This window comes from Rahnella sp. 2050 (genome assembly GCF_040544515.1).
In the GTDB taxonomy this organism is placed as follows: Bacteria; Pseudomonadota; Gammaproteobacteria; order Enterobacterales; family Enterobacteriaceae; genus Rahnella; species Rahnella aceris.
Genome location: NZ_JBEPKE010000014.1, coordinates 1 through 42158 on the forward strand (window position 1 = coordinate 1; position 42158 = coordinate 42158).

At 48.2% G+C, this 42158-nt stretch carries 40 protein-coding genes and 3 pseudogenes; 18 read left to right on the forward strand and 25 right to left on the reverse strand.

Going from position 1 to position 42158, the window contains the following annotated elements; translation table 11 throughout:
- From ABIC79_RS24970 to tssB, 14 genes are all read right to left on the reverse strand, one after another.
- On the reverse strand, positions 1 to 593 hold a 593-nt coding region (locus ABIC79_RS24970; RefSeq protein WP_354568840.1), incomplete at its 3' end, for a hypothetical protein.
- Entirely contained in the window at positions 590 to 2539 is a 1950-nt protein-coding gene (locus ABIC79_RS24975) for a lipase family protein (protein ID WP_119262423.1), read from the reverse strand. The genes ABIC79_RS24970 and ABIC79_RS24975, both read right to left, overlap by 4 nt.
- A gap of 46 nt (positions 2540 to 2585) precedes the next feature.
- Positions 2586 to 3008: a hypothetical protein gene (locus ABIC79_RS24980; RefSeq protein ID WP_191996266.1), complete on the reverse strand. Its 423-nt coding sequence runs from the start codon at positions 3006 to 3008 to the stop codon at positions 2586 to 2588.
- 2 nt (positions 3009 to 3010) lie between these two features.
- Entirely contained in the window at positions 3011 to 3295 is a 285-nt protein-coding gene (locus tag ABIC79_RS24985; RefSeq protein ID WP_119262424.1) for a hypothetical protein, read from the reverse strand.
- 51 nt (positions 3296 to 3346) lie between these two features.
- Positions 3347 to 5893 (reverse strand): DUF2345 domain-containing protein, encoded by a 2547-nt coding sequence (locus ABIC79_RS24990; protein ID WP_168444295.1) that lies wholly within the window; start codon positions 5891 to 5893, stop codon positions 3347 to 3349.
- Positions 5894 to 5966: 73 nt separating this feature from the next.
- Entirely contained in the window at positions 5967 to 6311 is a 345-nt protein-coding gene (locus tag ABIC79_RS24995; RefSeq protein ID WP_037033062.1) for a putative T6SS immunity periplasmic lipoprotein, read from the reverse strand.
- Positions 6308 to 6853 carry a hypothetical protein gene (locus ABIC79_RS25000; protein WP_037033061.1) on the reverse strand — a complete coding sequence of 182 codons (546 nt, stop codon included), beginning with the start codon at positions 6851 to 6853 and terminating at the stop codon, positions 6308 to 6310. The genes ABIC79_RS24995 and ABIC79_RS25000 overlap by 4 nt, the downstream gene beginning before the upstream one ends.
- Before the next feature lie 640 nt (positions 6854 to 7493).
- Positions 7494 to 10151 carry a type VI secretion system ATPase TssH gene (gene tssH, locus ABIC79_RS25005; RefSeq protein ID WP_119262426.1) on the reverse strand — a complete coding sequence of 886 codons (2658 nt, stop codon included), beginning with the start codon at positions 10149 to 10151 and terminating at the stop codon, positions 7494 to 7496.
- Between the two features lie 162 nt (positions 10152 to 10313).
- On the reverse strand, positions 10314 to 10805 hold the full coding sequence (gene hcp / locus ABIC79_RS25010) for a type VI secretion system effector Hcp (protein ID WP_013577830.1): 492 nt from the start codon (positions 10803 to 10805) through the stop codon (positions 10314 to 10316).
- A gap of 32 nt (positions 10806 to 10837) precedes the next feature.
- The gene (locus ABIC79_RS25015; RefSeq protein WP_119262427.1) at positions 10838 to 12532 is read right to left on the reverse strand and encodes an OmpA family protein; all 1695 of its coding nucleotides are present in this window, start codon (positions 12530 to 12532) and stop codon (positions 10838 to 10840) included.
- Between the two features lie 3 nt (positions 12533 to 12535).
- Positions 12536 to 13189, reverse strand: coding sequence for a type VI secretion system protein TssL, short form (gene tssL / locus ABIC79_RS25020; RefSeq protein WP_119262428.1), 654 nt, complete (start codon positions 13187 to 13189; stop codon positions 12536 to 12538).
- Positions 13186 to 14523 carry a type VI secretion system baseplate subunit TssK gene (gene tssK / locus ABIC79_RS25025; protein WP_119262429.1) on the reverse strand — a complete coding sequence of 446 codons (1338 nt, stop codon included), beginning with the start codon at positions 14521 to 14523 and terminating at the stop codon, positions 13186 to 13188. The genes tssL and tssK overlap by 4 nt, the downstream gene beginning before the upstream one ends.
- 11 nt (positions 14524 to 14534) lie before the next feature.
- Complete coding sequence (gene tssC / locus ABIC79_RS25030) at positions 14535 to 16082, reverse strand: type VI secretion system contractile sheath large subunit (RefSeq protein WP_119262430.1); 1548 nt, start codon at positions 16080 to 16082, stop codon at positions 14535 to 14537.
- Between the two features lie 31 nt (positions 16083 to 16113).
- Positions 16114 to 16608 carry a type VI secretion system contractile sheath small subunit gene (gene tssB / locus ABIC79_RS25035; RefSeq protein ID WP_121019810.1) on the reverse strand — a complete coding sequence of 165 codons (495 nt, stop codon included), beginning with the start codon at positions 16606 to 16608 and terminating at the stop codon, positions 16114 to 16116.
- An 846-nt stretch (positions 16609 to 17454) separates the two neighbouring features.
- On the opposite strand from tssB, the gene ABIC79_RS25040 reads away from it, so the two are divergent.
- Positions 17455 to 19002 (forward strand): methyl-accepting chemotaxis protein, encoded by a 1548-nt coding sequence (locus ABIC79_RS25040; protein WP_119262432.1) that lies wholly within the window; start codon positions 17455 to 17457, stop codon positions 19000 to 19002.
- A 72-nt stretch (positions 19003 to 19074) separates the two neighbouring features.
- On the opposite strand, the pseudogene ABIC79_RS25045 reads toward ABIC79_RS25040, so the two are convergent.
- Positions 19075 to 20611, reverse strand: a pseudogene (locus ABIC79_RS25045) (methyl-accepting chemotaxis protein).
- A gap of 405 nt (positions 20612 to 21016) precedes the next feature.
- Between ABIC79_RS25045 and ABIC79_RS25050 the strand changes: the two are divergent.
- Positions 21017 to 22141 (forward strand): tyrosine-type recombinase/integrase, encoded by a 1125-nt coding sequence (locus ABIC79_RS25050; protein WP_119262433.1) that lies wholly within the window; start codon positions 21017 to 21019, stop codon positions 22139 to 22141.
- Positions 22142 to 22287: 146 nt separating this feature from the next.
- Entirely contained in the window at positions 22288 to 24429 is a 2142-nt protein-coding gene (ovoA, locus tag ABIC79_RS25055; protein WP_354568848.1) for a 5-histidylcysteine sulfoxide synthase, read from the forward strand.
- Between the two features lie 298 nt (positions 24430 to 24727).
- On the opposite strand, the gene ABIC79_RS25060 is transcribed toward ovoA, so the two are convergent.
- Entirely contained in the window at positions 24728 to 24895 is a 168-nt protein-coding gene (locus tag ABIC79_RS25060; protein ID WP_013577820.1) for a YhfL family protein, read from the reverse strand.
- A gap of 505 nt (positions 24896 to 25400) precedes the next feature.
- On the opposite strand from ABIC79_RS25060, the gene ABIC79_RS25065 reads away from it, so the two are divergent.
- Both ABIC79_RS25065 and ABIC79_RS25070 read left to right on the forward strand, forming a co-directional pair.
- Positions 25401 to 26831, forward strand: coding sequence for a tannase/feruloyl esterase family alpha/beta hydrolase (locus ABIC79_RS25065; protein ID WP_240433062.1), 1431 nt, complete (start codon positions 25401 to 25403; stop codon positions 26829 to 26831).
- Positions 26832 to 27251: 420 nt separating this feature from the next.
- On the forward strand, positions 27252 to 28118 hold the full coding sequence (locus ABIC79_RS25070) for a helix-turn-helix domain-containing protein (protein ID WP_119262436.1): 867 nt from the start codon (positions 27252 to 27254) through the stop codon (positions 28116 to 28118).
- 64 nt (positions 28119 to 28182) lie between these two features.
- Here the strand turns inward: ABIC79_RS25070 and ABIC79_RS25075 are convergent, their stop codons facing one another.
- Positions 28183 to 28962: a (S)-acetoin forming diacetyl reductase gene (locus ABIC79_RS25075; RefSeq protein WP_119262437.1), complete on the reverse strand. Its 780-nt coding sequence runs from the start codon at positions 28960 to 28962 to the stop codon at positions 28183 to 28185.
- 229 nt (positions 28963 to 29191) lie between these two features.
- Here ABIC79_RS25075 and ABIC79_RS25080 point away from each other — a divergent pair, with 229 nt between their 5' ends.
- From ABIC79_RS25080 to ABIC79_RS25090, 3 genes and pseudogenes are all read left to right on the forward strand, one after another.
- On the forward strand, positions 29192 to 29605 hold the full coding sequence (locus tag ABIC79_RS25080; protein WP_119262438.1) for a hypothetical protein: 414 nt from the start codon (positions 29192 to 29194) through the stop codon (positions 29603 to 29605).
- Positions 29606 to 29763: 158 nt separating this feature from the next.
- Positions 29764 to 29952: a hypothetical protein gene (locus ABIC79_RS25085; protein ID WP_013577816.1), complete on the forward strand. Its 189-nt coding sequence runs from the start codon at positions 29764 to 29766 to the stop codon at positions 29950 to 29952.
- A gap of 609 nt (positions 29953 to 30561) precedes the next feature.
- Positions 30562 to 31227 (forward strand): annotated as a pseudogene (locus tag ABIC79_RS25090) (porin); the annotation flags it as partial.
- 80 nt (positions 31228 to 31307) lie between these two features.
- On the opposite strand, the gene ABIC79_RS25095 reads toward ABIC79_RS25090, so the two are convergent.
- From ABIC79_RS25095 to ABIC79_RS25120, 6 genes are all read right to left on the reverse strand, one after another.
- The gene (locus ABIC79_RS25095) at positions 31308 to 32432 is read right to left on the reverse strand and encodes a site-specific integrase (RefSeq protein ID WP_112198713.1); all 1125 of its coding nucleotides are present in this window, start codon (positions 32430 to 32432) and stop codon (positions 31308 to 31310) included.
- The gene (locus tag ABIC79_RS25100) at positions 32416 to 32658 is read right to left on the reverse strand and encodes an excisionase (RefSeq protein WP_013577813.1); all 243 of its coding nucleotides are present in this window, start codon (positions 32656 to 32658) and stop codon (positions 32416 to 32418) included. The genes ABIC79_RS25095 and ABIC79_RS25100 overlap by 17 nt, the downstream gene beginning before the upstream one ends.
- A 199-nt stretch (positions 32659 to 32857) precedes the next feature.
- Entirely contained in the window at positions 32858 to 33154 is a 297-nt protein-coding gene (locus ABIC79_RS25105) for a DUF4406 domain-containing protein (protein ID WP_013577812.1), read from the reverse strand.
- A 1-nt stretch (position 33155) separates the two neighbouring features.
- Positions 33156 to 33647, reverse strand: coding sequence for a hypothetical protein (locus ABIC79_RS25110; RefSeq protein ID WP_354568853.1), 492 nt, complete (start codon positions 33645 to 33647; stop codon positions 33156 to 33158).
- Positions 33648 to 33777: 130 nt separating this feature from the next.
- The gene (locus tag ABIC79_RS25115; protein ID WP_112198716.1) at positions 33778 to 34605 is read right to left on the reverse strand and encodes a YfdQ family protein; all 828 of its coding nucleotides are present in this window, start codon (positions 34603 to 34605) and stop codon (positions 33778 to 33780) included.
- Between the two features lie 34 nt (positions 34606 to 34639).
- Positions 34640 to 35011 (reverse strand): YfdP family phage-associated protein, encoded by a 372-nt coding sequence (locus tag ABIC79_RS25120; RefSeq protein WP_112198717.1) that lies wholly within the window; start codon positions 35009 to 35011, stop codon positions 34640 to 34642.
- Between the two features lie 841 nt (positions 35012 to 35852).
- Here ABIC79_RS25120 and ABIC79_RS25125 point away from each other — a divergent pair.
- A complete protein-coding gene (locus tag ABIC79_RS25125) occupies positions 35853 to 36089 on the forward strand; it encodes a hypothetical protein (protein WP_132964301.1) in 237 nt (78 codons plus the stop codon).
- On the opposite strand, the gene ABIC79_RS25130 is transcribed toward ABIC79_RS25125, so the two are convergent.
- Both ABIC79_RS25130 and ABIC79_RS25135 read right to left on the reverse strand, forming a co-directional pair.
- A complete protein-coding gene (locus tag ABIC79_RS25130) occupies positions 36067 to 36225 on the reverse strand; it encodes a hypothetical protein (protein WP_223509640.1) in 159 nt (52 codons plus the stop codon). The two genes, ABIC79_RS25125 and ABIC79_RS25130, sit on opposite strands and share 23 nt — an antisense overlap.
- Before the next feature lie 163 nt (positions 36226 to 36388).
- The gene (locus ABIC79_RS25135; RefSeq protein ID WP_223509638.1) at positions 36389 to 37063 is read right to left on the reverse strand and encodes a LexA family protein; all 675 of its coding nucleotides are present in this window, start codon (positions 37061 to 37063) and stop codon (positions 36389 to 36391) included.
- 74 nt (positions 37064 to 37137) lie between these two features.
- On the opposite strand from ABIC79_RS25135, the gene ABIC79_RS25140 reads away from it, so the two are divergent.
- From ABIC79_RS25140 to ABIC79_RS25180, 9 genes and pseudogenes are all read left to right on the forward strand, one after another.
- The gene (locus ABIC79_RS25140) at positions 37138 to 37341 is read left to right on the forward strand and encodes a Cro/CI family transcriptional regulator (protein WP_112151554.1); all 204 of its coding nucleotides are present in this window, start codon (positions 37138 to 37140) and stop codon (positions 37339 to 37341) included.
- Positions 37342 to 37360: 19 nt separating this feature from the next.
- The gene (locus tag ABIC79_RS25145) at positions 37361 to 37867 is read left to right on the forward strand and encodes a YmfL family putative regulatory protein (RefSeq protein WP_354568857.1); all 507 of its coding nucleotides are present in this window, start codon (positions 37361 to 37363) and stop codon (positions 37865 to 37867) included.
- Between the two features lie 183 nt (positions 37868 to 38050).
- Positions 38051 to 38275, forward strand: a complete 225-nt coding sequence (locus tag ABIC79_RS25150) for a DUF4222 domain-containing protein (RefSeq protein WP_354568859.1) — start codon at positions 38051 to 38053, stop codon at positions 38273 to 38275.
- On the forward strand, positions 38232 to 39167 hold the full coding sequence (locus ABIC79_RS25155; RefSeq protein ID WP_354568861.1) for a phage replication protein O: 936 nt from the start codon (positions 38232 to 38234) through the stop codon (positions 39165 to 39167). Before ABIC79_RS25150 ends, ABIC79_RS25155 begins: the two co-directional genes overlap by 44 nt.
- A 5-nt stretch (positions 39168 to 39172) precedes the next feature.
- On the forward strand, positions 39173 to 39853 hold the full coding sequence (locus tag ABIC79_RS25160; RefSeq protein ID WP_234300474.1) for a replication protein P: 681 nt from the start codon (positions 39173 to 39175) through the stop codon (positions 39851 to 39853).
- Positions 39850 to 40707, forward strand: a complete 858-nt coding sequence (locus ABIC79_RS25165) for a phage N-6-adenine-methyltransferase (protein ID WP_200227902.1) — start codon at positions 39850 to 39852, stop codon at positions 40705 to 40707. Before ABIC79_RS25160 ends, ABIC79_RS25165 begins: the two co-directional genes overlap by 4 nt.
- Positions 40704 to 40862 (forward strand): hypothetical protein, encoded by a 159-nt coding sequence (locus tag ABIC79_RS25170; protein ID WP_200227904.1) that lies wholly within the window; start codon positions 40704 to 40706, stop codon positions 40860 to 40862. Before ABIC79_RS25165 ends, ABIC79_RS25170 begins: the two co-directional genes overlap by 4 nt.
- Before the next feature lie 65 nt (positions 40863 to 40927).
- Positions 40928 to 41872, forward strand: a complete 945-nt coding sequence (locus ABIC79_RS25175; RefSeq protein WP_354568864.1) for a DUF968 domain-containing protein — start codon at positions 40928 to 40930, stop codon at positions 41870 to 41872.
- Positions 41873 to 41886: 14 nt separating this feature from the next.
- A pseudogene (locus tag ABIC79_RS25180) lies at positions 41887 to 42063 on the forward strand (antiterminator Q family protein); the annotation flags it as partial.
- Positions 42064 to 42158 lie beyond the last annotated feature (95 nt).

Below are 42158 nucleotides of genomic sequence, written 5' to 3' on the forward strand. Positions count from 1 at the left end.
GGGCTTTTTAAGCTTTTCAGAGATAAAAAATCTTTCTTCCCGAAGAGATTTAATGTTTTTTTATTTGGGTTGATTTCTTCCTGTATTACGGGGAAGTATAAGGGTGAAATACTAATGTTCCCTGAAAAATTATCAAATTTCCCATTGCGAGCAGCAATATCATCAAAAGCGAACGTTGCTCCAACCGCTGTACCTGGTACCAAATCTTTACCGAGATGTGTGGCATCAGTATATTCAATTCCGAGATTAAACTCACTCAATGTCCATTCACATGACCCTCCACCCTTCATTGCTACTTTTGCATGCCAGTCATTACTGTTCCCCTGTTGCAAGATAGGGACTTTAACACCATTGTAACTTGGCTTTTCTTCTCGGGAACCATCAACTCCGTTTATGCTAATTTTCATGCACTTATGAGAAATGTAAACGACCTCAAGTGGAAACGGTTTTGTATAGGGTGAAGGATTTTTGATTTCCACATTAACCCATTGTGTATCAGTCGGTGGTGATAATGTACGGTCAGCTTTGCTGGCGCAACCGCTGCTGAATAGCATTGGCAGAAGGATTATTAAAATCTTTAATCGGTCAATCATTGTTCAATCTCCTCTTCTCCGTAAAGGGAAAATCTTTGCATGATAATATTACCTTTTTCAGAACTTAGAGTTGGAGTAATTGACACTTTTAGTAATTCTTCAAGTTCCAAAAATAATCTATTTCTTTTTAACTCATTTTCAGGTATTTCAGTGAGGTTCTCATTTATTTGATTTTTAAAGGCTTCGATTCTATCTTGATGCTCGCTAAATGAATCCCCTAGACTTAATTCTTCCTGATAAATTAATTCAAGCAATTTATTGTTAATATATGGCATGTAAGAAGTCATGAAATGTTTAAATATATTAAGAGCTGTTCCCCTCGCAGGATTTGTACCTTTAGGGAAAAACTCCAGCAAGTCTTCTCTTGTCAATTTATTCTTAAACTCTTTTTGTTGTTCACCCGCAGCTAGCGCAGAGCCCTCCGCAAGACAGGGTGCCAGGTATAAGGTTACGCTGAGAGGCAATCGCTTACGAATGGTCATACAATTATGAGGATAGGGTAATGTTACTTTACACTCTTTCCATACCCTACTCTGTGTTGTATCCAGAAAGGCAACTGTATTTCCATGATGCCAGAAGCAGTCTCCCCACTCTTTAAGCTGATATGCACCTAATTCAAGAGTGGACCATACCCCTCCTAATACTACTCCCAATGGTCCCCATAAATTATAAAACCAGTTGTCCAGATTAGCTTCTGGTGGCAACGCTGGGACAGGATCAGTTTCGTTAACGTGTCGGTAATGTGTGATATCAGATAATTGACTCACAGCATCGCGAGTAAAAGTCCTTGGCATTCCGTAGGTGTATAAAATAGGCATTTGCGATTTTAAACTTGCCGCATGTATCAGGGCTAGTGCGCCTCCGAGACTATGACCACAAATATATAAGTATCTACCTTTTATAACTGTCTGCAATTTTTTAATTTCATTTTGAAACTTACGTTCAACTACGCTATATCCATCCCAAAAACCATAGTGCACCTTGCCTTTCGACACCAGCTCTGTGCACTGCAATTTGATATCACACGACTCAGATTCTACTGGGCGGAAAGAACCATCAGCAACCCCGTCCCAGAAACTGGCTGTACCACGCCACGCCACAATGACATTGTCATCATTGTATACATAAAAAAGCTGAGTATCTCCATCGGGTTCTGCTGCTTTTGTAGAATCCATATAGACAGGTGGAAAATACCTTTTGCTAAATGAAACATCTTTGACTAAGGCGTTAGTTGAATAATCGCCCTTATGTAATTGTGGTAATCTGGATAAGTTTTGACACTGATTAATAAAAAAATGGCTAATAGAGGCTTCGTCAATACTACTATCATCCGCATAGGCCAGTGACGCTGCGGCCCCTAAATTAATGGCATTCGCCATCGAATAGTCTTTCTGATGATGCAAAACCAGTTCCCAGGCTCTGAAGGGACAAATCTCAATGACATGCCGTTGTTCAAGCTCATTGGTTCTTATTTTAAAACCTTTAAATGATTTATCTGCAGGGAAATGGAATGGAGGTGGAAAAGGCTCACCTTCTCGCTGTTCAATATCCGGAACCGTCCGGCATAATTCACCAATAACCGCATAATGCCAGATATGCCCGTTTTCTTCAGCATCATTGCGCACGGTAGAATCATTGAGTTCGCGACTAACCCGCAGTGAGCGTTGTTCCATTTCTTTAGCCAGCGGTTGGGCATCGATAAATAATCGTAGTTCGCTGCCATAGCGAGGCTCTATTCTTATCAGGCCAGTTGCATCGCTGGTCCCTTTGAGTTCTTTCTCATAACCTCCTGGCGTTGCGCTGTTTTCTGCCTGCCATGGCATATTGGCGACGGCCTTCCCTTCTTCATCGACCAATTGTATTTCAACCCAATAGGGTTTCTGCTTACCAGTGTATGCATTCTGGTTTTGAGGAGACGCTGAAGTGTATGCTTGTTGCGTTGCCATAGATTTTTTCACTCCCTGTTTTGTTATCGTTATTTCCGTTTAATTCTTAAACGCTTTTTTGTGCAATTTTTAATGAATACACCTTTATTATTTCTGAAACAATGACTGCTAAAATCAAAACTAGCGCACTACTAATGCTGAGGCTTTTGAATAGCCAGGGAAGAAAAGACAACGATGGCGTGAGCAATAACAGGCGGAAAGGGGTTTGCAGATAAATAAAAAAATTAACCCTTTTCCATTTCTTAACTAGAAGAATAAAGGAGAATATAATAGAAATGTTAAGAAGAAGGGATGTGGAAAATATGATAACCGATGAAACGCCATGCTCAGGATAAATTTTACTAAAGGAAAGGATGTCATCTATAAGTGGAATTCTTCCTTGTAGTATATTCAGCCAGACAAATCTCACGATGTATAAAAAATCCATTGCTGCCCAGAACAAGTAGATGTTGTTAAATTTATTTTTCATTTTTATTTGCCCTTGCTTTCATAGATATCATCAGCCATTACCGGCTGCCAGTGCCAGGATTTCCCTTCAGGTGCCCAGTTATCATCACCCCCAAGGAAGGTCTGAGTGACGATCTTTTGTTTACCGTATTTGTAAACAGCCGATTTTTCGATTAACTCTTCTGCAGCATCTGTGGGCATAGGTTTCCATTCCAGGACCATGTCCCTTTTAGTATTCATATAGTCCTTCCCATCAGAACCAAACACTCTTCCTTCATCTCCCATAGACGTCAGGCGATTACCAAGCATAAGACCTGCATTTTTTAAGGCGTGGTAGTCATAGCTTACTTTAACCCAATGTCAGGGACCTTCTGTGGGGATTTCATCAGGAAAACTTACCTGGATACTTGTAGGGGCAACTGAATTTATATCAGGCGTCTTTCCTGCTGCGTCTGAGAATCCTTCAAATATCTCACCTTCACCTGTGGTAATTTTATATTTCGTGAAGGGCTTTATTTCACCGGATTCAGGATCTTTAAGAGTAAATCCTCCGCTATAACCTTTTGGGAATTCAAGCTTAGGAGAGTCGAGACTTGAGGAGCCCATTTTCTGTACATTAGCGGCTTTCAAAAGAATATTACCCGGCGCACCCAGCTCGATATTACCACCGCTAATCTTGATGTAGGCCCCTGCGCAGTTAAGTATCAATTCCTGGCTGGCATTCACCGTCACTTTTCCTTCCGTGCTGGTGATAGTCACATCTTTTTGAGCTGATGCAGCGAGTTCATCCGCCAGTGCCCGAATATCGACTTTGCCATTACCGGCAAAAAACTGCATTCCTGTACTCTGCGCAAATAGGCTTACGGTATCCCGGGCTGAAACTGTGAAGGACTTACCGCTGCTTATATCCGTGTTTCCGCCCGACACCACGGCAATGCTTTCATTGCCCGATGCCACACGTATGGCTTTTGGACTTACGAGGCCAATGCCGTCTGGGGCTGATATGACAATACCCGGAGCTTTCATCTTGCTGAGCGACTTATTCAGTGCCTGCTGGAAATCTGTATCACCTGGCGTTGCCTTTGCTGTTTGTGCTGCTTTCGACATGCTCCGGGCTAGTGTGAGCGCCTGCTCAAGCTGGGCTATCGCATCGTCCATTTCCAGCATTTGACCGCTGGCTCCCGGCTGCGTATCAGCACTAATAAATAAACCCTTCCCGCCGCGTATCGCCCCCCATTTATCGGTTCTCAGCTCAAACCCTTCACCGCGTTGTGTTTTGTTTGCATCGACGTTATGCCCAAGGTTCAGCTGGGTTTTGCCGCCGTATTCCGTACTGAGTTTTATATGCTCTTCGCCGCGTTTATCTTCCATACGCAGCTTGTTATTTGCAGGGGTACGGATAACGTTGCGGGTATTATTGGCTTCTGTCACATGGTCGGTGTGGCGTGAATCGTGCAGGGCATGGGCGATATAAGGGCGGTCGGGGTCACCGTCATGAAACGCGATCGCCACTTCGGTGCCCTGGATCAGCGGGAAGTGAATACCATACACATCGCCACCGTAAGGTTTGGCGAGGCGGACAAGCATGCTTTCCTGGCCCTGTGCTTTATCATCCTGATCGGCATCGAATTTAACACGGTATAAACCGGACGCATCCTGCCAGGCGTAGATATCGTTGGTTTTCGCGCTGGTGACGCGTGCCATCATCGTGCCGCTGACTTTTGGGCGCGGCTTAAGAGCAGGGCGCCAGCACAGGGTTTCGCTGTAAGGGACTGCGCTAAACCCTACATGCAGTGGCGTAGAGCGACTGGCCGAAAACCGTAATCCAGTGATGACGACCGGTGTTTGCCATACAGAAGGAAGTGAAGATGGAATATCGCTATCCATCACAGTCAGAACCTCTAACAAACGCAGTGAAGCATCTGTACTGCTCCCCTGTAATTGAGTTTGTGCAGCCAAAAATCTTTCATGTTCAAGGCGTGCCCAGAAATTACCACTTTCTGGTGCTGGCGTCGTTGCATCTCCACGTGTTAAGTGACGGGGCTGGTACTGGTACACGTCGCCATACGTTATTCCATCCCCATCTCCTCTGGTCATATCCGCTCGAGAAGAAAGCAGAGAAAGTTGAGCCTCACGGTGGTTGTAATCTTTAGCTTGCACTGAGGATTCAACTACTTGATGTCGCTGGGACAGCCCCCAAACAGACTCGACGCCGTTATCGTTCATTCCTGCCGGATTACCCAGCGGAAGTGTTTTACCAAACACATAACAGCTTTGCTTATCTCCCAGAATAAGTACTTCGGTCTGTGTGTCTTGTTGTAATGCAAAAGTATAGAAAATTCCTACTTCAGACATCAGGCGCTCGATAAAATCTCTGTCGCTTTCTCCGATTTGGTTGATTTGTTCACGTATCGGATAACTCTGCTTTAGCTTGAACTCAAATTCCCAGCCTTTAAAATTGTGCTCACATAATATTTGCTCTATGACTTCTGGAATTGATTTATTGAGAAAAAAGCGATGAGTGCGTTTTTGCTTATCTAATAATGCAAAAAAAGGTTCAACAGTTATTTGATAATGTGCTTCATCAGCGGAACCTGACACTCGAGTGAAATTTGTTACTACCCCGTGGACTACTTTTTGAACTTGGGCTGCCGACAGACCTGGCATCAGTGCACCCGCTGTTTGCATTATCAATGTAGTGCTGCGGTTAAGCATTGCTTGCTGGCTAATGTCCTGGTTGGTACTAGTAAAGTCTATTTTATAGCGATATCCTGAGCTTACGAATTCTTGACCAGAAAAAGACTCAACATCCAGGCATGCTTCGCAACCCTGAACATCAAGATGGTAACGATTGAGACTTATGGAAACGGTTTTTTTTGCATCGGATAATGTGTCGGTAATATTCATTGTTCTTCCTCCTGCACTGTATTTATCCGGAAGCAGAAAGATGAGCTCCGGTAATATGCATTCCTTTAAATAGTTAATATTTATAAATTAATCTGGCTGCGTATACTTTTCTTTCCCCAGCGTTAATTTTCACAACGGAGAAACTGACATTATATTCAATGCCACTAATGAATTTATATCCCATCAAAGGTAGGCATCTATTTTTTGCATGTTGTTGACCAGGAATGTTGGCCTTGAATTCTACTTTCTCGCCTGATTTTTGTATTTTCATCTTCTCGTAAATAAAATCACTGTTTATTCCAGGGGCAAGCAAGCAGACTTCTTGCCCGGATTGTCTAACCTCAGCAGGATCCCAGGGGATTTTGTCACCCAAACACCCAGTTAGTAAAAAAACACAGATGATAATTATTTTTTTCATAAAGCCTCCGGGGAGGGGAAAGAACCTAATATATTTTCATACATACGTAAAAGGTCACCTTCTGCATAATAACTATCTTTATTTATGAAATTGTTCCCCCAGAGATCTTGCCAGACGCTGTATCCGAATTCCCGAAGGATAAAGTAGTCTGATACGATGGATGCTTGTTGCTCCATTGAGTAGTCTGAAAGCCGGTGTTTAACCAAATTATAATGATAATCGGCAGCCCAACTGAATAATCCACATATCTTAACCATCATGCCATGTTGGTACTGCCAGACATGACATAATTCATGAAGATAAACATGTTTGCTGTCTATACTTACATTTTTGGCTGAAAAATCAGGTAAGTAATAACCTTCGCGAAAATAGATTTCACCATTTGGTGTCATCGCCACGTTTTTTGACTGTAAACCGAAAGGAAGATAGCTGTCACAATGGATCCAAACGCTTGAGTAATTTATTTGGTTGCTGTATAAGCTCTGAGCTAATGCGATTTCTCCTGGTGTCATTATCCTAAGCTTTCCCTCTCCTTCCGACATAGGTATCTCCTTAATAGAAATTAAAATCGTATGTACTTACTAAACCTAGCGTCATGCCAATTCCCGTAACGAGTCGGGGAATAATTATGAGGAAGAAGTTTTTTATATTCACTTTCACTCGATTCAAAAGTGTTACTCATGTATTAACGGTAATCTAATTTAATTACTATTTTTATGATTGTCTTGGGATTCAATAAAACATGAGTTTTTCATGTGTGGTTAGTAGTAGTTATCCCACCTTTGGTGAAGGTTGGGGAATGCATATCAGTAGATTAAATATCCAATGGTAATTAATAAAATAGAACATTCACCCCAGAAAAACTATATTCGCCATCGGAAATAAAGAAAAATCATGCACAAAGAATCGCTCCGGAAATAACCATTGTTGAACCTATCGCGCCGGCAATTTTATAAATAAAAGTGACTACAATTCTTATTATGTTCATAATGCCTAAATAACAAAAGTTACGGGCAGCGAAGTAAAATCTTTTCCAACAGCACCCCAAAATCCATCGCTATCTACATTGATAGCATCAAGCATGTCGCGTGCAATCTCTTTTGCACCTTCCATAATGATTTTCCCCATTGAGAATCTGGAAACTATTTTACGCCGGATTACCCGGCGCTCCATTACCGATCTTTATTCTGCGGCAGCATCGTCAAATTCCAGCGTGATCCCTTCGTCCTCATCCCAGCCCAGTGCCAGCGCCGTGGTGCGTTGTTGCGATGCCATGCGTTGCAACAGTTGCTGGCTCAGTACCGGCAGGATTTGCTGATTGAGCAGGCTGTCGATGTTGCGCGCACCGGTATCCGGCAGCAGGCAGGCAGCGACCAGCGTGTCGTACAGACTTTCTTCGATGGAGCAGGTCAGGCCATAGTGCTTGTTCAGACGTTTCGCGACTTGTGCCAGTTTCATCTCAACGATAGTGCGCAGTGCGACGGCGTTCAGCGGACGATAAATCAGTGTCTGGAAGCGGGCGAGCAGGGCGGGCTGGAAATGATCGCGCAGGATCGGGCGCAGCAGTTCCTGTAAATCGCTGTCAGTGGTTTCCGGCTGTTCATCCAGCAGTTGCATCAGGTGGTCGCTGCCGAGATTGGCGGTCATCAGGATCACGGTATTGCGGAAGTCGATTTCACGTCCTTCGCCGTCGCGCATAAAGCCGCGGTCGAACACCTGATAGAACAGGTTGATGACATCACGGTGGGCTTTTTCCACTTCATCGAGCAGGACGACGCTGTACGGACGTTTACGCACGGCTTCGGTGAGAATACCGCCCTGACCATAACCGACGTAGCCCGGAGGTGAGCCTTTCAGCTGGGATACGGTATGCGCTTCCTGGTATTCGCTGAGGTTAATGGTGATAAGGGATTTTTCGCCGCCGAACAGGCAGTCAGCAAGGGAAAGTGCAGTCTCCGTTTTACCCACGCCGCTCGGACCGACCAGCAGGAATACGCCCAGCGGGCCGTTCTCGGACGTCAGACCGGTTTTGGCGGCGCGCAGACGTTGTGCCATGTCGGTCAGGGCATGATCCTGTCCGACGACCCGTTTGTTCAGGTGATTTTCCAGTTGCAGTAAATCGGTCTGCTCATCTTTCAGCAGGCTGGTCAGCGGCACGCCGGTCCAGTCGGCAATGACTGTCGCAACGGTGCGGACGTCCACGTCAAGAGACAGCAGCGGGGCGCTGCCCTGCAACTGGGCCAGTTCTTGCTGCAGCGCGTGAATATCTTCCTGACGGCTGATGTCCTGACGGATTTCCAGCAGCTTATGCGTCAGGGCTTTTTCGGCTTCGTACTGCGCTTCGAGAGCGGAAAGCTGGGCATTGAGTTCGCGGTCAAGTTCGCCAATTTTCTCCAGACGTTCGCAGTGGCTCTGGCTGCCCAGCGCGATGTCTTCCAGCAGTGCCTGCTCTTCCATTTCCAGCGCGGTGATTTGCGCCTTCAGACGGGTCAGATCTTCCGGCAGCGTATCCAGACTCATGCGTACACGGGCAGAAGCGGTATCTAACAGGTCGACGGCTTTGTCCGGCAACTGACGACCGGTGATATAACGTCGCGAAAGGCTGACGGCGGCTTTTACCGCTTTGTCGGTGATGTGTACGCCGTGGTGTTGTGCGTAACGGGATTTCAGACCGCGTAACATCAGGCACGCCATCTCGTCGTCCGGCTCATCGACCTTAACGATCTGGAAGCGGCGTTCAAGGGCGGCATCGCGCTCAAAATATTGTTTGTACTCGCTCCATGTTGTCGCAGCAATGGTGCGCAGTTCGCCACGGGCCAGGGCCGGTTTCAGCAGGTTAGCGGCGTCCGCGCCACCGGCCTGATTGCCCGCGCCAATAATAGTGTGCGCCTCGTCGATGAACAGCAGCACCGGCGTCGGCGATTGCTGTACGGCATCGATAACATTTTTCAGACGCTGCTCAAACTCACCTTTCACACCGGCACCGGCCTGCAACAGACCGAGGTCTAAGGTGCGCAGGCTGACAGTTTTCAGGCTGTCCGGCACGTTGCCTTCACTGATGCGCAGTGCAAGACCTTCCACCAGCGCGGTTTTACCGACGCCCGGTTCACCGACCAGAATCGGGTTGTTTTTACGACGACGGGAGAGAATATCCACCATCTGACGGATTTCATTGTCGCGGCCAAACACCGGATCAATCTGACCCGCTTTGGCTTTTGCCGTGACATCCAGCGTGAATTTATCCAGCGCGGCCTGCAGCGCTTCGCTTAACGACTGGCCGGTAACACCAGACTCTGCTTTTTGTGTCGCTGAGTTTTCAGAAAGCGCGGAAGGTGTGCGGCTAAGGCTTTCCTGTTGTTGCAACTCCGGGCGCTCTTCGGACAAGGCATCCAGCACGGGCTTGAGGCGACGGATATGTTCTTCGCTCAGGCTGAACAGCGGCCATAACCCTTCGCAGCGCAGCAGACGCGGTTGCGCCATCAGCGCCTCCAGCAAATTGACACTGCGGATGCTCTGGTTGTCATCCTGCAGTGATGCCGCCAGCCAGCCCGCTTTCATCAGCGATTGCAAATCCTGAGAAAGTTGAGGACGCGAATGTACTGAACGCGGCAGGGCATCGAGATGTGCCAGCAGGCTTTGCCACAGCGCATCCATATCCCATTCATAGCGGCGGGCCAGCACGGTGATGTCGCCTTCGCCCAGTTCCAGCAGTTTGAGCAGCCAGTGCTCAACGGTAATTTCATTGTGGGCGCGGGTCTGGCAGAGCGTCGCGGCGGCTTCCAGCGCTTTCGCGCAGTACGGATTTAAGCGGCGAAGTAAGACAGCTGACTGATGTTCCATGCTAAATTCCTTTTTTAGGTACGCTACCGCCCTTAGCCTTTTCCGTTGCAGGAAACCCAGGCCCATAAGGTCGATGTCCGGTGGTGTTTTTGTTTGCTCAACCGCCAGGCAGCGGCTCAGGAAACAAAAACAGCAGACGGTGAACCGTCTGCTGATAAGGTCTTACGCGGTAGTACGTTCGTTCCAGGAATCGGAATGAATGATGTTGCCGTCTTTGTAGGTCCAGGTGATTTTTTCGTAACGCAACTCGATAGCTTCGAGGTGGTTGTGTTTCTCTTTAGCCGGATCTTTGATGTCGTGCATTTTTGGCGCGACTTTTACCAGCTTGACGTTTTCCAGTTTAGTGTTGAAATACTCCACTTCCTGGCCCGCGTCATTGATGCGATACCATTTGAACTCAGCAGATTTCAGGGTCTGGCCAGTGGTCACCGCTTTGTACAGGTACGGGCTGGAGGAATCGATTTCTTTGGTAAACAGGAACGGGGTGTGAATACGAGTACCCGTCAGTTTGCCGGTGTTGTTATCGGTCGGGATATACAGGTTGTGATCCTGTGCAACCACTTCGATGCTGCCTTCGCGATCTTTAACGTCTACGGAGCCTTTAATGTCCGCACCGCCGTCGTCTTTCAGCCACAGATAAACAGGAATTGCCATGGGTAGTTCTCCATTTCTAAGGTAAACATTCATCAATCATTTGATGAACTTGGGGTTGCTGATGCTTTGCAGGCATCTGCCTGTGGCACCAGACTGATTTCGACACGACGGTTAGCCGCACGGCCTTCCGGGGTATCGTTTGTTGCAACAGGGCGTGTTGCGCCGTAGCCCTGTACGGCAAAGCAGCTTTCGGACACGTCGCCGGTATCACGCATCCAGTTGCGTACTGACTCTGCACGTCTGAGTGATAACATTTGATTGGATTTATCATCACCTGTGTCATCAGTGTGACCCGCTACCACTATCAGCCAGCCCGGTTTGGCTTTGATCCCAACCAGCGCGTTGATCAGCACTTTGGTGGAGCTTGTTTTAAGTTCGGATTTACCCACGTCAAAAAGTGACAGGGAATCTAGCCGGATCGTTTTCGGCCCCTGAACAATTTGATTGATCACCGGCGGAGGCGGAGGGGGGGGAGTCCAGCTATTGATGGCGGTCTCCAGTGGTGCGACCAACCGCATCCCCTGATATAAGCCCAATGACATACGCATTGGTGCTCCGCTGCGCAGCCAACCATCCAGTAAACCGGCGTCGGTGCGTAATTGTTGCTGAGCAATGAGCTTTGGCGAGGAGGGTGTGCCGGTGAGACGGTTATACAGGGCGAGATGGTCACCCACGCTTTGCACCAGACGCTGGTTATTTACAAAAGACGCCAGCAGGGCGAAGAGCAGGAAAACACCACATAGCAGCCCTGCCAACTGACAGGCTTGCATCAGCCGGGAAACGCCATGACGTTGCGGCAGATAGGGCAGCAACACCTCCGGCAATGGCAGGCATTCTTGTGAATGGACAACGCCGGGGGTTAGCGTAGTCACGTCACCTATGTGCGCTTGCCACAGATTGTCCAGACTCCCGGCGACGGGCGTAAAACAAGCACCCCATGCGCAAGGGGTCAGCGAGGGGACATCGCTTTGCTGACGCGTCAGAATGCTGCTGACGTGAGTTTCAAGCCAGGGCAGCAGGCTTTCTATCCAGAAGACCGTGCTCAACCTTTCCTGAGTGTTTCTGATATCCAGTTGCTGGCTCCAATCCATCAGCGGTATGACGCCTGCCCCTGCTTCATGAACCTGAACGTTCTTATTTCCCGGAATGATGGTAAACCACCGCTCAGCCAGGGTGTCTGTTACCACAGGCGGAGATAGCCAGGTGCTGACCCAGACGGGGGGAATTCCAGCCAGCCAGTTTTTGCATTGCACAATGGCACGGTGCCAGACATGGAGTTTTTGTGCGAAGTCGTCCTTATTCTGATGTTGCTCGGGGACTATGGCCAGAAGAATGGAGATCTGGGCGATTAGCGCCGGGCGTTCTGCCGCGAGATGCTTTGCCAACAAAGGCAAGTGCTCTGGAAAAGTGACCGGCAGATACCAGCCCTGACCTGTTTCACGGAAAGGGACCGAGTCGGAGAACAGCGGAGCACTGTCGCCACAAACCAGCACAACAGCGCCCTGAAAATCCTCAGGCGGAAGAACAGCGTCCGAAATATGTGCATGTGCAATTTCATTACGGTGATTTTTACGCCACTGAATATAGCCCGTAGCACCACTAATGATGACCACCAGCATGCTCAGTGCCATACGGCTTCCTGTGCCGAGCGGCCAGAAGCCGAGAATCAGCCATAAGGACAAACAGGTCGCCAGAAGCAGCAGTATTAGCTGTGTTAATCCGCGCATCCGTCAGTGGTTCCCTGTCAACTGAGAGACCATACGTGTCAATTGCGTATTTAGGACGAACCAGAGCGCAATCAGAATCACGATGCCTGCAACCCATGAAAACCAGTAGGTTCTGCGTCCGGAGCGCAATCGCAGCGAACGTGAAACAATGGGCATTTCCTGAGCCGAGGCGAAAGGCGGCACTAACTGATTTAGCTTGCGAACCACATCTTCTCTGCGCTCATCCCCTTGTTCGCGATAACGGCCAGAGAAACCCAACGTCAGCGCACGGTAAAAGCAGGTGAGCACCGCAATATCAGGAGCAGGTTCATGGAGCACATTGCGAATACGTTCCCATAACTCTTCCCCGGCATTCAGAGTATTGAAGTAGCGTGCCTGAAGTGGGTCTTTAAGCCATTTGGTGTTTCCGCTATCGGGTTCCTGGCGGTTAAGTACACTTTCATCTAATAAGGCACATTGCGTATAAAGCATGTGGTCGCAACTAGATTCGCTGAATCCTGCGCGTGATAAGGATTCTCTCGCGCCATCAATCCAGTCGCAGGCGCGGCGGTAAAGAGCCTCACCATCTTCGATTTTCTGGCCGTTACGCAACTGGCTGACCATCAACCAGCAGGGATAAAAAACTTCATCAACAATTGATCCATTTATCTTGCTCATGAGCGCAACACCGCAAATAGTTCAAGTTTGATTTCACCCAGTGAACCTGGGGTATAGAAAGCGCAGTTTCCAGCATCCAGCATTGCCTGGGCGGCAGCACTGTTCAGGTCCAATGCAAAATATTGGTTTTCAAGGCGCAACGGGATAGCGGCCGGTACATGAGACAGCGCCCTCATTACGACACCATTCAATGCCACGTTGACCACGTCAGAAACATCCTCAAAACTCCCTGCTTTGCAGAGCAGCGGGAACTGAGTTTGCAGCAGGTGGTTTGGAATGGATGAGCGCACGGAAAGATAGAAATCAGCGCCGTCGCGCAGACGGGAATCATGCAGCGATCCGGTCCAGAACTGGCCTTCATGCGTCAGTTCAATCGCGACCATACGTGATGGCAGACTGGCTTCGAGCAGGGCATCCAGCAGGGTAAACAGCGGAGGGAAAACGTTTTCCGGCGCATTATGCTGATACAGAGGAATATCTTCTGCCTTATGCTCGAGGGAAAACGTCAGCAGACTGCCCGCCAGACGCACCAGTTCACGATAGAACAGTTCAGGATGGCGGGCAGGGGACTGATAAAGCTCCATCAGCACAGGTTCGGCACTGTTCAGTGCGTTCAGTAACCAGAACAACGATACGTCGGCTACTGCAAAGTCGGCCATTCGCTCATTGCTTTCGCGGCGCATCGCCATCAGGCGTCGACGGCGGGCCTGAAGGCGGTGAATTAAATCACCGAGTTCCGTCAGGACTGCCGGAGAGGACGACAACGAGAGCATTGGCGGAATGAACTCTGCATCCGGTGTCCATTGGCCTTGTGCATTACGCACAAGACGTACAACAGGGCAGGTCAGATACGCGCTGTTTTCCTGATGGGCAAAACGGAGCGTTATCGCATAACGCTGAATAGCCAGTTCTGTCCGTTCATGCCCTGATAACTCCTGCACGGTGACCCATTCCTGCTGCCAACGACGTGGACGTTCACTGTCCTGACCGTCATCCAGATTGCCGCCATTGGCTGAAAGCAGAGGTAATGCCAGCACGACATCAACGCTGTCCCGGTCAGAAATTGCAGATAAATCGCAAGCTGGAGGCAAATTATCCGCCAGCTCGGTATCAATCAGCGTCCCATCAGGAAAACGAACCTTCAGGCGTAAAGCATTCAACCTGGAAAGGGCTAATGAGCCGATGTCGAATGTTGCATCAATCACTCCCCAGGGATTTGCCAGAGCCATATGAGCAACCCTGTCAGACACAAAAGCATCCCAACGGGCTTGTTGCTGGAACTGTTGCGGGGCCAAAAAGGCCCCGTCGCTCCATAATGGGCGATAAATTTTCATCGTTTCTCCGCTTATGCCTTAGCTTTAGGCATCTGAGAAACCAGTGAAAGATTCACGTCCATACCTTCCACCTGGAAGTGCGGCACGGCGTAGAGTTTCACACGGAAGAAGCCAGGGTTGTCTTCGATATCTTCGACGGTCACTTTGGCGTCACGCAGCGGGTGAGAGGCTTGCAGGTCGTCGCCCGGGTCAGTCATTTCAGTGACCAGCGTACGGATCCAGGTGTTCAGTTCCAGTTCCAGCAGACGGCGATCTTTGGTGGTACCGATATTTTCACGCTGAATTAGCTTCAGATAATGCGCGATGCGTGACAGCAGGAAGATGTACGGCAGACGCGCATTGATGCGGCTGTTTGCTGTGGCATCAGCAGTGTCATACAGCGCCGGTTTCTGTGCGGAGTTGGCGGAGAAGAAGCAGGAATAATCGCGGTTTTTGTAGTAAGACAGCGGGATAAAGCCCAGATTGGCAAATTCAAATTCGCGGGTTTCAGGGATCATCACTTCTGACGGGATTTTCACCTGATTGCCGGTGCCGAGATCGTACAGATGGATCGGCAGATCAGTCACTGCACCGCCCGCCTGCGGGCCGCGGATTTGCACACACCAGCCATTTTTGATGAAGCTTTTCACCATGTTGGCCGCAAAGGCGAACGCCGCGTTTGTCCAAAGATATTTCTCGTGATCCGGACCTTTCACTTCTTCAACGTAGTTGAAGCTGCGAACAGGAACGGTATCCGGACCATACGGCAGGCGACCGAGTACGCGCGGCATGGTCAGACCGATATAGCGGGAATCGTCAGAATCGCGGAAGGATTTCCACTTGATGTATTCCGCACGGTCAAAGTAGTTGCCGATATCTTTAATCGCCGCCACTTCTTCCATGGAATCTTTCAGGAAGAATTTAGGGCCGACCGCACCGACGAATGGCATATGCGCAGCGGCAGATACTTTAGAAATGTTACGCAGCAGGGCGACATCTTGCGCCGACGCGTCAAACTCGTAGTTGGAAATCACAGAACCGATTGGCTCGCCGCCCGGTGTGTCATATTCCTGAATGTAGGTATGACGGTACAGGCCGCTCTGGATGATCTCAGGACAATCTTCGAAGTCCTGACGCAGGTCGTCTTTAGATACATCCAGCACTTCGATTTTTACGTTCTGGCGGAAATCAGTACGATCAACCAGGAACTTCAGGCCACGCCAGCCGGATTCAATACGCTGAAATTCCGGGTGATGCATGACCACATCTAACTGACGGCTGATCTGGCTGTCGAGTTCGGCGATATGATGATCGAGCAGGGTTTTGTCCAGCCGTTCAACGGTTTGGCCTGACAACTTCAGGCGCTCAAGGAAGACCTGTACAGCGGCAGTGACACGCTGATCAGCGGTAACATCTGCCAGCGCAGACGTATCCTGAAAATCGTTCAGATCACCCAGTGAGGACACAGGCGTCAGGTTGATTTTATCAAACAGGGAAGCGTATACCGTACCGGCTTCAGGGCGATCCAGAACCGTTGTCTGGCTGGAAGAAGAGTTTTCAGTGTTGACTGACATGAGCATTATCTCGCATTAATCCATTAAGTGGAGGCAATTACGCCTTTGGCGCCAGGGCATTAAGTTCAGTGCGCAGTTCATTGCTCAGCGCAGGATCTTTTAGAATGGCTTCGAGCTCTTTACGGAAGGTGACGTTGTCGAGCAGATTGGATTTGAGGTCACGTAATAAGTTACGCATTGCCAGCATCGCGCGCAGTTGGGGGATCTGACGGGCAACCTGTTCTGGCTCAAAATCTTTCATTTCATTGAAATTGAGAGAGATATTTTCTTCGCTGCGATCACCTGTTAGCGTATTTTCCACAGTCAGGTTCAGTGAAGGGCTGAATTCAGCCAGTACGCTGTTAAAGTTATTCTTATTAATGTTAACTTTTTCGCGTTCAGATAACGGACGGTTCTCTTTTCCATTACTGTAATCACCCATTACCATCAATTTTAACGGTAATTCGACTTTCTTCTGTGCGCCGCCAGTGTGTAGATCAAGTTTTATGTTAACGCGCGTTTTCGGAATTTCATTCTGGAAGCTATTAGACATGCTTATCCCTTACTTATAGAGTGATAAACGCTGCCAATGATTCTTAAAATATGATATTGGCAACCCTGCCAAAACTACATCCTTTTCCGAGGAAAACGTCGGAATAATTCAGGGTCACAAGCGATTCAAAATATTTATGAGAAACATTTCGCAGTGTGTTTTGAATTTTTCTGAAAATAATATTGCAGGTAAATACCTGTGGTGACATTTTAGGTAAATATTACGCAGCATTGACATTTAAATGGTGTAACAAAACATTTCTATTGGTGCGGCGTGACACATTCGCTTATGTTCATTGATATATAGGAGTTTTATCCAAACTTTCAGCAGGCCTTATAGAATGCGGGTGTGACTTAAGTAAAATTTTATGAGGGTATGCAGATTCAAGTGAAAAGTGACAAAAAATAAATTAACTATTCTTTTAAATTGCTTCATTAAAACCATTCAACTTAACTCAGTATCGTATTTAATTCATAATCATTTCTCTATAAAAACAATAATAGTATTCACGGTGGTAATGTTTACAATTAATTTTCAAAAATAGTTCCATGAAAATTTTTTCATTTTTAGTGGGGTTAGTTGTATTAATAACGATAAGCAGGGGGGTAAGTATCCTGCATGAGGTCATATTCATATCTTTAATATAAGTGTTAGCAATAATTTTTTTGGGAAACACTCAGATTACTCACAGGTGTTTTGACTGCAGTAAACGTCTTTAAACATGTTCGGAAATTTCTCCTACGATCGATCATCGTGCCACAAATTGCAGATAGTGCGCTGGAAATATTAAACATTTGAACAGGAATGCCGATAAACAGATTCCCGCTTTATTTTGAGAATCTCCCGATGTCGCTTAAAAAGTCGTCTTTACTTGTTCTTGTTATTCTTTTCGCACTCTTTTTCACCAGTATGCTTTCGAATGTTTGGCTGCTCATCCGGAGTAATCATTCACTGGATGATGTGAACAAGGAAATCCGTGTGGTGCTTTCTATTATCGACCCCATTAACCACAGCCGAACCTCGCGTGTTCGCGTGATGGAATATATGAAAGAAATTGAAAATGGAGACGGTCAGCAGTCAAAATCTGCTCTGGACAGAGTCACTGAGGTCATCGGTAAAGCCGATGCGGCGTTTCAGACGTATCTTGATGTGCCGAAATTGCCTGGTGAAAGTGAACTGGCCGATGAATACCGCAATACGTACCAGGACTATCGCCAGAACGGTATCCAGCCCTTGATTGACGCTGCAAAGTCCGGTGATCAGGTAGCGTTCAAAGCCCGGATCCCTGCGGTGGTGAAACTCGATCGTCAGTATGAAATCGTGTTGGATAAAGTGTTGGCCCTCCATGAACAGTACGCAAAAAATCTTAATAATGTTGCACAAAGTCATTTCAAATTTGGTATCGGTTTGACGGTCGGTTTTGGTTTGTTATTTCTGATCATCATTATCAGTGTTCTGGTGTTAATGAAGCGCTTTGTTCTGCTACCGCTGCTGAGTTCTCGCGATCACTGCCGTCAGATTGCTGAAGGTTATCTCGATACGCCAGTACCGGTGAAAGCCAAATCCCGCAGTGAGATTGAAGAGTTGATGCAGTCGATAGAACATATGCGCCAGTCGCTGACCAGAATTATAAGGCAGGTACGCGACACCAGCCATACCGTGGCGCATGCATCGCAGGAAATCTCCGCAGGTAATATTGATCTGGCTTCCCGCACTGAACAACAGGCCGCTGCGCTGACACAAACCGCCGCCAGCATGGAAGAACTTGGTGCGACGGTAAAACAAAATACCGAAAATGTCTCCCGGGCAAGCAGTCTGACACGTGAAGCTGTCCAAAACGCGCGCGCAGGCGAGAAAGTCGCTCAGGACGTGATTGGTACGATGGGGCGTATTAACAGCAGTTCGAAAAAAATCGAAGATATTACAGGTGTGATCAATAGTATCGCTTTCCAGACAAACATTCTGGCGCTCAATGCCGCTGTTGAAGCGGCACGCGCGGGTGAGCAGGGGCGTGGATTTGCAGTGGTGGCCAGTGAAGTGCGCAGTCTGGCGCAGCGCAGCGCCATGGCAGCAAAAGAAATCGAAAGTCTGATTTCTGAATCGGTGGCGAATATTCGCGAAGGTTCGGATGAGGTCTCGCGCACCGGCGATTCCATTTCAGCGATCATTTCCTCTGTCACTCAGATTAATATATTAATGGAACATATCTCGATAGCCTCTGATGAACAAAGCCGCGGGATTAGCCAGATTGAACAGGCGGTGACAGAAATTGATGGCGTGACGCAACAAAACGCAGCGCTGGTTCAGGAATCAGCTGCCGCAGCGGCCTCGCTGGAAGAACAGGTTCTTCATCTGACCCGCTCAGTATCAGCTTTCAGATTGGCAACAGTGTAATCAGATCGTTGTAATGACATAGCTTATTGAAATAGATGCGGTGATTAGCCGCCTCTATTTTACTCAATAACGTTACCGGAACACCCCCACGGCTTCAACCAGACGGTCGGCCTGTTGCTTCAGACCTGAAGAAGCATTGGCACCTTCCTGAACCTGAATTGAATTTTGATGTGTGATGCGGTCCAGTTCTTCAATGGCTTTAGCAATATCCAGTAATCCCTGATTTTGTTCGCCAGTGGCACTTCGGATTTGCCCGATCAGTGACGTCACATTTCGCACCTGAGAGACGATGTCGGCCATCGTTTTCCCTGCCTGATCAACCTGCTTCGATCCCGACACTACCGTTTCCACACTGCTGTCGATCAGGCGTTTGATTTCGCTGGCTGCGCTGGCACTTCGTTGCGCCAGGCTGCGCACTTCTCCGGCAACCACGGCGAAGCCTTTGCCTTGTTCACCCGCGCGAGCCGCTTCAACAGCGGCATTGAGCGCCAGAATGTTCGTCTGGAAAGCGATGCCATCAATAACATTGGTGATGGTGGCAATTTGTCGCGAACTGCCGGTGATTTCCTGCATAGTGCCGACAACTTCCTGCATAGCATTGCTGCCTTTTTCTGCCGCCGCACTTGCTATCAGTGAAAGTTTGTCGGCTTCGGCTGCCGTCTGTGTGTTGCTTTCAACTGTCGTGCTCATCTCATTCATTGCTGCAGCAGTTTGTCCAACGTTAGCGGCAGTTTGTTCAGTACGTTGACTCAGGGCTTCATTACCATTCGCCAGTGACTCACTGGCCGTGCGGACTTTGTGCGCCTGGTCGTTGACATCATCCACCATCCAACGGCAAATCAATCCGAGCTGGCCAACAGATCGTAACGTCATACCAATTTCATCGACCCGCTCCATTGGCGTGATCGTATGACTCGCGCCGCTGGCAACACGCAAGGTCTGACTGCAAAGCTGTTCGACCGGGCGGGTAATCTGCCATTCCATCCAGAAATTCAGCAACAGAATGAAAAATGCATTGAGTGCCAATGCGGTATTCATCTGTATCACGGGCAGGGTAGTCAGCGCAGAAATGACGAGTGAGTTAAGGACGAGTAAAACCAGCAAACCGCTGCGGATCCGCCAGCGCACAGAAAGTGTTTTTAAAATAGAAAAACTGCGGGTAATGCCGGTACGGATCAACAACCCCCGATGCAAGCGGCGGTTGTTCAGTTCGCCGCGATTCATTTTGTCATAAAGCGCCTGGGTCGCATTAATCTCTGCAGTAGTCGGTTTGGTGCGGACAGAAAGGTAACCTTTGGTTTTACCACCACGAATGATCGGTACGACGTTGGCACGAACCCAATAATGATCGCCATTGCTGCGGCGGTTTTTCACCAGTGCTGTCCAGGGGAAACCCTGTTGTAATGTAGCCCACATATCTTTGAATGCCGAAGGAGGCGCGCACAACATTGTGAGGCTGCCCGATAATATCTTCACTGGCAAAACCGCTAACTTCTATAAATGCATCGTTGGCGTAGGTAATACGGCTTTCGGCATCTGTCGTTGACATCAATGTTGCGTCGTCAGGGTATTGATATTCCCGTTGTGATATTGGCTGATTATTGCGCATAGTGACATTTCCATGGCCAGACTGCGGTTTAAGTGAGATTAAGGATCCTTAACTATTAACATTTCGGCATAAGCAAAATTTTCTTTAGGGAAACATGACGTTATTTATGACGACAATCGTTATTAGGGCGAATGCATACGGGTGAAAACGTCGATTTTTTCGCCAATCCATAACGTATAACGAAGATATGAGTAAAAAATATGCGTTATATCATTATGTCTGTCGATTTTATGAACAACACACAACGGCTGGCTCACCATAATTCCCCTTCATAATCGCTCTATTTTTCGTTATTAGTGATCTGTGTGACTCCAGACTTAATAGGTCTGGAGTCATAAACCTTTTGCCTAAGATCCTCAGGCTTGTTATAACTCCGGCCTGTGATTTTTGAGGTGAATTGGGCAGATGAGTAAGATCGGATCCGTAACAATAGTCGAAGGAGATTTTGCTGCCGGAAATGTTGGTCAGCATGTTTTGGCTTATCTGCAGAATGTGAAAATGACACCGCTTGCCAAACTGGATGATTTTGATGAGGAGGGCAATGCGACGGTCGGGCAGGTGATCAATATCTGGATCCGGCTTTCACTGATCCTGACACGACGTCGGCCAGAAATTGCTGTTTCATCCCTGATGAAACATGTGTTGCCAGTGATCGGCGAAGTGCCTCTGAATAAAATCACCCGTTTACGACTGAACCGTTTGTTTAATGTACTGCTGGCGGACGGGAAAGTTTCAGAAGCAAAACGGGTATTCGCGCTTTGTAAGCAATTTTTTGGCTGGGCAGAAACCCAGGGATATCTGGCACATTCGCCACTAAGTACCATGAAGCGCCGCGACGTCGGCGGTCGGAATACCCCGCCACGTGAACGAACGTTAACCGATGCTGAAATCTGGGTTTTCTGGCATGGCCTTGATTTATGGGATATTTCTGAACAATGTCGCTGGGCATTGCGGTTGTGCCTGCTGACTGCACGACGACCAGATGAAGTGGTGCGCGCCAGAAAAGATGAGTTTCATTTGCAGATCGGCATCTGGCGACAGGGTACGCGAAATAAATCGGCCCGTGATCACAGCCTGCCGCTGACGCCATTAATGATCACCTGCATCAATGCTCTTCTATCAGCCAGTCCGAAACACAGTCCCTGGCTGGTGCCTTCACCGCTCGATGCACAAAGGCCGTTATCACGCGGTGCGGTGACACAGGTTATACGCCGCCTGCTACGCGCGGAACGGGGGCCGGGGATTGATGCTTTTACCACCCGCGATTTACGCCGTACGGCGCGTTCCAAGTTATCCTCCCTGAATGTGCCGAATGATGTTGCGCGCAAAATTATGAATCATTCGCTTGAAGGGATCGACCGTGTTTATGACACTCACGATTATCTGCCGCAGATGAAACAGGCGCTGGAAGCATTTTCTGACAATATTCAGGGCATCATTGATGCACCAGATTACTACGATTTACGTCATCATTTTGAGGGCGAATCTCTGCATGTTCGTGAAAGTTCGCTGTTGTTTATGGAGAGATAGCGAGCATAGGCCCGATTTTAAGGTTATGTTAATGTCTGACGATTGAGAATATAAAGCCGGTAAAAACCAGACCGGGAATAAGCCAAAGATGTGACCTGCTACAATTGTGTATTGATTTGGCAACGCAAGAAGACAGAGGACTAATAATGCTTTCAACACAAAACAAGGCTATCGGGTTGCCAGAACCGACGCAGACCATTTTGCTAAGCACCGGAACAGCGGAAGAAAAACGTCAGGAAATTCGCGATTATTTCATTCAAACCTGGGAGCTGTACGAGAGCCTGTTTGATTGTCTCGCGGATGAAAGAGCCTATTTCAATAAGGTAATTTCGCTTCGCCACCCGCTGATTTTTTATTTCGGTCATACCGCCACTTTTTATATTAATAAGCTGATGGCTGCGGGGCTGATTCCTCAACGTGTTGATTCACACATCGAAGCGATGCTGGCGATCGGTGTGGATGAAATGAGCTGGGATGATCTCGACGATCAGAACTATAACTGGCCATCTGTTGTTAACTTGCGTCAATACCGCGACAAAGTACGTGAAGAAGTGCTCGGTATTATTGACACCATGGCGCTGAGTTTACCCATCGGATGGGACAGCCCTGCCTGGGTGATTCTGATGGGCATTGAACATGAGCGCATTCATCTGGAAACATCCAGTGTATTGATCCGTCAGTTGCCGGTGGAATGGGTTAAGCCACAATCTCACTGGCCGGTGTGTGGAATCGCCCGTCATGACCGCAACAGCGTACCTGATAACACTATGCTGGCGGTGAAAGGTGACATTGTCACGTTGGGTAAGCAGGATGATACCTACGGCTGGGATAACGAATACGGCACATCTCAACAGAAAATTCAGGCATTTAGTGCCAGTAAGATGCTGGTCAGTAACGCTGAATTTTATACTTTCATACAGGCGGACGGCTATCACGATGCCCAGTGGTGGGACGAAGAAGGGCTTGGCTGGCGGGATTTTGCGCGGGCTGAAATGCCCACTTTCTGGGTGGGTTCGCCCCGGGAACCTGAACGGCTGAAACTTCGCCTCATGACGGAAGAAGTGCCGATGCCATGGGACTGGCCTGCTGAAGTTAATCAACTGGAAGCGGCAGCATTCTGTCGCTGGAAAGCGGCGCAGACCGGTGAATCAGTACAGTTGCCGACTGAAGCTGAATGGATGATTCTGCGTAATCAGGTGCAGGGTGATCAGCCAGACTGGGAAACAGCACCGGGAAATATCAACCTCGCATGGTGGGCATCATCCTGTCCGGTTGATCATTTCGAACAAGGTGATTTTTATGATGTTGTGGGGAATGTCTGGCAATGGGCGTCTACGCCGATCAGTGGATTTGACGGCTTTCGTGTTCATCCTTTATATGATGATTTTTCGACGCCAACATTCGATGGTAAACATTCCATGATCAAAGGCGGAAGCTGGATTTCAACGGGCAATGAAGCGCTAAAATCTTCGCGTTATGCTTTTCGTCGCCACTTTTTCCAGCATGCCGGTTTCCGCTATGTGATTTCCAGCCATCAGGAAGTGGTGAAAGTGAATCCTTATGAAACTGACGGGCTGGTGGCGCAGTATCTTGATTTCCAGTACGGTCCGCGTCATTTCGACGTAACGAATTATGCGGTTCAACTGGTTGATATTGCAGTTGAAAATACAGTTAATCGTGGCAGGGCGCTGGATATCGGGTGTGCTACGGGACGTGCCAGTTTTGAACTTGCGCGTCATTTCGACTCTGTGGTTGGAATGGATTATTCCGCGCGATTTATTGATGTCGCTCTGGCTCTGGCACGCGGTGAAGCCTGTCGGTATGTAATCCCGGAGGAGGGAGAACTGGTGGATTATTGCCAGGCTTCGCTCGCTGATGTCAATATCTCAGCAGAGCAGACAGTGCGGGTGAATTTTGTGCAGGGTGATGCCTGTAATCTGAAGCCGCAGGCGGAATTATACGATCTGGTCCTGGCGGCTAATTTGCTGGATCGACTGCGTGAACCTGCACGTTTTCTGACAGATATTACGCCAATGATTCGTTCTGGCGGCTTACTCATGCTTTCTTCACCTTACACCTGGCTCGAAGAGTTTACACCGAAAGAGCACTGGCTGGGCGGGTTCCGGGAAAATGGTGAAGCTGTTACGACGCATCAGGCTTTGAAACGTTTGCTGGCGAATGAATTTGAAGAGGTTAGGAAACCGACAGATGTTCCGTTTGTGATCCGTGAAACGGCGAGGAAATTCCAGCATACCGTAGCGGAAGTTACACTGTGGCGTAAGCGGTAAATTCTCTATTTCTGAAAGAGGTTAATGGTCGCTTATGCGGCCATTTTTTTATCCGTGCTGATGGAGGCTGGTCAATAAATCTAAGACACGTTCGTCCTGAAGAAATACAGAAGACACTTTTGGTTAAGTTTTTGGTGTTTTTGATTTATCTGGCATATGTATGTTGTAACTAAAATTGGGCTCGTATGATCTTATGGCTTGGTAATGAAAAAAGGGGGGAACGGTAAAAATTATGAATTCAGGCGTTGCAGAATAGCAAATGCCGGACACAAAGGTCCGGCATGACAAAACCCGCTACTTATTTCTCTGCCGGACCACAACCCCCGATCATTTTAGAAATTGAAATCGCAGGGTGCAGCAAATAAGTATAGTCACAATTTTTCTCTTTATTAAAAACGCTACCGGTACAGCCTGAAAGTGTCGTAACTACCGCAGCGAGGAGAGCTAACTTAAATAAGTTTTTCATATAAATTCCTTTTTAAAATAGATGATTATGTATATAGGCCGTCATTTTAAATTCAGGCAAACGCGAATATACGCTTAACATCAATAACAGGCAAATAAATACCCATCACTGCGCATTTTTAATATTACCCTGCCTTGCTTTATTTTAAGATATTCATTATTAATATGTTTATAAACTTAATGATGTCGGTAATTTTCCGAGAGATTAATATTCATCAGATATATAATTAATGCATAATGTGACCATTTTTTTAAACACTCAATAGTCAAAAGGCTTCTTTCACAGGTCATTTAATGACAAACTGCCGCTACTTAGCCGCCGGAATGAACGTTGTCTGATGAAAGCTCCCTTCTGCCTCTGCTTGCTTATGCTGTTCACCGCTACTGTTTTAGCTGCTCCTGAAAAAGGCCTCACCGAAGCACAGTGCGTCGCCTTAAAAAATGTGCATATCAATGCAGACGCAATCGGGCTTCCGACAAGGGGGGCGCGGGTCACCACAGTGGCAATGGCGGGCCATCCGGGTAATCAACATTGCAAGATTGAAGGGCAGATCAGGCCCGTCGATCTCAACGCGCCCGATATTAATTTTCAGCTTTACCTGCCACTTGACTGGAATGGTAAAGCCCTGCAACTGGGTGGCAGTGGTTTTGACGGCGCGATTAAAGACGCTGATACAGCACGTCTGGCGCCGGCAGCAACACCTGGCGCAATAAAGCAAGGTTATGCCACGTTTGGCAGTGATTCAGGCCATCAGGGCGGAGTATCCGATGCTTCCTTTACCCTTAACGGGGAAGCCTGGGATAACTTTGCCGGTGCGCAAATCAAGAAAACACACGATGTGGCCGTTGCCTTGATCCAACAGGCTTATGGTCGAAAACCTGCTCACATGTATTTTCAGGGTAATTCGCAAGGCGGCCACGAAGCGCTTGCGGCGATCCAGCGTTTCCCGCTTGACTATGACGGCGCGATTGCCATTCATCCGGTGTATAACGTCGTTGAACTGCACATGGCCGGGATCAGTATCGGGAAGGCAATCTACAACACGCCGGGCGCGTGGATTTCGCCGGCCAAAGCCGCACTGATTGCCAATGCCGTTACCGGTGCCTGTGACAAACTGGATGGTCTGGCTGATGGTGTAGTCGCCAATCCGGATGCCTGCAGTTCGACATTTAAACTGGCTCATCTGCGCTGCCCGGATGGGAAAGATATGGGCGCCAACTGCCTTTCAGATACGCAAATCGCGCTGGTCCAGATGCTTAATAAACCGGTGCCTCTGGGTGTCAACCTGCTAACTGGCGATCACTTTGCCCCATGGCCAATTTTACGTGGTGCAGACGCTTCTGCGTTGGTCAGTGTTTTTGGTTCCGGTGCAAACAAGCCAAAACCAGAAGCCAGTAATATCATTATTTCATTCCCTTACATGATGGGCGATCAAGCTGTCCGCTACGAAGTGATGCGAGATGCAAATTACGACTCTCTTCAGTTTAATCCCGCAGCCCATGAGACGAGGCTGAAAGAACTGGCGGCACAAATCGATAATGATAGTGCCGATATTCACACTTTTGTGCAGCATGGAGGCAAACTTTTACTGATGCATGGCACGGCGGATATGGCTGTTCCGCCGGGAAACACCGTAGCGTATTACGAGAAGCTGAAAGCTGAATTTGGTGAGCAAGAACTTCATCAGTTTGCCCGTTTCTACCTGGCACCGGGTTTCACGCACAGCAGCGGGGCATATCGGGTGAGTTGGGATTCATTAGGAGCCCTGGATAAATGGGTTGTTCATGGGATAGATCCGGGTCAGCAAGTGATGATTGATACAAACAAAGCAACTGCCGGGCGCGAAATGCCGTTGTGTGATTATCCGTTATTCCCACGATACAACGGACAGGGTGACACGAAAATGGCCTCCAGTTTTACCTGTTCCGCCAGATAATATTTCTCATATTCACTTTTCTGCCTGCCTCGGCGGGTATGCTTTTACAGGAGATTGCAAGTCATTTACCTATATAAATTCACAGGTGAATGAGCGTTCTCAAATAACTTGAACATCCGTTCAAGTCTTGGCATTATCCTCAGCTATCTACTTTTCTTCGGTTACTCCTGTGGCTTATCTGTGTAAAGCAGCATGGATGCCATGTCACGCCTGGAAACGCTCGGGCTGAGCGCAGGCTGTGCAGAATACAATCTTAACCGCGCCATCGAAAATGAGCTTTACGCCTGCCGAACGGTATGTGAGGAAACCTCTGATGTTTAAAAAACGTTAGCCAGAGCGCGGATGCCATTGTAGTGCATATGATTTCAAAATCTGTCGCGTCCTAATCACGCGACTTTATTGCAGCACAGGGAGTTCATTTTGCAGAGCGAACAAAAACCTGATTTTCATGATGATTTGATCAAAGAGTTACTCTACTGGATCGAAGTCAACTTAAGTGATCGTCTGACCATGGAAAAAGCCTCAAAAAAAACCGGCTATTCACCATGGTATCTTCAGCGTTTGTTTAAAAGTAAAACGGGTTACGCACTAGGTAAATACATTCGTGACCGCCGTCTCACGATGGCTGCTATCGCGTTGCGTCTGACCAATATGCCCATCCTCGATATTTCGTTGTACTACTCGTACGATTCGCAGCAAACGTTCACCCGATCGTTCAAGAAGAATTTCGCCGAAACTCCCGGTACGTATCGCCGCAATGCATCATGGACCATGAACGGGATCACCGCGCCGCTTACCGTCGATGAGTTTCCGCAGCCGGAATATGAAATCGTAGAGTTACCGGTGATGGCGTTTGAAGGGGAGACGATCTCGCATTCTTACCCCATTGAAGCCTTATTCAACAGTAAGAATCACGTTCACCGCGCGGAGTTGCTGCGTTATCTGGAAACACCGGAATCTCTACAGGCACCGGTCTGGGGATTGTCGGACTGCCGGCCTGATACGAATGATGAAGTGGCGAATGCGTTGCAGATGGATTACACCGTGGCACATCAGGTACACACCAGCGACAGCCACAACATCCTGGTTCCGGCCAGCCGTTATCTGAAGATCAACTATCCGTACGATCTTAGCCGGTTGAACGATTTTATTCTTTATCTGTATTCTGTGTTTTTGCCTACGCTGGGTCTTGAATTTATTATGCAACCGGACCTGGAGAAGTACTCGCGTGAATCTGCGCTTAAAGGCGTGACCTGCGAATACTATATTCCGCTGGCCACGCAGTGATCAGGTAGAAAAGAGAAACAAAAAAGCCCCTCGTTATGAGAGGCCTGACGGGCGGGAAAGGGGATCAGTTGAACACCATACCGCCGTCGATCAGCAAAGCCTGACCCGTCATGTAATCAGAATCCGGCCCGGCCAGATAAGAAACGCAAGCCGCGACATCTTCCGGCTCAGAAAGGCGTTTCAGCGTAATATTCTTGGCGAATTCTTGTGTACCATAGCCCGCCGGTTTTCCGGCTGCCGCTGACACCTGACGGTCTATTTCTTCCCACATCGGCGTTTTCACAATCCCAGGACAGTAGGCATTGACAGTAATACCCAGCGAGGCCAGGTCACGCGCTGCAGTTTGTGTCAGCCCGCGCACCGCAAATTTACTCGAACTGTAGATCGCCAGTTCAGGGTTACCCACATGCCCGGCCTGTGATGACGCATTAATAATTTTGCCGCCATGCCCTTGTGACTTGAACGCTTTGACCGCCGCCTGAATGCCCCAAATGACACCTTTCACGTTGATATTATAAACTTTATCGACGATTTCCGGGGTGATGTCTTCAATCAGTGTCGTCGGCGCAATCCCGGCATTATTAACGATGACGTCAAAACCACCGAGTTGCCTGGTGGCCGCTTCTACGGCAGCAAAAACTTGCTCCCGGTCTGAAACGTCCGCCAACTGAGCAATGGCTTTACCACCGGCATGATTAATTTCTTCGGCAACTTTTTCCGCTGTTTCCCCATTAAAATCCACCACGGCCACAGCAAAACCATCCTTCGCCAGACGCAGTGCAATCGCGCGGCCGATCCCCTGACCACCACCTGTCACTAAAGCCACTTTTCCATTTTTAGACATACGACTATCCTCTATGTATTCGGTATCTTCTTCAGGTGCTGCGCGCAAGACACGGTCTACCCGACCCGGTGCCGTTGCGTGAGCTATCCACTGGTTTACGCCTGCCGCTCCCAATGTGCAATTGTTAAGCACGGTCATTAACTTTTTCTGATTTGGTCAAACGCAAATGGCTGTTCCTGCCAGCAAGTCGTTTAGAATGGCATACGTGTAAGAGAGTAAGGATGCAGAAATGACCGGCAATAATATTGTTCTTTTCCGTGAACGCCTGACTGCACTGGTGCGTTCATTACAGATTGCGCCTGACGTTGCCGAAAATCAGGTACTGGACCGGATGGCGCTCTGCTTTCGCAAGTTGCTGAATTTTTTCGCTGAAAACAATGAACTGACGCAGCAGGTGTTTTTGCTGCCACCTCTGGCGCAAGAGACACAGCGTTTGCTGATCAACCTGATGGCAGAAAACCTCGTGCAAAATCAGCAAAGCAAACTTTTCCGCAAAGAAATTTCTGCCGTCATGCTCGCGCAATGTTTTACCGGCATGCTGGTACAATTCGCGCAAGATCCCGCAGATCCGGCATTACGTCATCAGCAAAGTCTGGCCTGTGCAAAACTGTTCTGCGAAGGCGTTTGGCTGCGGGAGTTATAGTTCAAAACTTCATAAAGAAAGCAAAAATGGTTGGTTCAGTTTGTCGTTCATAAAAGGTTTACTACGTTCATTCCCGCGGCAGGCATCGTTTGCCACGATTTTGAAACCAGCGTTAAAGAAAGCTTTGATTTTAAAGCTGCGATTAACCGGAGGCCTGTATGTCAATCACTGTACACACTGCTGAGCGCCGTTCGCTATGGCAACGTATCACGCACCGCAAGGTCAGTTATCCACCAGCGGAGAGGGCGCAGGATACATCCCGTCTGCTGGAAAGCTTTCTCGCCACAGGCTGTCTTTACGGTATTGATGTGGGGAACAGTGATCCGGCCTGGTTTCGCCGCTCCTGATCGTTATATCCGTTTATTGCGGTTCAGTTACTGGAACGAGCTGTGCCATGAGAGAAGCCTTCTCCTGAAATTATGTGCTGTACCCTGAATAGCCGGTGTTTCCGCTGCGGATAACGCAACCGTGACATCTGTTATGCAGGTTGTTGTGGAAAGTCTCTCTGACCTCGTCGTAGAAATTTTAGTTCTCTCTCATTTGTTGAGCCCATAACTTTCGCCGGTTATGGGTTTTTTTATGCAAAAAAAAGCCCCGCAGTCAGGCGGGGCGACATACTAACGCCGTTAACAGGGGTAAAACGGCGACTAAAAAAAATATAAGTAAAACCAAGGAAGGGTAAATAGGATTGCAGTGATGATTCCACAACCCGGAAATAAAGTACCACAGAAAAATATATAATTATAAATACATATTTTATATGAAATTAACTATAACATTCATTCGAAATATTGATAATACCGACAGAAATAATTAGTAATAAATAATAAAATTAAAACCGATAATTTATCTACAGAACCACGGAACTCTGTAGGTAATATTAATACGAGTCTGACTCATTGAAAATACATATATAATAAATTCAAATATCCAATTAAATGATAAAGGAATACATCATGAAATTAAAAGCATTGGCACTTATTATCCCGGCATTACTGGTTGCAGGCGCAGCTCATTCCGCAGAAATATATAATAAAGACGGCAATAAACTGGACCTGTATGGCAAAGTTGATGCACGTCACCAATTTTCAGATGATGCAGGTCAGGACGGCGACGTAACGTATGTTCGTGTAGGCTTTAAAGGTGAAACCCAAATTACCGATCAACTGACCGGTTACGGCCAGTGGGAATACAACGTCCAGGCTAATAATTCTGAAAGTACAGGTACATCAGGCAACGCCACCCGTCTGGGCTTTGCAGGTCTGAAATTCGCTGACTTCGGTTCATTCGATTACGGCCGTAACTACGGCGTTGTGTATGACATTGAAGCCTGGACCGATATGCTGCCAGTGTTCGGCGGCGATACCTACACCTCTTCTGATAACTTTATGGTTGGTCGTACTAATGGCGTTGCGACTTACCGTAATACAGACTTCTTTGGTGAAGTAAAAGGCTGGAACTTTGCACTGCAATATCAGGGTGCGAATGATGGCGATAACAACAGCGAAGACATTAACTATACACCAGCAGGTGAAGGCACGAATAATGGCCGCGACGTTCGTCATCAGAATGGTGATGGCTATGCTCTTTCTACCACTTATGACTTCGGTATGGGTATCAACTGCTAACTAACTATTATTTAAGAGTAAATGTTCATCCCTGCAAAACTCCTGCAAAATTCTTCTGCAAAACGGCATCTTAATTAAACAACAACTTCCTTCCAGTCTTTCCCCCGGTCGTCGTTATACTTCTCCGTCATTTGACTATTTTTATGTCCAAGTAAAACTTGCGTGTTTATTCCTTGCTCTCTGAACAAGCGTTCCGACAATGACCTCTGTTCATGGAATGTTGGAGGATTCTCTCCCTCCCACAGCAGACCACTTTTATCTCGGGCTTCAGCAAATCCTTTTGAGAGTGTGCTTTTAGTTATCTGCCCACCACGGGTACAGTTTCTTCGTGAACGGTGATGATGCAAGATCCACTGACTCAAAACAGAATCTCGGCATTCAGCTATGACATCCTGAAGAGACAGTCCCAACGCCTCACATTTCAAAGAAAGGGGTATAGCTACTTTAGCCCCGGTTTTTTGCTGAACTACATGAAGTTTGTCATCCCAGATATCAGTAAATTTCAACTTTGATATATCTCCTATCCGTTGGCCTGTAATTAAGGCCAATAGCATTGCCCTGGGAATATGCACCGGTAACGTTAATGCAGCCGAATAAATGGCTTTCCATTCATCAAATGAAAGTCTCTGTCGTGAAACTTTTGCCCGAGGTTGTTTTGTTGCCTTCGCAGGGTTATAACCAGCCGGAACTTCACCTGCATGCTGAGCTTCTTTGAATACATCACTTAGATTCGAACGCACCATCTGCGCCATCCTTCCCTGACCTTTTTCAATGTAAATATCGAGGATCCCAGCAATATCTCTGGCACCGACTTCCGACAATGGTTTTATCCCGCAATGAGAAATTAATGCTCGTAAAGAAGGTTCCCGCAATTTCGCTGTATCGGGTTTTATTTCACCAGCTTTAACCCTTTCTAGCTGAATCGCTCTGTATTTATCAACCCATGCATTGGTAGTGATGCCTTTATTCACTTCACGGCTAATTTCATTTCTTACTCTCAGGAGATTTGCCATTTTCCTCTGATTGAGTTGCATATTCGCATCTATTGCGATTGCTTTTGCCTCCTCTTCGTTGTCCCCCAAACCGTGGAACTTACCTGTAGCTGGATGCTTGTAACGCCAGTAAACCTTATTGGTTCTGGCGTCCAAGTAGCACGACAGCCCGGGAATATTCACGTTATATTTACGTGGACGTGCCATCTTCGAGAATCCTCATTAAACGTGGATCTATATCCTTGTTGATCACAGGCTTCTCAGCTATCCCAATGAAACGCGCTGATGCTTCAACACGCCAGCACCGCCCGGCTTTAAAGGGCAGGGGGTATATCATTCCATTTTTCGCATACCTCATCAGCGTTGGTCTGCTAGGTATTGGCGCGGAAAACTCTTCGAGAGCCCATTCATCAAGCGTTAATGTTCTCGTCATATATCACTCCACACGTTTAATTATAGCCAGCTGCACACCGGTTTACTGACTGACCCGAAATCGGCCGTAATATTTTCCAGCTCGCCACCAGAGCATTTTCATACCTGGCGGCACTGCTGGCGAAAACTCAACCGGAACAAACCACAGATTCAGCATTCTTTTCACGCAAAACCGCCTGACGAAATGTGAACGGGTTGTCTCAGCCATGGCTTCTTTCCCTCTGTTCGATTACTTCCAAACCCAACTTTAAGGCCAGCGCATGTTCAGCTCTGGCGCCTGCGCTGAACTGCCAACCGGTAAGCAGGTAAATCGCTTCGGCGCGTTGCAGCATCGTCAGGCCGATAGCCATGTAATCAGCTTTTGTTAGGCCATCAGGCATGATTGCCGGATTCAGTGGCACATGCTTTTCAAATGACAGGTTTATAGCTGCCCGTTTGAAAGCAGGGCGGTTGAAATGTGGCAGGCCTGTCATTGGCCCGGCGATATAAACTTTCATTTCAGCCCACCCTCGTAGCCGTGCGCAGTACCTGATAAATCTGGTGTGCGATAGTGCGTTCATTACCCACAGGGCAGGCTTTGAAATATTCATAAGCGGCGGTGATCGCCACCTGGTGCTTTTCCAAAAAGTCGGTTTTAAGGCGCGCAATTTCGGCTTGTTCTTCAGTATTGCGGCGGAACCAAACGCTATAAGGGCCGTCCTCGGTATCGTGAATTGAGGCAAGGAACCAGCCTTCACCGATTGGCGGAGTAGGGTTCCACGCAGAAACATCAGCTTCGCCTGCTTCATAGGCGGCCTGAATATCGTCAGCTGCTGGATCGGCATCAAGTGACAGGGTATAAACCTCGACACCCTGAGCTTTTGCCCACGCTTCAAATTCGCCTGGCGCTGGGTATTCGTTACCGTTGGCCGGTTCGAAGAAATCAGGGTGAGTCCAATATCCCAAGTTATCGGCATTGCGTTCTGGTGTGACCGGTTGAATAAGTTTCATGGCTGCATTCCTAAATAAGTGATTTCCAGATTTCGGCGTGAGCGAATCCCTTGCCAGCATTGGCAATTAAATTTCAGTAATAACGATTCACTAAATGCCCCAGTGGACCAGGGCATTTAAGGCCGCGCTATCAGGCTTTGAACTCTCCGATGAATGTTTCTACTTCAACGTCGGTGAAATTGGTTTCGAGCAGCTCGCGGAACTCGGTCGCCATCAGTTCTTCAGCCGTTTCCAACTGCACGATGCGCAGAACCAGCACCGGAGCATTGCCGCCGGTCAGTACGCTGTAGCGCAGGCGGAATCGGCGTTCTCCCAGCCCTTCATATGGCACGCACTTAAATTCGAATGCCGCAGGCATGACTTCTTTGCTTTTTGCCTCAACGCTTTCCATCACTGAGCGCTTGGCGCCGAAATCACTATCTTCATGGTCCGCAGAACTGGATGCTTCGATGGTAATTTTACGGACGCCGCCGATCGCTTTCTTGATGTCCAGCACTTCTCCGTCAGCGGTGAAAGCCATCAGGAATTCAGACCAGTCTTCGAGCCACTCGGCCAGATCCTTCTGTGAGTTTTTATCGCCATTGATGTTCAGCAAAGCCTGGAATGGCGCAGTGCGTTTCAGTTTCAAAACTGCGATGTTATCTGCGTGACCTGGTGCAGTCAGAGTGCCAAGGTTAAACACAGTCACCGCTGCCATGTTGTCAGCATTAATGAAGCTGCGGACGCCTTCGCCTGCGTAATCTTTGCAGTAGCGGGAGAAATCCTGAATGCTGGCGGTTTCCATTTTCCCGCGGAAGCGGAACCGGCCATCTTGCAGGTTTTCAAGCGAATGAATACGGACAGATTCAGGCAAAGCAACAGCAGGGCAGTCTGCTGAAGACAGGCGTTCTTCCAGCAGATTAGAAAGGGACATATCCCGGACTTCTTTGATTGCTGATGCGTCTAAAACTTGAGACATAACAATCTCCTTTTATCGGATGGTTAAACGATGCTTATCGCGCGTCACGGAGTTTGCCGTCAGGATCTCCGGCGATGGTGAACAATTGGCCCTGATCTTCCTGCATGATGGTCAGCTTGCCGCCTTTGCCCACGTACATAGGGGTTTCGGTAGTGTCTTCTTCCGACGTTTTTCCGCGAGGCGTAGGTGCTGAGAACTTCAATTTGTGAGCCAGCATCACGCGTTTTTCTTCCATCGAATTACTGATTCGGGAAACATCAATCTCGATGGACACTTTGCCTTTACCACCGTTATTCAGAACACCCAGAGCGGCAGTATTCAGCGCGGCGGCGATTTTGTTTTCGAAAATACCGGCGTCCAATTCGGAGAGAAACTCCGGGACGTTGGTCATACGACTTTCAGCCATTTTCATGCCCTCATTATCGCGGCGCACACCGCGGGAAATTACTCACACACATAGACAAGGGCAGCCGGTAATGCACAGGGCGTGCTTGGTGGGGCCAGCGAACCCTTGTCTATGCCTGCGAAAAAATTGGCGGTGGTCATGATCAGAACATTATCTTCGCTCCCCCTGATGTTGGATGGTTGAAGAGTCATGCCACCGCCGAATACAGCTACACACAGCAATTATCGAGGTTCCACGTCGATCTGATTGGGCGGCGGGAGTCGAACCCGCAATCGGGTAGGGAACCCGACCATCACCTGATGCTGGCCACAACGGAGAGAGCGCTATCTGGACTGTAGGATGTTGAAAGCTTTGCCAGCTTGCTCACCGTCAGTGCTCTTTACGTTATGCACTCATTCAAGAATCTAAACGTCTGCTATACTTATCATTGGAATAAGAAAATTCTTAATAATCTGATTAAGATCATCACTTATCCATGAGTTAAAAATGCCCGATATAAAACTTATCTGCGAAAAATGTAATTCTGAGAGATTCAATGTCACTTCTGACGTCGTATTCTCTGAGACTATCTCCTCCATCGTATGTGCAGTGTGTAAGCATCCAGTTAACGTTCGTGAAGTTGTAACCTTCCGCGAAATTCCATATCTGACGCTAGTCCCTGACTTACAGAACAACTAATCCCTAAACATCGGCAAGAACACTTTTCAACTGTGGTCATGAGTGACTTCGGTTGATGAGCTCCTCAACCCCAGTGTTCTTGCCGTTGTATGCCTGGTCACTTCTCCACCTCAGGCGGCGGTGTTATCTTGGTAGTTCTCACACAGCCAAGAAGGAAATGAAGGTGGAAAACGCTTCGACTAATTTAGTCACTTTAGCCCGTAGGATTGAAGCTCTTGAGAACGCATTCACGGTAGCGCTTCATTCCGTTTCAACCGCCTTACCCACAGTAAAGAGCGACGTCATTGAAAATCTAAATCGTCATGCTCAAGCTTATAAAGGTAAGGATCCTGCCGTTGCCTCGGCAACCAAGTTGCTTATTAACCGAATTGAAGCTTTCAATCCGAAGATAAGAGATTAATTTTGGTAATCTCGCCGCCTTCCAAAAAGGCGGCCACTTGGTGTGCATGCTTTTGCAAGATTTCAGAAACAGTTTCTTCAATTAACTCTTCATTCGAAGATCCCGGACCAATAATTTCCGGTTCTTGCTTATCCATCCTGATACCTCATTAAGCTGCTGCGCTCTTGCCGTTGTACTGCCGATGAATTTAGTTTAACTTTTCAAACTAAAGTGTCAATACAAAAGTTCGTATTATTAAACAAAAAAGTTTAAGGTGAAAAAAAACCGGCCAGAGCCGGTATTTCGTGAAGTGGAATTGGTTACATCAAATTCATTTCAACGCGAACGCATACGCCAATGATTTCACAATCCTCATCAAAGGGTATCGGTTTGAAATTAGGGTTAAGTGGCATCAGGTACATGTTCGGACCATCAATCGCTAATTTTTTTACGGTCGCTTCGTTTGAACCACTAATGCGCGCAACAACTATGCGTCCATTTATTGCCTCAACATCAGGATCCACAATGACGATCGAGCCATTAGGTAGGGAAATACCTTGGCCGGGTGGGCTATCCATAGAATCGCCAGATACGCGCAGCGAAAATGAGTAAGGAGATACTTTCGCAGTGGTTTCAATCCACTCAGTCACGTCCTGCAAGTGCCCCTCAACGATTTCTTTCCAGGCTCCTGCCTGTACTGATGACAATAACGGCACACGGCGGCGCAGCTCTGGTCCAGGTGTTGCGTTTCCGATCGACTCTTCGATAAGTCCGCCTTCATATAACCAGCGTTCAGTTACGCCTAACACCTCAGCCAGTTTACTCAAATAGCGTGCAGACGGCTCAGTGCCGCCGTTTACCCACTGGCTAACGGTTCCTTTCGATGCGCCTGTAGCGCTCATTAAATTAGTGCTCCGCAACCTCAGTAGCTTCATACGTTGGTTAATGCGGTCGCTCATCGTTTCATTTTTCATGTTTAAAGAATTAAACAACATAAGGTTTAATTTCTTGACTATTTTTAGTTTGAAACATTAAACTTTGCATTGTTGATTCTTTATCTGGAGGTGAAATGTTTAAACAAGATTTAGTCGCACATTTCGGTACTGCGACTGCGGCAGCCAAAGCACTGGGGGTTTCAAAATCAACCGTCAGTCTTTGGAAGGATATTGTGCCGTGGCAGTACGCGTTATTGGCAGAAAAAGCCACAAACGGTGCTATCAAATACGACCCAACTCAATACGAAAAGACTACCACTGCTGGCATACAGCCATAACTACCAAAGGGAAAACAACATGGTAGATCTGAAATCAGTAGTTAAAACGATGTGCAAAGCCTATCCCGGCGGTCGGTCTGCTATGGCTGGCGCGTTGGGCATGACTGAAACGCAGTTCAACAACAATTTGTACGAAAAGAACGGCTGCCGGTTCTTCGAAATTGCCGAGCTGGAAGCGATGGAAGACATCAGCAGCACCAATCACCTGGCGGATTACTTCGCCCAGCGGCGCGGTGGCTTTTTCGTTGAAATCCCAAATCGCGATGAGCTGGACCACGTTGACCTGTTTATTAAGGGCGTAAAGGTAGCTGCAAAGAGCGGGAAGGTGGATCAGCAAATCAACACGTCTATTGCAGATGACGGCGTGATTGATCAGAAAGAGAAGGCCGAGATTATGGCACTGCATTTCAAGCATTTATCTGCGCGCGATGAGTATGTGAAGTCAGTGGTGGCTTTGCATGAAAGGGTTGACGCCTCAGGAGTGCAGTCCCGAGGCGTCGGCGCATTAAAAACGTGTGTGGAGTAATTAACGCATGAACAGTTTACTCATAAAAGCTGGCGTCCCGCAAATGCGCTGTAAAGCGACTGGCGGCAACAAACAAGCTTTGTCGTACGAAGTGATGGTATCGAGCCACTGGGTACCGTGCAACTACCAGATCGTCCGGTGGTGGGTAGGTTACGTCAGGGTGAGAAGCCGGAAGGTGACTGCATGTCTGAAGAAATCCAAACGCTGGACAGGCACTACAAAGATTGGCGGGGCGTTGTGGTACACGTCGTGGGCTACGACAGAGCCGGAGACCGGGTTATCTTCCTGCGCGAGCAGCAGGGCTACAAACCTGAATGTGCCAAGCCCGTTGAACTATTCAAGTCGCGGTTTGAGAGGGTAATTGATGAGCCTGTTATTACCATCGCGCCCGATAGTAGTGATTCCTGAGCTGGTTATGAAGCTCGGGCTGAATGAGGCCATGCTGTTGCAGCAGGTTCACTACTGGGCAACTGAAACAAACTCTGGCGTTGATCATGATGGTCGTCGCTGGATTTATAACACCATCGAGGAATGGCTTGAGCAATTCCCATGGATGTCCGCTTCAACCATCAAACGCGGCTTCGCGTCCCTGAAAAAGCAAGGTTGTTTGTTCATAGAGCAACTCTCTGATGATCCGAGAGATATGACGAATTTCTACGCAATTAACTATGACCATCAGGCTCTTTTAGATGAGGTCAAATTGACCCCATGCAAGAGGTCAAAAAGAACCAATGCAAAAGGTCAAAATGAACCGTTGCATCGTTCCAAAAAGACACCTTGCAAGAGTCCAAAAAGAGCCGCTCTTCATACAGAGAGTACTTCAGAGAATACAACAGAGATTAACACCCTTAGTCCGGCCGCTCCGCAGCCAGACGACAGCACTGACCAAAATTTCTTGGTCCTTCATCCGGAAGCCGTGGTGTTCGATGCCAAAAAACGCAAGTGGGGCAGCGCTGATGACCTGACCGCTGCCGAATGGATTTGGGGAAAAATCATCCGAATGTACGAACAGGCTGCTGAATGCGACGGCGAGATTGCTCGACCGAAAGAACCGGACATGACGCTTTGGGCAAATGAAGTCCGCCTGATGTGTACTGCCGACGGGCGCACCCATAAACAAATCTGCGAACTGTTTGGCCGCGCTAACCGCGACACTTTCTGGTGCAAGAACATCCTGAGCCCGTCGAAACTCCGTGAGAAGTGGGATTACCTGACACTTAAACTTAGCGCTACCGTCCCAACTGACACCTCTGCTGGCGGGCACTGGAACAGCGCCGAAGCATGGGAGAACACCCTGTGAACAAAATGATGATGGCAATTCAAAATCGGGATGCCGGTGTACTTGCGCAGTTGATGCCCAAAGATAAACCTCAGCGCGTCGTGAACCCTGATGCCGAGAAGATGGTCGATACGTTGTTCGCCAACCTGATGCTGATTTTCCCTGCTGCCCGCCAGACCGCACTCAACAGTTCGGTGGACATCGCAGCTGCGAAACGGCAATGGATCCTGGCATTTGCGGAAAACGGCGTGACTTCGCTGGAGCAGGTGAAAGCCGGTATGCGCATCGCCCGCCAGCAGGAAACGGACTTCTGGCCGAGTTGCGGCAAGTTCATTGGATGGTGCAAGTCCGGAGCCGCAGAGAGCGCTGGCCTGCCGTCAGTGGATGATGTGATGGATGAATTTAACCGCTATAGCGCAAGGCGCGGTGACTATAACTCACCAGCGGACTACCCTTGGCCAGCGCCGATCATGTACTGGATTGTGACCGACGTTCGCCGAATCATGCTGCAGAACAACTATACGGAAGGTGAAGTGAGAAAATCGGTACAACATCAACTGAATACATGGGCGAAACGCTTAGCTAAAGGCGAAAAAATACCGGCCCCCGTAACTCAGTTGGCAGCGCCAAGTAAACCATTGGGACAGACTCCAGCACAGCTGATGTATGCCGAGTATCAACGTAAGAAGCGGGAGGGGTGGTTATGAGATCTTATTCCCTGGCGCTTTCTCAACAAAAAGAGAAAGAAACGCACTTCTTAAAGGATGTTGGGGATCAGTGGCGGACGCCTGATGCTCTTTTCTGGGGAATCAATGCCATGTTCGGCCCCATTGTTCTCGATCTGTTCACTGATGGCGAGAATACTAAGTGTCCGCATTTTTACACTGTCGAAGACAATGCCTTGAGTAAGGACTGGTCTGCTCATCTGAAAGAGCTTAACGGTGCAGCCTTTGGCAATCCGCCGTATTCCCGCGCAAGGCGACGTGAAGGGCAACAGATCACTGGTATGAGTCATATTCTCAATCATACTTTCAAGATGCGTGAAAAGGGTGGCCGATATGTATTTCTTATAAAAGCGGCTACGTCAGAGGTCTGGTGGCCAGAGAAAGCTGATCACATAGCCTTCATCCGTGGGCGTATAGGATTTGAACTGCCTGCGTGGTTTGTCCCTGCCAATGATAGACAGATACCTTCCGGGGCGTTTTTTGCTGGCGCCATAGCAGTGTTTGATAAGAAATGGCGAGGACCTGCCTTCAGCTATATCGACCGTGAAGAATTGCTAAGGCAAGGTGCGCTATTCCAAAACCACATTCATACCAAGCCCAACAAACTGCAGGCACCAGTCAAACAAATCATTCCAGTGCTGGAAACGGCCAACGGGGGATGGACAGAAGAGGTTGACCGGCTTTTTGATAAGTTATCAAGGGCATCTGAGCTTAATCCTCAGTTGCAGAACAAGTTGCGTCTATACATCAATCGCCTTAAAAACGACGGTTTCAAATCTACAGAGATTCTCAGTACAGCTCAAACACTGGCCCGTAAAATGGGAGCAACAGTATGAATGAACTTCAGAAAATCTGGCTCGATGCTTACCTTGGTTACTTGAAAGCCGCATCAGCAACTGGCGAGTATTGCCCGTCTGATTACGACAGCGCGCGAGAACATGCGGATGCTGTGCTGAACAGCCTGTTTAAGGCTGGGGAGAGGGCTGAATGAGAGCACTCTTAAAGCCATATCCACAGAGGGATTTGGGGATTGTGCTATTACGGCCGCCAGGTGACATGCTGCAGCATTTCAGCGGCAAACGGCTGCTAATAACCGATGAACCGGCGGATCTGCGCAGGGCGGCGGACGGTTTGGTACCGGAGGAGGCTCAGCCACTATCGCGAGATCCGCGCCTGTCTGGATTTCTGGCCTCAGAGCGAGTTATCAACCTTGTCGGCGGGTGGGGTGCGCTAACATTGTGGGTTAAGCGTAACCGAGGCTGCCAGTGCACTGATTTTGGCGGTCAATATCATCACCATGAACTGGTGCAGTCTCGCCGTGCGCGTGGTGTTGTGTCTCTTTGTTGGACCCATGACAACGAATATCACGGAAAAGAATCGGTAAAACTCGATGCCGCAGCGCTGTCGAATACCACTGAATTTGTGACTGAGGCTATCCGCGAGCTTTCTCGATTGTCAGCCGGACATCAATTGACCCTGCCAGAACTTTGCTGGTGGGCAACGAGTAAGGGGCTGGCGGCGCAACTGCCGGAGGAAATCATATGCGAAGCGCTTGGCATGAAATACCAACCTCCGGGCACGCAGTTGAAAGAATCCGACATCAACCCCAGCGAACAAGATCCTCGGGCAGTGATGGTGAGCAATATCAAACCGGTGCTGGCGCTGGCCGTTGATCCGGAAACTCCAGAATCTTTCATGCTTCGCCCGAAGCGCCGCCGGTATGAAAACACGAAATACACTCAATGGGTAAAGCGCCAGCCGTGCTGTGCCTGCGGTAAAGGGTCCGATGATCCGCACCACATCACCGGCAATGGATTTGGTGGAATGGCAACAAAAGCGCATGACATGTTCGTGATCCCGCTGTGCAGACGGTGTCACGACTCACTTCATGCGGATACCCAGGCTTGGGAATCAGAACACGGTACTCAGGAATTTCTGGTACTGAAGACATTAGACCGCGCGCTGGCAACTGGTGTTATCGCTACCGCCAAGCAAAAATAAGTGTGGAGAGAATAATGCGTGATATTCAGGATGTATTATCCCGTTGGGGTGTTTGGGCAAGGGATAACAGTGGTGTAGACTTTTCGCCAATAGCGGCTGGTTTCAAAGGTCTTTTACCTCCTTCAGGAGCGTCGGCGCTCTCCTGCTGTGATGATGACGGATTGACTGTTGACGGGTGTGTATTACAACTATGACCTGCTCCCAGTTGATTAGTACACCCCGATGTTAGTAATGTCTTCATAAGCCACATGAGGACATCCCCATGAAGAAGCGTTTTTCCGACCAA

Bases quoted from the DNA above. Each gene is read 5' to 3' on its own strand.
- ABIC79_RS25085 (WP_013577816.1), top strand. From the start codon at position 29,764: ATGTCAATCACTGTACACACTGCTGAGCGCCGTTCGCTATGGCAACGT.
- tssL (WP_119262428.1), bottom strand. From the start codon at position 13,189: ATGAGCAAGATAAATGGATCAATTGTTGATGAAGTTTTTTATCCCTGC.
- ABIC79_RS25050 (WP_119262433.1), top strand. From the start codon at position 21,017: ATGAGTAAGATCGGATCCGTAACAATAGTCGAAGGAGATTTTGCTGCC.
- ABIC79_RS25170 (WP_200227904.1), top strand. From the start codon at position 40,704: ATGAATGAACTTCAGAAAATCTGGCTCGATGCTTACCTTGGTTACTTG.
- ABIC79_RS25040 (WP_119262432.1), top strand. From the start codon at position 17,455: ATGTCGCTTAAAAAGTCGTCTTTACTTGTTCTTGTTATTCTTTTCGCA.
- hcp (WP_013577830.1), bottom strand. From the start codon at position 10,805: ATGGCAATTCCTGTTTATCTGTGGCTGAAAGACGACGGCGGTGCGGAC.
- ABIC79_RS25140 (WP_112151554.1), top strand. From the start codon at position 37,138: ATGTTTAAACAAGATTTAGTCGCACATTTCGGTACTGCGACTGCGGCA.
- ABIC79_RS25145 (WP_354568857.1), top strand. From the start codon at position 37,361: ATGGTAGATCTGAAATCAGTAGTTAAAACGATGTGCAAAGCCTATCCC.
- ABIC79_RS25115 (WP_112198716.1), bottom strand. From the start codon at position 34,605: ATGTCTCAAGTTTTAGACGCATCAGCAATCAAAGAAGTCCGGGATATG.
- ABIC79_RS25105 (WP_013577812.1), bottom strand. From the start codon at position 33,154: ATGAAAGTTTATATCGCCGGGCCAATGACAGGCCTGCCACATTTCAAC.
- ABIC79_RS25065 (WP_240433062.1), top strand. From the start codon at position 25,401: ATGGCGGGCCATCCGGGTAATCAACATTGCAAGATTGAAGGGCAGATC.
- ABIC79_RS25150 (WP_354568859.1), top strand. From the start codon at position 38,051: ATGTCTGAAGAAATCCAAACGCTGGACAGGCACTACAAAGATTGGCGG.
- ABIC79_RS25095 (WP_112198713.1), bottom strand. From the start codon at position 32,432: ATGGCACGTCCACGTAAATATAACGTGAATATTCCCGGGCTGTCGTGC.
- ABIC79_RS25110 (WP_354568853.1), bottom strand. From the start codon at position 33,647: ATGAAACTTATTCAACCGGTCACACCAGAACGCAATGCCGATAACTTG.
- tssB (WP_121019810.1), bottom strand. From the start codon at position 16,608: ATGTCTAATAGCTTCCAGAATGAAATTCCGAAAACGCGCGTTAACATA.
- ABIC79_RS25075 (WP_119262437.1), bottom strand. From the start codon at position 28,962: ATGTCTAAAAATGGAAAAGTGGCTTTAGTGACAGGTGGTGGTCAGGGG.
- ABIC79_RS24990 (WP_168444295.1), bottom strand. From the start codon at position 5,893: ATGAATATTACCGACACATTATCCGATGCAAAAAAAACCGTTTCCATA.
- ABIC79_RS24995 (WP_037033062.1), bottom strand. From the start codon at position 6,311: ATGAAAAAAATAATTATCATCTGTGTTTTTTTACTAACTGGGTGTTTG.
- ABIC79_RS25155 (WP_354568861.1), top strand. From the start codon at position 38,232: ATGAGCCTGTTATTACCATCGCGCCCGATAGTAGTGATTCCTGAGCTG.
- ABIC79_RS25175 (WP_354568864.1), top strand. From the start codon at position 40,928: ATGCTGCAGCATTTCAGCGGCAAACGGCTGCTAATAACCGATGAACCG.
- ABIC79_RS25000 (WP_037033061.1), bottom strand. From the start codon at position 6,853: ATGTCGGAAGGAGAGGGAAAGCTTAGGATAATGACACCAGGAGAAATC.
- ABIC79_RS24985 (WP_119262424.1), bottom strand. From the start codon at position 3,295: ATGCTTGGTAATCGCCTGACGTCTATGGGAGATGAAGGAAGAGTGTTT.
- ABIC79_RS25135 (WP_223509638.1), bottom strand. From the start codon at position 37,063: ATGTTGTTTAATTCTTTAAACATGAAAAATGAAACGATGAGCGACCGC.
- ABIC79_RS24975 (WP_119262423.1), bottom strand. From the start codon at position 2,539: ATGGCAACGCAACAAGCATACACTTCAGCGTCTCCTCAAAACCAGAAT.
- tssH (WP_119262426.1), bottom strand. From the start codon at position 10,151: ATGGAACATCAGTCAGCTGTCTTACTTCGCCGCTTAAATCCGTACTGC.
- ABIC79_RS25060 (WP_013577820.1), bottom strand. From the start codon at position 24,895: ATGAAAAACTTATTTAAGTTAGCTCTCCTCGCTGCGGTAGTTACGACA.
- ABIC79_RS25120 (WP_112198717.1), bottom strand. From the start codon at position 35,011: ATGGCTGAAAGTCGTATGACCAACGTCCCGGAGTTTCTCTCCGAATTG.
- ABIC79_RS25080 (WP_119262438.1), top strand. From the start codon at position 29,192: ATGACCGGCAATAATATTGTTCTTTTCCGTGAACGCCTGACTGCACTG.
- ABIC79_RS25165 (WP_200227902.1), top strand. From the start codon at position 39,850: ATGAGATCTTATTCCCTGGCGCTTTCTCAACAAAAAGAGAAAGAAACG.
- ABIC79_RS25160 (WP_234300474.1), top strand. From the start codon at position 39,173: ATGATGATGGCAATTCAAAATCGGGATGCCGGTGTACTTGCGCAGTTG.
- tssK (WP_119262429.1), bottom strand. From the start codon at position 14,523: ATGAAAATTTATCGCCCATTATGGAGCGACGGGGCCTTTTTGGCCCCG.
- ABIC79_RS25100 (WP_013577813.1), bottom strand. From the start codon at position 32,658: ATGACGAGAACATTAACGCTTGATGAATGGGCTCTCGAAGAGTTTTCC.
- ovoA (WP_354568848.1), top strand. From the start codon at position 22,288: ATGCTTTCAACACAAAACAAGGCTATCGGGTTGCCAGAACCGACGCAG.
- ABIC79_RS24980 (WP_191996266.1), bottom strand. From the start codon at position 3,008: ATGAAAAATAAATTTAACAACATCTACTTGTTCTGGGCAGCAATGGAT.
- ABIC79_RS25015 (WP_119262427.1), bottom strand. From the start codon at position 12,532: ATGCGCGGATTAACACAGCTAATACTGCTGCTTCTGGCGACCTGTTTG.
- tssC (WP_119262430.1), bottom strand. From the start codon at position 16,082: ATGCTCATGTCAGTCAACACTGAAAACTCTTCTTCCAGCCAGACAACG.
- ABIC79_RS25130 (WP_223509640.1), bottom strand. From the start codon at position 36,225: ATGGATAAGCAAGAACCGGAAATTATTGGTCCGGGATCTTCGAATGAA.